Raw genomic sequence first — 57,671 nt, forward strand, 5'->3', positions numbered from 1 at the left:
CAGGTGTTTCACTGAATAATAACATCGCCATTTGGCTGTTTGGTCACAGTAATTTGCTCCAGACTGTGGAGGACCAAATCGACCTCATTCAGGCGCGGGGTATCTGCCGGAGCGTTAACCGCAATGACATGGCAACCCGCCGCCAGGCCAGAAAGCACGCCAGCGGGAGCATCTTCCACCACCACACACTCCTGCGGCGCAAGCCCCAGCAGCTGCGCACCTAACAGATACGCATCAGGTTCTGGTTTTCCGCGCTTCACTCGCTCAGCGGTTACAAACACCTCTGGTGCGGGAAGCCCAGCTATTTTATGGCGCGCTCGCGCTACCGGCATGGAGCCAGAAGTCACAATGGCCCACGGAATACCTGCTTTATTCAAATGATTGAGTAAGGCGATTGCCCCCGGAAGCGCGGTAATACCTTCGGTTTCCGTGGCCTCGATGTGCTCCAGACGCGTAAACTCGGCGGCAATATCAGCCTCGGATTTGCCCGCCATAAAATGGCGCAAAGAGGTGATCGCCTGTTTACCGTGAATGAAAGCCAGCACCTCTTCCGGCGCTAACCCATGACGTCTGGCCCAGTTGCTCCACGCCCGTTCTACCGCAGGCAGGGAATCCACCAGCGTTCCATCAAGATCAAACAGAAAACCTTTGCACCGCACGCGGGCCTCCTCAGGCGTTGATAATTTGATTAATTTCGTTGGCGCTCAAATGGTACTGACGCGGGCAGGCATGCCACACATTAAGCATGCGCTGATATTTTTCCCACATTGGCGTCTGGGCGTTAAAACCGTGAGTTCCGGCGTCAAAATGGGTATAGCGCCCTTCCACATTAACCATAAAGCGGACATAACCGAGGTAACGTGCTTCAGTGGCGGCGTCAAAGCCGAGGAAGGTGACACGACGTTCATCGATGGATTGCTGGTCCTGCAAATTAGACCAGGAAACATGCAACGCATGATACATCTCCATAATGTCGATGATAGTGCGGCAGGTTTCTTCTTTCAGCTCGCCAAACTCGCGATCCAATTCACGCATCTGTAATCCGTAACCACGCTCAATAATTGTTTGCAGGCGACGGTAACGTTCAGCATTTGCCGGATCGAGCATAGTCATCATCTTGTACTGATTAGACAAAATAAGACGTTGCGCGTTGGTCATTTCCATTGTTGACTCCTGTATCACTCTACTACGGTGAAAAAAAAGAAGGCTGAGTATGCCTTCTTTTATATGCGTAATCAGGGGTCAATTACAAATCATCAAGGAAAGTTTTATCCAGTTGTTTGAAGGCGCGCTTAAGCGTGTCAGCTAATGCCTGGTAATCAGGCTTGCCTTCAACGGGTGCCAACACCTGTCCAGACTCCTGCAATTTACCGCGAACTTCATAAAACCAGTTGAGGATAGCAGGGGGTAATGGCGTTACAGAACGCTTGCCCAGCCACCATAATCCCTGCATGGGTAAACTTAAGGCGAACAGCGCAGTGGCAACTGCCGGCCCAAGCTGACCGCCCAGGGCAATCTGCCAGCAGAGAGTAAATACGGCGATCGGCGGCATAAAACGGATCGCATAACGCGTCATCTTGATAACGCGATTTTCGACAAAGACCGGGGCAAGGCGTTTTTCCAGCGGCCACGTCTTTGAGTAATGCTGTCCCCGGCGAAACAAGCTAAAAAAATTAACAGAACGATTATCCGGCGTTGACATGCTTCACCTCAACTTCACATATAAAGATTCAAAAATTTGTGCAAATTCACAACTCAGCGGGACAACGTTCAAAACATTTTGTCTTCCATACCCACTATCAGGTATCCTTTAGCAGCCTGAAGGCCTAAGTAGTACATATTCATTGAGTCGTCAAATTCATATACATTATGCCATTGGCTGAAAATTACGCAAAATGGCATAGACTCAAGATATTTCTTCCATCATGCAAAAAAAATTTGCAGTGCATGATGTTAATCATAAATGTCGGTGTCATCATGCGCTACGCTCTATGGCTCCCTGACGTTTTTTTAGCCACGTATCAATTATAGGTACTTCCATGTCGAGTAAGTTAGTACTGGTTCTGAACTGCGGTAGTTCTTCACTGAAATTTGCCATCATCGATGCAGTAAATGGTGAAGAGTACCTTTCTGGTTTAGCCGAATGTTTCCACCTGCCCGAAGCACGTATCAAATGGAAAATGGACGGCAATAAACAGGAAGCGGCTTTAGGTGCAGGCGCCGCTCACAGCGAAGCGCTCAACTTTATCGTTAATACTATTCTGGCACAAAAACCAGAACTGTCTGCGCAGCTGACTGCTATCGGTCACCGTATCGTACACGGCGGCGAAAAGTATACCAGCTCCGTAGTGATCGATGAGTCTGTTATTCAGGGTATCAAAGATGCAGCTTCTTTTGCACCGCTGCACAACCCGGCTCACCTGATCGGTATCGAAGAAGCTCTGAAATCTTTCCCACAGCTGAAAGACAAAAACGTTGCTGTATTTGACACCGCGTTCCACCAGACTATGCCGGAAGAGTCTTACCTCTACGCCCTGCCGTACAACCTGTACAAAGAGCACGGCATCCGTCGTTACGGCGCGCACGGCACCAGCCACTTCTATGTAACCCAGGAAGCGGCAAAAATGCTGAACAAACCGGTAGAAGAACTGAACATCATCACCTGCCACCTGGGCAACGGTGGTTCCGTTTCTGCTATCCGCAACGGTAAATGCGTTGACACCTCTATGGGCCTGACCCCGCTGGAAGGTCTGGTCATGGGTACCCGTTCTGGTGATATCGATCCGGCGATCATCTTCCACCTGCACGACACCCTGGGCATGAGCGTTGACGCAATCAACAAACTGCTGACCAAAGAGTCTGGCCTGCTGGGTCTGACCGAAGTGACCAGCGACTGCCGCTATGTTGAAGACAACTACGCGACGAAAGAAGACGCGAAGCGCGCAATGGACGTTTACTGCCACCGCCTGGCGAAATACATCGGTGCCTACACTGCGCTGATGGATGGTCGTCTGGACGCTGTTGTATTCACTGGTGGTATCGGTGAAAATGCCGCGATGGTTCGTGAACTGTCTCTGGGCAAACTGGGCGTGCTGGGCTTTGAAGTTGATCATGAACGCAACCTGGCTGCACGTTTCGGCAAATCTGGTTTCATCAACAAAGAAGGTACCCGTCCTGCGGTGGTTATCCCAACCAACGAAGAACTGGTTATCGCGCAAGACGCGAGCCGCCTGACTGCCTGATTTCACACCGCCAGCTCAGCTGGCGGTGCTGTTTTGTAACCCGCCAAATCGGCGGTAACGAAAGAGGATAAACCGTGTCCCGTATTATTATGCTGATCCCTACCGGAACCAGCGTCGGTCTGACCAGCGTCAGCCTTGGCGTGATCCGTGCAATGGAACGCAAAGGCGTTCGTCTGAGCGTTTTCAAACCTATCGCTCAGCCGCGTACCGGTGGCGATGCGCCCGATCAGACTACGACTATCGTGCGTGCGAACTCTTCCACCACGACGGCCGCTGAACCGCTGAAAATGAGCTACGTTGAAGGTCTGCTTTCCAGCAATCAGAAAGATGTGCTGATGGAAGAGATCGTCGCAAACTACCACGCTAACACCAAAGACGCTGAAGTCGTTCTGGTTGAAGGTCTGGTCCCGACACGTAAGCACCAGTTTGCCCAGTCTCTGAACTACGAAATCGCTAAAACGCTGAATGCGGAAATCGTCTTCGTTATGTCTCAGGGCACTGACACCCCGGAACAGCTGAAAGAGCGTATCGAACTGACCCGCAACAGCTTCGGCGGTGCCAAAAACACCAACATCACCGGCGTTATCGTTAACAAACTGAACGCACCGGTTGATGAACAGGGTCGTACTCGCCCGGATCTGTCCGAGATTTTCGACGACTCTTCCAAAGCTAAAGTAAACAATGTTGATCCGGCGAAGCTGCAAGAATCCAGCCCGCTGCCGGTTCTCGGCGCTGTGCCGTGGAGCTTTGACCTGATCGCGACTCGTGCGATCGATATGGCTCGCCACCTGAATGCGACCATCATCAACGAAGGCGACATCAATACTCGCCGCGTTAAATCCGTCACTTTCTGCGCACGCAGCATTCCGCACATGCTGGAGCACTTCCGTGCCGGTTCTCTGCTGGTGACTTCCGCAGACCGTCCTGACGTGCTGGTGGCCGCTTGCCTGGCAGCCATGAACGGTGTAGAAATCGGTGCCCTGCTGCTGACTGGCGGCTACGAAATGGACGCGCGCATTTCTAAACTGTGCGAACGTGCTTTCGCTACCGGCCTGCCGGTATTTATGGTGAACACCAACACCTGGCAGACCTCTCTGAGCCTGCAGAGCTTCAACCTGGAAGTTCCGGTTGACGATCACGAACGTATCGAGAAAGTTCAGGAATACGTTGCTAACTACATCAACGCTGACTGGATCGAATCTCTGACTGCCACTTCTGAGCGCAGCCGTCGTCTGTCTCCGCCTGCGTTCCGTTATCAGCTGACTGAACTTGCGCGCAAAGCGGGCAAACGTATCGTACTGCCGGAAGGTGACGAACCGCGTACCGTTAAAGCAGCCGCTATCTGTGCTGAACGTGGTATCGCAACTTGCGTACTGCTGGGTAATCCGGCAGAGATCAACCGTGTTGCAGCGTCTCAGGGTGTAGAACTGGGTGCAGGGATTGAAATCGTTGATCCAGAAGTGGTTCGCGAAAGCTATGTTGGTCGTCTGGTCGAACTGCGTAAGAACAAAGGCATGACCGAAACCGTTGCCCGCGAACAGCTGGAAGACAACGTGGTGCTCGGTACGCTGATGCTGGAACAGGATGAAGTTGATGGTCTGGTTTCCGGTGCTGTTCACACTACCGCAAACACCATCCGTCCGCCGCTGCAGCTGATCAAAACTGCACCGGGCAGCTCCCTGGTATCTTCCGTGTTCTTCATGCTGCTGCCGGAACAGGTTTACGTTTACGGTGACTGTGCGATCAACCCGGATCCGACCGCTGAACAGCTGGCAGAAATCGCGATTCAGTCCGCTGATTCCGCTGCGGCCTTCGGTATCGAACCGCGCGTTGCTATGCTCTCCTACTCCACCGGTACTTCTGGTGCAGGTAGCGACGTAGAAAAAGTTCGCGAAGCAACTCGTCTGGCGCAGGAAAAACGTCCTGACCTGATGATCGACGGTCCGCTGCAGTACGACGCTGCGGTAATGGCTGACGTTGCGAAATCCAAAGCGCCGAACTCTCCGGTTGCAGGTCGCGCTACCGTGTTCATCTTCCCGGATCTGAACACCGGTAACACCACCTACAAAGCGGTACAGCGTTCTGCCGACCTGATCTCCATCGGGCCGATGCTGCAGGGTATGCGCAAGCCGGTTAACGACCTGTCCCGTGGCGCACTGGTTGACGATATCGTCTACACCATCGCGCTGACTGCGATTCAGTCTGCACAGCAGCAGTAATCTCGTCATCATCCGCAGCTTTGCGCTGCGGATATCTGAACCGGAAATAATCACTATTTCCGGTTTTTTATTCTCTTAATCTGCATTAATCCTTTCTGATTATCTTGCTTAACTGCGCTGCATCAATGAATTGCGCCATTTCACTTTGCATACTTACCACTTTGTTTTGTGCAAGGGAATATTTGCGCTATGTCCGCAATCACTGAATCCAAACCAACAAGAAGATGGGCAATGCCCGATACGTTGGTGATTATCTTTTTTGTTGCTATTTTAACCAGCCTTGCCACCTGGGTAGTTCCGGTGGGGATGTTTGACAGTCAGGAAGTGCAGTATCAGGTTGATGGTCAAACAAAAACACGCAAAGTCGTAGATCCACACTCATTTCGCATTCTGACTAACGAAGCAGGCGAACCTGAGTATCACCGCGTACAGCTGTTCACGACGGGCGATGAACGCCCGGGCCTGATGAACTTCCCGTTTGAAGGATTAACCTCAGGATCGAAATACGGGACAGCCGTTGGCATCATCATGTTTATGCTGGTGATTGGCGGCGCGTTTGGCATTGTGATGCGTACAGGAACCATTGATAACGGTATCCTGGCGCTTATTCGCCATACCCGCGGGAATGAAATTCTCTTTATTCCTGCGCTGTTTATTCTGTTTTCACTTGGCGGCGCGGTATTTGGTATGGGAGAAGAGGCCGTCGCCTTTGCCATTATCATCGCACCGCTAATGGTCCGGCTGGGCTATGACAGTATTACCACCGTCCTGGTGACCTATATTGCCACGCAAATCGGTTTTGCCAGTTCGTGGATGAACCCGTTTTGTGTGGTCGTTGCTCAGGGGATTGCCGGCGTTCCGGTGCTTTCTGGCTCCGGGTTGCGCATCGTGGTGTGGGTTATCGCCACTCTGATTGGCCTGATCTTTACCATGGTGTACGCCTCACGAGTGAAAAAGAATCCTCTTCTGTCACGCGTGCATGAGTCCGACCGCTTCTTTCGTGAAAAGCAGGCTGATGTTGAACAACGTCCGTTTACCTTTGGTGACTGGCTGGTATTGATTGTCCTGACCGCCGTAATGGTCTGGGTGATTTGGGGCGTGATCGTTAATGCCTGGTTTATTCCAGAAATTGCCAGCCAGTTCTTCACCATGGGTCTGGTGATTGGCATCATCGGCGTTGTTTTCCGCCTTAACGGCATGACGGTTAATACCATGGCTTCATCCTTTACCGAAGGGGCGCGAATGATGATCGCCCCTGCCCTGCTGGTGGGTTTCGCCAAAGGGATTTTGCTGCTGGTCGGTAATGGTGAAGCGGGTGATGCCAGCGTGTTAAATACCATCCTCAACAGCATTGCCAATGCCATTAGCGGTCTGGACAACGCGGTCGCGGCCTGGTTTATGTTGCTCTTCCAGGCGGTATTTAATTTCTTCGTGACGTCCGGTTCTGGTCAGGCGGCGTTAACCATGCCGTTACTGGCACCGCTTGGCGATCTGGTCGGTGTTAACCGTCAGGTTACCGTGCTGGCGTTCCAGTTTGGTGATGGCTTCAGTCACATCATTTACCCAACCTCAGCGTCGTTAATGGCAACGCTCGGTGTGTGCAGGGTGGACTTCCGTAACTGGCTGAAGGTGGGCGCGACCCTACTTGGACTGCTGTTTATTATGTCCAGCGTCGTAGTGATCGGCGCTCAGTTGATGGGCTACCACTAAAAATGTTAAGAGCCGCAATTGCGGCTCTTTTTTCATTCTGCCGTTTCAGTCTCTACGGCTTCATTTTTGGCATTGCGCTTCATCCACAACGCTAGCGCTTTCAGCGAGTCTGGAGTGAACTCATCGCAGCGTGCGGTGATTTCTTCCGGCGTCAGCCAGCAAACTTCACTGACTTCATCTTCCTGTAGTGCGAAGGGACCGTGAGAGACGCAGCTGAACAATGCGCCCCAGACACGGCAATTTTTATCTTCGAAATAGAACTGCCCGTGCTCGGCAAAGGGGACACCGGCAATGCCCAACTCTTCTTCCGCTTCGCGACGCGCGGATTCCAGCAGTTGCTCATCGGCCTGAACCACACCGCCTGCGGTCGCATCTAACATGCCGGGTAAAAAGTCTTTTGTCTCGGTACGACGCTGGACCAGAATTTTGCCCATGCCATCATGCACGACGATGTAAGTTGCACGATGACGCAGACACTGTGCCCGCATTTGTTCCCGGCTGGCTTGTGCAATGACTTCGTTCTCTTCATTGACAATATCCACCCATTCAGTACTTGCCAAACGACGCTGTTCCATTATCAGGAAACCTTCTTTTTCTGGCGCTCTTACGGCGCATTTTGAGTTGTGGGTAAATTACGGATTAATCGCGACCTGCGCAATGATACTTTGATCATTGAGTGCGATTACACTAAGTACGTCATTATCCAGCATGCCATAACTCGCCGGATTACCGCCTTTCGGAATACTCACCGAGCCGGGGTTGAAATGGAAAATCTCCCCCCGCTGTTCTGCCACTGGCAGATGGGTATGACCGTACACCAGCACATCGTTCTGGTTTAAAGCAGGTAGATTTTCCGGGCCAAAAAGATGACCATGCGTCAAAAACAGACGTTGTTTTTCCAGTAATACCTGTTGCCACGGCGCGGTTATCGGGAAATGCAGCAGCATTTGATCCACTTCGCTGTCGCAGTTGCCGCGCACAGCGATAACCTTATGTGCCACTTCATTAAGCCGTTCAGCGACTTTGGCTGGCGCGTAACCCTCCGGTAAAGCATTACGCGGGCCGTGATTCAACACGTCGCCAAGGATCACCAGCCACTGGGCACCGCTTTGGGCAAACAACTCCAGAACACGTTCCGTCGCCGGTAACGACCCATGAATGTCCGATGCAAACATCAGTTTCATCACTCACTCCTCGTCGAAAAAACGTAAGCTATGATACTGGATTCTGTCGTTGCTATCAGCCAGATTGCTTCGCCGAAAGTGCAATAAAACGCTGGACAGACGCTCGCTGCCACTGGAATGTCGCATAATCCACCAGGCGTTCTGGCACCTCATCGCCATGTAGTACCAGGCGGTTAATCATTAGCGCCAGATCAGTATCAGCAATGCACCATTCACCAAATAAATTCGGCTGACCCAGTACTAACAAATGTTCTGCCATCGCAAACAGTTTCTCTGCACTGGCTTTTCCCTCGGCCGTTAGTGGCGCTTTTTTCGCCCCCGCAAAGACAACATCCGTCGGACGCTCTTCGCGGATGGGCATCAGATCGCTGCGCAGCCAGGCCTGAATCTGTCGTGCACGCGCACGATTTTCTAAATCAAGCGGATAAATACGTTCCCAGGTCGGTGGCGCAAATCGATCTTCCAGATACTCCGCAATGGCAGAAGATTCACTCAACTCAAAATCATCGATTTGTAATAACGGCACACGGCGTGTCTGACCGTAACCTTGCCACGTCGGCTGCAAATGTTCACCGCTGTCGAGGTCGATGGTCTTGATATGAAACGACAGGCCTTTTTCCTGCAACGCCACCCAGGCGGATAACACATAAGGGGAGAAAAAGTGGGCATCTGACCAAAGCGTGATAGCGGGTTTACTCATTATGTCCTCGGCAATAAAGGGGGCTGGCTATCAAACTATAGAGCCTTTTTGTCACTGTCACGTGACGAATACTCACGTAATTCGCCGCGCTTTCTATACTTGTGGTGTTCAGATGATTAAACAACCGGAGCTGCAATGATCGATCTCTATTTCGCCCCGACACCCAATGGTCACAAAATTACGCTGTTTCTCGAAGAAGCAGAGCTTGATTATCGCTTGATTAAGGTAGACCTGGGGAAAGGCGGTCAGTTTCGTCCGGAATTTTTGCGCATTTCGCCCAACAACAAAATTCCGGCAATTGTTGATCATTCTCCTGCCGATGGCGGCGAACCGTTAAGCCTCTTTGAGTCTGGTGCCATTTTGTTGTATCTGGCTGAGAAAACAGGACTCTTTTTGAGTCATGAAACGCGTGAGCGCGCCGCCACATTACAGTGGTTATTCTGGCAGGTAGGCGGACTGGGGCCGATGCTTGGGCAAAATCATCATTTTAATCACGCAGCCCCCCAAACCATTCCTTACGCTATTGAACGTTATCAGGTTGAAACTCAGCGTCTTTACCATGTACTGAACAAGCGGCTGGAAAACTCGCCCTGGCTGGGAGGCGAGAACTACAGCATTGCGGATATTGCCTGCTGGCCGTGGGTTAATGCCTGGACTCGCCAGCGAATTGACCTCGCAATGTATCCGGCAGTCAAGAACTGGCATGAGCGGATCCGTTCGCGCCCTGCCACCGGGCAGGCACTGCTAAAAGCACAACTCGGTGATGAGCGTTCGGATAGTTAACAGAAACAGGTTCTCGTGTATTATTTCATCCTAAGTAAAACAACGGAGAACCTGCAATGGCACAACCTGCCGCTATTATTCGTATAAAGAACCTTCGTTTACGTACGTTTATCGGAATTAAGGAAGAAGAAATTAACAACCGTCAGGATATTGTTATCAATGTGACGATCCACTACCCCGCCGATAAAGCGCGCACTAGCGAAGATATCAACGATGCGCTGAATTATCGCACCGTAACGAAAAACATTATTCAGCATGTAGAGAATAACCGTTTCTCTTTGTTGGAAAAATTAACTCAGGATGTGCTCGATATCGCACGTGAACATCACTGGGTGACGTATGCTGAAGTGGAGATCGATAAACTGCACGCGCTGCGCTACGCCGATTCGGTATCCATGACCTTAAGCTGGCAGCGTTAACCGCCATATCGGGAGGCTGCATGAACATAGTGATCACCGGAGGGACGGGATTAATTGGTCGCCATTTGATTCCGCGTTTGCTGGAGCTGGGCCATCAAATCACGGTAGTGACGCGTAACCCACAGAAAGCCAGTTCCGTTCTCGGCCCTCGGGTGACGCTATGGCAAGGGCTAGCCGCTCAAAGCAACCTCAACGGCGTTGATGCGGTAATCAACCTGGCCGGAGAACCGATTGCTGATAAACGCTGGACTCACGAGCAAAAAGAGCGTCTCTGCCAAAGCCGCTGGAATATCACGCAAAAACTGGTCGATTTGATTAATGCCAGCGACACGCCGCCGTCGGTACTCATTTCCGGCTCGGCAACGGGCTATTATGGCGACTTAGGTGAAGTGGTGGTTACCGAAGAGGAACCGCCGCATAACGAATTTACCCATAAACTCTGCGCCCGCTGGGAAGAAATTGCCTGCCGGGCGCAAAGTGACAAAACGCGAGTGTGCCTGCTGCGTACCGGTGTAGTGCTGGCACCGGATGGCGGTATTCTCGGTAAAATGCTGCCGCCGTTTCGTCTTGGCCTGGGCGGGCCGATTGGCTCTGGTCGGCAGTATCTGGCCTGGATTCATATTGATGATATGGTCAACGGTATTCTCTGGCTGCTGGATAACGAGCTGCGCGGGCCATTTAATATGGTTTCGCCCTACCCGGTACGCAATGAACAATTTGCCCATGCGCTCGGTCATGCGCTGCATCGCCCGGCCATTTTGCGCGTCCCCGCGACCGCCATTCGACTGTTAATGGGCGAATCTTCAGTACTGGTATTAGGTGGACAACGCGCGCTGCCTAAACGGCTGGAAGAAGCGGGTTTTGCGTTTCGCTGGTACGATTTAGAAGAGGCGCTGGCGGATGTCGTTCGCTGATGTGGTTTACAGCAAACATCCGCCAGTTAACTCCCGGTGTTACAGGATTAGTGGCTTTGCGCGATAAGATCGTCTGGTGAAAGTCGGGTCACCATCATGACTAACTCTCTGTCTAAACCTCTATCCAGCATCTCCTGAGCAATACGCAGGGCTTCTTCGTGTTTGCCCTGCATTGCGCCTTCTTCACGTAATCTGTCAGCAATGGTCATCAGTTTCTCCTTTTCTTGTGGTGCGCGTTCCGCTATCTCACCAATAAATGCACGAAAACGCTGGGCATCCCCTGTTTGTAATACGTAATTAAACAGGGCTTTTAGCTGTCTGTCATTAGTGTTCCCTGTAACTAGCAGCGAAACAATTTGGTCGACTAATCCCAACAGATCGCGCTGACGAATATGTTTCTGAATTAACTCCAACAGCGCCATTTTGCGGTGTTGCATAATCTCGTCATCCGGCACCACGGTAATATCCACCAACGGAAACGCTGATGAATATATTTTGCGGGCTATAGCAGGCTCGGCAAATTCATCAAGCCAGCAGAGTGAATAAGGATAAGGACTTCTGCAACCATGATAAAACAGCATCGGGATCACCAATGGAAGCTCTTTATAGCCCGCATCAAGATGGTTTTGCATTGCCGCAATGGAATAACGCATCATGCGAAAAGCCATTAATTCTTCCGGCTTACTTTGGTGCTCTATCACTACATAAATATAACCCACTCCCTCCTGCGTTTTCACAGACCACAAGAGGTCGGAATAATATTGCCGCAGGTCTTCATCAATAAAACTGTTTGGTTCTAGTTTAAGCGTCGTTAAATCACACAGTTTGCGAAGCGGCGCGGGAAGATGAATATCAATAAAATCCCGCGCGGTGTCTGGATGGCGTAAAAAAGATTTAAATACCGCATCATGCGGCGTGGAAGTTGTCGATATTGTCATGGCGTTCCGTCACCCCTCAAATTTAAGATGACGCGACAATAACCACGATTAACACCCAATGCAGCAGGCAGTTTTTATCTTTGGACAGCGAATTCAGAAGTATTTTTAGCGGACTGCAACTTTTACATTTCAGCGGAAGCTGACTCACAAATTCCCCATGAAAATACTCCGGCAGCGTTAGCCACCGGAGAGGAAATTATTTCAGCGATCCCTTAAGGAACTGTTGCAGACGAGGGCTTTGCGGGTTGCCAAATAACTGCTCCGGCGCGCCCTCTTCTTCTATTTTCCCCTGATGGAGGAAAATGACGTGAGTAGAAACATGGCGAGCAAAGCCCATTTCGTGAGTCACTACCACCATGGTTTTCCCCTCTTCTGCCAGTTGCTGCATAATACGTAACACTTCGCCTACCAGTTCAGGATCGAGCGCCGAGGTAGGTTCATCAAACAGTAAAACTTCCGGTTCCATCGCCAGCGCCCGCGCGATAGAAACACGCTGTTGCTGACCGCCGGAAAGATGCACCGGATATTTCCCCTGCGCACGTTCGTCTATCCCGACTTTTGCCAGATACTTGACCGCCCGCTCGCGCGCTTCCTGCTTGCTCAGGCCCAACACCTGAATCGGCGCTTCCATGACGTTTTCCAGCACCGTCATATGGCTCCAGAGATTGAAGTGCTGGAATACCATCGTCAGGCGTGTGCGCAGTAAGCGCAGTTGATTTTTATCGGCGACTTTGAGTTGACCGTCTTTGTCGCGCACCAGATTGATCGTCTGGCCATTGACCACGATCGACCCTTCACTCGGTTTTTCGAGGAAGTTAATGCAGCGCAGAAAGGTACTTTTCCCCGATCCCGACGATCCGATGATGCTTATTACATCTCCGGCATTCGCTTGCAGTGAGACCCCTTTCAGCACTTCATGTTCGCCGTAGCGTTTGTGCAAATCGATAACGTTTAATTTATTCTCGGACATCGTATTCTCAGTGCGTTGAAGAAGGTTTCACATGCTGCAACCAGCGTTTTTCCGCTCTGCGAAAGAGGCTGATCAGGACATAAGAGATGATTAAATAGAGCACCGCGGCAATGCCGAAGGCGGTAAAAGGTTGATACGTGGCGGCGTTAATATCGCGGGCTATTTTCAGCAGATCCGGCACAGTGGCCGTAAACGCCAGCGCAGTAGAGTGCAGCATCAGGATCACTTCGTTGCTGTATGCCGGTAACGCAATACGCAGCGCAGAAGGCAAAATAATGCAACGATACATTTTAAAAGTCGAGAAGCCATAGGCTCTGGCGGCTTCAATTTCCCCATGCGGAACCGAACGGATTGCCCCAGCAAAAATCTCGGTAGTGTAAGCGCAGGTGTTAAGCGTCAGCGCCAGCACGGTACAGTTCAGGCCACTGCGGAAGAAAGCGTTAAGGAATTCGGTTCCCTTAACAATCTCAAGCGTGTACATGCCGGAATAGAACACCAGCAACTGAACATACAGCGGCGTACCGCGAAAAATATAGGTAAATAACCAGATTGGAAACTGGATGTATTTATTACTGGAGACACGACCAATCGCCAGAAACAGCGCCAGGACTCCGCCTATCACTACCGACAAAATAAGCAGCCACAGAGTGATCGCCACACCAGTAAAGCGATAACCGTCGGTCCACAGCAGCGGTTTCCAGTATTCATGTAAGATTTCGATCACAGGTCAGCCCTCTTCACACCCACGGAGTAGCGGCGCTCAAGGAACAGCAGCACACCATTGGAAACAGTGGTGAAAACCAGGTAAATCACGCCACAGACGATGGCGAAATAGAACGGTTCCCAGGTACTTTTGCCTGCCAGTTGGGTGGCTTTGACCACATCTTCCAGGCCGAGTAACGAAACCAGTGCGGTAGATTTGAGGATCACCTGCCAGTTGTTGCCAATGCCTGGCAGGGCGTAACGCATCATCGCCGGAAACATGATCCGCCGAAACACTTGCCCACGAGTAAAACCGAACGCCGTCGCCGCCTCTATATGTCCTTTCGGCACTGCCATAAAAGCACCACGGAACGTTTCGGTAAAATAAGCACCGTAGATAAAACCGAGAGTGATAATACCAGCGACCATCGGATCGATATCAATCTGCCCGACGCCCATCGCCTCCGTCACCGTGTTTAGCGCAATCTGCAAACCGTAGAAAATCAGCAGCATCAACACTAAGTCCGGCACGCCACGAATCAGCGTGGTGTACCCTTCGAAAATCAGCCCCGAAAGCCGATTTTGCGAGAGCTTACCGCCAGCGCCAATTAAACCGATGATTACAGCGAGCACTACAGAGCTGATAGCCAGCTCCAGCGTGACGAGCGCACCCTGTAAAATAACACCTGAAAACCCATACAACATGCTGCCTGTCCTGTCGTGTGTGGTGAATTACCGCCTCTTGTCTCCCTCCGGTTACCCGAAGGGAGCGGGCTTTCTTTCACCGATGGCGATTAACCGCCATAAACATCAAAATCGAAGTACTTTTTCGCTAATTTCTCGTAAGTACCGTCAGCGCGCATTTCGGCAAAGGCTTTGTTCAGTGCCTCGCGCAGTTCGTTATCTTCTTTACGCAGGCCCATGCCGGTCCCTACACCAAACAGTTTTTCATCTTTAACAGACGGGCCACCGAATTTGTAATCTTTACCGACAGGTTGTTTGAGGAAACCTTCGCTGGCAGCGACCTCATCCTGGAACGCGGCATCAATACGTCCGGCAGTCAGGTCAGAATAAATGTTGTCCTGCCCCTGATACGAGACGATTTCAATGCCTTTTGGTGCCCAGTGTTCGTTACCGAACGTCTCCTGGGTGGTGCCCTGCAATACGCCTACCCGCTTGCCTTTCAGCGACTCGACTGTCGGCTGAATGTCGGAATTTTTCGCCACCACCAGACGAGAATCGGCAGCGTACAGTTTGTCGGTGAAGGCAATTTCTTGCTGACGTTTTTCCGTAATGGAAAGCGATGACATGATGGCGTCAATCTTCTTCGCTTTTAAGGACGGGATTAACGCATCCAGCGGATTTTCGACAAACGTACATTGCGTATTGATGCGTTTGCATAATTCCTTTGCCAGATCGATATCGAAGCCAACCAGTTCGCCTTGTGAATTTTTTGATTCAAATGGCGCATAGGTCGGGTCGGTACCGATGCGGATGTTTTGCGGAATCGCAGCAAATGCCGCAGTTGCGCTGGAGAAGGCCAGAACCAGAGAGAGCGATAGCACCAGTTTTTTCATAATGTCCTCAACTGACAGTCTTTTTATAGGGAATATTTACAGGTTTGTTACACTTATCGTGCCATAAAATTGACCATCAAGGCAAAATATCCCGCCCCGTTAGACGTATTATTTTTCATTAAAAATGCTTAAGTATGCATTTCAATGCACCACGATAGTGCAACAAACCTGGCGTGCACCATGATGATCATTCCATCAGGTACAGCTTCCCAGCGACGTATCAGTCACCGTAGACATTAAAGTCGAAATACTTTTTCGCCATCTTGTCGTAGGTGCCGTCCTGACGCAGCTCGCCAAGCGCCTTATTGAAGGCAGCCGTCAGTTCAGCATCATCTTTACGTAGCCCTACACCGGTGCCATCACCGAAGTATTTTTTGTCTTTTACTGATGAGCCAGCAAAGGCGAAATCTTTACCAGCAGGTTGCTTGAGGAATCCTTCGCTGGCAGCAACTTCATCTTGTAACGCAGCATCCAGACGTCCTGCAGCCAGATCGGAATAGACCAAATCCTGGTTGGCATAGGCCACCACATCCACGCCTTTGCTACGCCAGGTCTCGTTAGCGTAAGCTTCCTGGGTTGATCCCTGCAGCACACCAACATGTTTACCTTTCAGTGAATCCAGCGTTGGCTGAATCGGTGAACCTTTGGCAGCAATCAAACGAGAATCTGCGGCGTACAGCTTGTCGGAGAAGGCAATCTCCTGCTGACGTTTATCGGTAATGGAAAGCGACGAAATAATGGCGTCGATTTTTTTCGCTTTCAGTGAGGGGATCAGCGCGTCAAAGTCACTGGCAACCCAGGTACATTTCACCTGCATCCGTTTGCACATCTCGTTACCGAGATCGATATCAAAGCCAACAAAATCACCTTTAGCATCTTTCGATGAGAACGGTGCGTAGGTGGTATCGGTTCCGATACGTACCGTCTCCGGTAGCGCCGCATAGCTGGAAGCCGCTGTGGAGAGACCGACTAACAAAGACAGAGCGAGAATCGACTTCTTCATACATAACCCTCAAGTGAAAATGGCTTTTTTATGTTGTGTATTGTGTTGTGTGTTTGCAGGCTCTTTCATGCAGGTCTTATGCCATCTTGACGACAACAGTAACATTCAACGTTAAATATGTTAATAAGACGTTGCATTATTGTCCTGAAGTTGAAGATAGCAGGTATAGCGGTTGAATCGCAGCGTTTCGATTGAATGGCAGAAACAAAATGTCGAGGATTTGATCGCGGTTGCAAAATTGCCCTGAAACAGGGCAACAGCGGAGTTATGCGCCCTGCCAGCGGGCAAAGAGATCTTCAGGAAGGGTTATTGCAAACTGGTCAAGAACACGATTAACCGTCTGATTTATCACATCATCAAGGGATTGCGGGCGATGATAAAACGCCGGAACGGGAGGCATAATCACCGCACCGATTTCTGCCGCCTGAGTCATTAAACGCAGATGGCCTAAGTGCAATGGTGTTTCACGCACGCAGAGCACCAACGGGCGACGCTCTTTCAGCACCACATCTGCCGCACGGGTCAGTAAGCCATCAGTATAGCTATGGACAATGCCGGAAAGGGTTTTGATTGAACAGGGTAAAATCACCATCCCCAGCGTCTGGAAAGAACCGGAAGAGATGCTGGCGGAAATATCGCGCGCATCGTGCGTGACATCAGCTAATGCCTGCACTTCGCGCAGGGAAAAATCCGTTTCGAGGGATAAGGTCTGGCGCGCCGCCTGGCTCATCACCAGATGCGTTTCGATATCTGTGACATCGCGCAGAACCTGTAATAAGCGCACGCCATAAATCGCGCCGCTGGCACCGCTGATGCCTACAATGAGTCGTTTCATAAATAGTTGCCCTGTCAGACTTGCAGGCAGACTTTGCAGTATTTCGGCGGGAGTTGCAAGTCAGGGTGCCAGACCGGCACCCTCAGCGAAGGCATCATCCTTCGTTATGCATTTCGAGATTTTCCACTTCGTTCTGACGTTGCACTGCTTTGGCGTCATCATTACGTAACGTATCGAGGAAATCGAGGTAGCCCTGATCAACATCTTTGGTGACGTAGACGCCGTTGAACACCGAGCATTCAAACTGCTGGATATCCGGATTTTCAGCGCGAACGGCGTCGATCAGATCGTTCAGATCCTGGAAAATCAACCCGTCAGCACCGATGATCTGGCGAATTTCATCAACTTCGCGACCGTGAGCGATCAGTTCCGTGGCGCTCGGCATATCAATACCATAAACGTTCGGGAAGCGAATTTCCGGTGCCGCAGAAGCGAGGTACACTTTCTTCGCTCCGGCTTCGCGTGCCATCTCGATAATCTGCTCAGAAGTGGTGCCACGGACGATGGAGTCGTCGACCAGCAGGACGTTTTTATCGCGGAACTCGGCGCGGTTGGCATTCAGTTTACGGCGCACGGACTTACGACGCAGCTGCTGGCCCGGCATGATAAAGGTGCGGCCAACATAGCGGTTTTTAACGAAGCCCTGGCGGTACGGTTTGCCCAGAATACGAGCAATTTCCAGCGCGATATCACACGAGGTTTCTGGGATCGGGATCACCACGTCGATATCCAGATCTTCCCATTCGCGGGCAATTTTCTCGCCCAGTTTCGTGCCCATATTCACACGCGCGCTGTAAACGGAAATTTTGTCGATGAACGAGTCCGGGCGAGCAAAGTATACATACTCAAACAGGCACGGATTGCTGACCGGATTGTCAGCACATTGACGGGTAAACAACTGCCCTTCTTCAGTGATGTAAATCGCTTCGCCCGGCGCGACGTCACGCAGGAAATCAAAGCCCAGCGTATCGAGCGCTACGCTTTCGGAAGCGACCATATATTCTGTACGGTTCTCGTCAATATCACGTTTTCCCAGTACCAGCGGACGAATCCCGTTTGGATCGCGGAAAGCAACCATACCGTGGCCGATAATCATCGCCACACAGGCATATGCGCCGCGGATTAAGCGGTTTGTGGCAGCAATGGCAGCGAAAATATTGTCGGCTTCCAGCGGGTAGTGGCGGAAGTTGTCCAGCTCGCTAGCGAAGATATTAAGCAGAATTTCCGAGTCGGAAGTGGTGTTGATGTGGCGGCGTTTTTCTTCAAACAATTTTTTACGCAACTCGTGAGCGTTGGTCAGATTGCCGTTGTGGGCAAGCGTAATGCCATACGGAGAGTTAACGTAAAACGGCTGCGCTTCAGAGGCGCTGGAGCTGCCAGCCGTAGGGTAACGCACATGACCAATGCCCATATTGCCCTGCAAACGCTGCATATGGCGAGCTTCAAATACATCGCTCACCAGCCCGTTCGCTTTACGCAAACGGAAGCAGTTATTGGCATCTATGGTGATGATGCCGGCGGCATCCTGACCGCGATGCTGAAGCACCGTTAAGGCATCATAAATCGACTGGTTAACCGGCATAACACCGGCGATACCGACAATACCGCACATACGTCTTTTTCCTCGTTAAGCCACATCTCAGAGCACTTACGCTCTGGGCAAGAAACTTGACGAGCTTTGCAGATAATCAAAAAACCATCTGATGATAAAACTGAACTGCGGGATCAGCTGTGATTTGCTCCAGTCTTCGCTTTTCGACACCCCGGTAAAGGAGTCGAGAAAGAAGAGAATGGCGGCAACAATCAACACACCGCGCAACGCACCGAAACAGACGCCCAGCACCCGATCGGTGCCTGACAACCCCGTTTTCTCCACCAACTGGCCTATCACGAAGTTCACGATAGCACCAACGATCAGGGTAGCGATAAACAGTACCGCGATGGCAATTCCATTTCGAACCAGTTCGTCTTCAAAGCCCGTAAACCAGACTGACAGGTAAGTGTAGTAATGACTGGCAACAAAGAAAGCACAACCCCATGTCACCAGCGATAACGCTTCACGAACAAAGCCGCGGATCAGGCTAACCAGAGAGGAAAAAGCAATCACCGCGATTATGGCGTAATCAATCCAGACCATATGTGTCCCACGATTTTACGCCCTGTCATCCTGTTCGGGGCGCATTCTAACAGAAAAAGAAAACGTTTGCGTAGGGATTTCCTTCCCGCGCATCAATAAAAATGGCGCTGAAAAAATATTCAACGCCATCGACTTTTTATGCCTTTGCGGCATCGTGCAATGCGTGTCGGATGCGGCGTAAACGCCTTATCCGACCTACGGTTCTAACACTGCCCAGGCCTGATAAGACGCGCCAGCGTCGCATCAGGCAAGACTGTATTAATTCGGCGTATAGCCCATTACCACGCCACTTAAGCCAGAAAGTTGCTTCAACTCACCCAGCGAACCTTTCAGCTTATCTTTCGAGGCATCCGGCCCAACCAGAATACGGGTAATTTTACCCTGCACTGGCGTGGATGGCGACGTATAAACCCGATAACCGGCACCGCGCAGCTTACCGACAATCTCATTCACTTTATCGGCATTTTTCAGCGCACCCAGTTGCACAACATAGGCTTTACCCGTTGGCGCTGCTTTTTCTTCCACGACCGGCTTCGGTTCTGGCTTCGGCGCAGGTGGTGCTTCAACCTTCGGTTTCGGCGGCTCCACCGGTTTCGGCTTCGGTGGGGCGACCGGTGCAGGTTCCGGTTCAAACTCGGTGTTATTGGCTGCAATAGTGGTCGGATCGAGCGACGGTGCTGCGGCATCACCTGCCCGCACCTCTTCCGCTGCGCCTTCCGGCGGCTGCGTCGGCAACGCCTGGGTGGCGGCTGGCATCATATCAGGCTCATCGCGATCGCCCGCTTTCGGCACCAGCGGGATAGCCGCGAACTCATCCTGATAATGTTTTTTCTGCCCGTCCAGCAGCCCTGGAAGTACAATCACCCCCAGCGCCACCAGCACGATCGTGCCCACTAACCGATTCTGAAACTTACTTGCCACCGCTTCTCCTCGCGTCAATCACTTCCATGACATGTGCGACAGTGTGGAAAGAACCACACACCAGCACGGTGTCTTCCGCTTTAGCGTCCGCCATTGCGGCATCCCATGCCTGCGCAACGCTATCAAATGATTTGCCGTTACCCAAATGCTCAAGCAGTTGTTCTGCCGTGGCACCGCGCGGCCCTTCCAGTGGCGCACAATACCAGTCATCAACCACGCTTTTCAACCAGGCCAGAGTTCCGGCAATATCTTTATCATGTAGCATACCGATAACCGCCAGCACGCGCCCGTTTTTCGGTAGCGCTTTCATACGCCCGGTGAGATATTCCGCCGCATGTGGATTATGCGCGACATCAAAAATAACGCGTGGCGACTCGCTCACAATCTGGAAACGTCCCGGCAAAATTGCGCTGGCAATCCCGTCGCGAATGGCATTTTCACTGACTTCCAGCCCGCTGGCACGCAGTGCCGCCAGCGCCGTTGCGGCATTCGGTTGCGGGACAAGCGGCAACGGCAGATTTTCCAGCGTGCCGTGAGCATCGCTAAACGCCCAGTCATGATCGGTGACGGAATAGTTCCACTCAACGCCCCGACGTTGTAACAGTGCACCTTTTTCCTGTGCCACATCAGCAATGGTAGAAGGCATTTCCGGCTCACCGACAATTGCCGGTTTTTCGCTGCGGAAGATGCCTGCTTTCTCGCGACCAATACTTTCGCGATCTGGACCCAGCCAGTCGGTATGATCCAGCGCAATACTGGTTACTACCGCGACATCGGCATCGACAATATTGGTTGCGTCCAGACGACCGCCCAGCCCTACTTCCAGAATCACCACGTCAAGTTGTGCCTGCTTGAACAGCCACAACGCCGACAGCGTACCGTACTCGAAATAGGTCAGGGAAATATCACCGCGTGCCGATTCAATCTCCGCAAAAGAGGCGGTGTGGGCCGATTCCGGCAATTCCTGGCCCTGCACACGTACGCGCTCGGTATAACGCACCAGATGCGGTGAACTGTAGACGCCCACTTTGTACCCTGCCGCCATCAGAATCGACTCCAGCGTACGGCAGGTGGTGCCTTTGCCATTCGTACCCGCAACGGTAAACACAAATGGCGCTGGTTTCAGAACGCCAAGACGCGCCGCGACCTGACTCACGCGCTCAAGGCCGAGATCGATAGTTTTACTGTGCAGGTTTTCCAGATAAGAAAGCCACGAAGCCAGAGGCGACGCGGCTTGAGGAGTGCGTTTGATAATCATGGTATCCGCTGATTCGTTACGGTGAGAATAGCAAAAGGGCAGAGCCAGTGGCCCTGCCCTTATCAGTTATCAGGCCTCAGGTTCCTGATCCGGTACCGGGGGTACCACTACGCCTTCACGCGGCGCTTCAGGATTCGGCGCTGGCAGATTCATCAACTTCGCCAGAATGCTCGCCAGTTTCAGGCGCATTTCCGGACGACGGACGATCATGTCGATCGCGCCTTTCTCGATCAGGAATTCACTGCGCTGGAATCCAGGCGGCAGTTTTTCGCGAACGGTCTGTTCGATAACACGCGGACCGGCAAAGCCGATTAACGCTTTCGGTTCAGCGATGTTGAGATCGCCCAGCATGGCGAAACTTGCAGAAACACCGCCCATCGTCGGGTCGGTCAGCACGGAGATGTACGGCAAGCCGCGCTCCTGCATTTTTGCCAGTGCCGCAGAGGTTTTCGCCATCTGCATCAGCGACATCAGTGCTTCCTGCATACGTGCGCCACCAGAGGCGGAGAAGCAGATCAGTGGGCAGTTATCTTCCAGCGCCTGCTCAACGGCACGCACGAAACGTGCACCCACAACAGACCCCATTGAACCGCCCATAAAGGCGAACTCGAATGCCGCAGCGACAACCGGCATTCCATACAGAGTGCCTTTCATCACCACCAGCGCATCTTTTTCGCCAGTTTCTTTCTGCGCAGATGCCAGACGGTCTTTATACTTCTTGGAGTCACGAAACTTCAGCACATCTTTCGGCTCAAGCTCGCTACCCAGCTCCACAAGGCTTCCTTCATCTAACAGGCTATGCAGGCGATTACGCGCTGTCATACGCATGTGATGGTCACACTTCGGACAGACCTCAAGATTACGTTCCAGCTCAGCGCGGTATAAAACCTGACCGCAGCTATCACACTTAGTCCACACCCCTTCAGGAATGCTCGCCTTGCGGGTGGGAGTAATGTTGCTTTTAATTCGTTCAATCCAGCTCATTAGGGACCTTTCTGTCTGAACCTGGTTCGATGCCAGTTTTATCTTTGGGGACGCATAATGCCATTTTTGCCCCCAACAGACCATGAATGTTGCACATTAAAACATAACAGCCCGAAACTTTGGATAAAAAAGTGGTCGAACCGCGGAGTTACTTTTTATTTTGCGGCGCGTGCCGCAGCGCGTTTGTGACGAATAAATTCGAAAACCCCAGGCAATATTGAAACAAAAATAATGCCAACAATCATCAGCTTAAGGTTGCTCTGAATGAAGGGGAGCGTGCCGAAGAAATAACCCGCGTAGGTAAAAATCAGTACCCACAACAGTGCGCCGATCACGTTATAAGCGGCGAAATGACGGTACGACATGTGGCCCATTCCCGCAACAAACGGCGCGAACGTTCTGACGATCGGTACAAAACGGGCGAGAATAATCGTTTTGCCGCCATGTCTCTCGTAAAACTGATGAGTCTTATCAAGATAACTGCGACGAAAGATTTTCGAATCTGGATTACTGAACAGTTTGTCACCAAATAACCGTCCAATGGTGTAGTTCACTGCGTCACCGACAATAGCGGCAATCAACATCAGCACGACCATCATATGGACATTGAGATCGTTAGTTTCCAGTGACGCCAATGCACCTGCAACAAACAGCAACGAATCACCAGGCAGGAATGGCGTTACCACCAGCCCCGTTTCGCAGAACAGAATCAAAAACAGAATGGCATAAACCCAGACGCCGTACTCCGCGACCAGCTCTGCCAGATGCACGTCAATGTGCAGGATAAAATCGATGAGGAAATAAATCAGGTCCATATTTGCCTATGCCTTGTACTCGTCATCTTTCAGGCTGTAACTACGTTGGCTACAGCCTGAAATGTTCCGAGCGTTATTCTCGTTAGTCCGCCAGAAATAGCGGGCCCATTGGCGGTTTTGGAAGATCATACCGGTCAGGGTAATCCACCGCGACCAGATACAGCCCTTCCGCTTTTGCCGTTGCTGCCGCCAGCGTTCTGTCCTTTGCCGCCAGCAACTCTGCTATCCAGCTCTCCGGCTGGTTGTGGGCACCGACTTCCATCAGGCTGCCGACAATATTCCTGACCATATGATGTACAAAGGCATTCGCTTTGATATCTACCACCACATAAGGACCGTGACGCGTGACATTAATATGCATAACGTTGCGCCACGGGGTTCGGGACTGGCACTGCACCGCACGGAACGAGGTGAAATCATTCTCGCCCAGCAAGCATTGCGCAGCCCGATGCATCCGTTCAGCGTCCAGCGGTTCGTAAAAATGGGTTACCCCTTTACTCAGTACCGCCGGGCGCAGCCGATGATTGTAGATGATGTAGCGATAACGGCGAGCCGTGGCGCTAAATCGGGCATGAAAATCATCAGGTACAGCTTTAACCCAACGCACGGCGATGTCACCAGGTAAATTCGCATTTACGCCCAAGGTCCACGCCGCGTCTTTGCGCTGCGCGGTCGTTTCGAAATGCACTACCTGCCCGGTACCGTGTACACCAGCGTCAGTACGCCCGGCGCAGAAGACGGTAATGGGTTCGTTCGCCACCTGGGAGAGCGCCTTTTCCAGCTTCTCCTGCACACTGCGGACTTCATTCTGCCGTTGCCAGCCGTAATACTTACTGCCGTCGTACTCAATGCCCAGCGCAATTTTATAAACTGGCGGTTGTTGCTGGTCGGACATTAGTACAGATACTCCTGCACCAGTTTCTCGGCGATTTTTACTGCCATCAGCGCGCCGCCAAAGCGAACGTTATCGGCCACCGACCAGAACTGGACTTGCTCCGGCATACCGTAGTCATTACGCACGCAGCCAACAGAAAGATGCGGCGTACCCGAAGCATCCCCTACCTGAGTCGGGAATTCGTTCTCTTCAGAGAGCACAATATCTTCGCCCTGAGCAAACGCATCACGCGCTTCTTCTGCCGCCAGCGGACGCAGTGCTTCAAAGTTGACCATCTGGGCATGACCGTAGAATACCGGTGCCTGGACGACGCTTGCCGAAATCATCAGCCCTTCGTCCTGCAGGATTTTGCGTACTTCGTCAACGATACGACGTTCTTCACGCACGCTACCTTCGCTATCCGGCAACAACGGCAGCATATTGAACGCCAGTTGACGACCGAAGAAATCTTCTTCGTCAATCGGAATGCCGTTGAGCAATTTCGCACTCTGCCCCGCTAACGCATCGACCGCTTTTTTGCCCTGGGCGGAGGCTGAAATCAGGCTGGTAACACTGATACGCGACAAACCGCCCTGATCGATTAACGGTTTCAGTGCCGCCAGCAGCTGGCTGGTCAGACTGTCTGGTACGGCGATGACATTCCGGTTGCGGTAATCGGTCAGTACAAACGGGTTTACTTCCGGCACCACCAGCGGTACGTCGGGTTCGAGAGCAAACAGTCCGCTGCTGTCGATCACCAGGCAACCTGAGTTGGTCGCTTCTTCAACCCAGGCAGCGGTAGCTTCTTTGCCTGCGACAAAAAATGCCAGCTGCGCCTGCGTCCAGTCGAATTCAGCGGCATCCTGCACGGTGATTGTTTTACCACCAAAGCGCAGTTGTTCGCCTGCGCTTTCGTTACGTGCCAGTGCATAAATTTCCCCAACCGGGAACTGACGTTCAGCCAGCGTTTCAAGCAGGGCTTCGCCCACAGCGCCAGTTGCGCCCAGGACGGCAATGTTCCAGCCTTCAGACATGGTGGTTTACTCCAGAAATAGCAAAGCTCCCTGCCAATGTTACAGCAGAGAGCATGAAGAAGAGATTAACGTGCCGGATGATGAACGGCGTTAAAACCCAGTTTACACAGCAATGATGCCGCACTGGCGTCATCACAAATTACATACAGAGATGACCATTCACGGCGCTCAAGATAGTTTTTGCGCAGTTTATCGAACTCACCCGGTATCCCGGCGACTTTACGCAGCGGTGCGTCATCGCGGCGCACATCATACACCAAATGCACCAGCCTTTTCAGCGTCGGTTGATCGAGCGGGCCATGCAGCGTAATGCGACCAAACTCTGGCGCGGGCAGTAATGTATCCAGCGCAACGTGCTGTTCATGCCCAATAAACTTGCTATAGGCTTCAAACACTTGCGTAGTACCGCGTGCTTTACCTTCCAGGGTATAACCTGCGATATGCGGCGTGCCGATATCCACTTTTGTCAGCAACTCCACGTTAAGTTCCGGTTCGCCTTCCCAGACATCCAGCACTACGCTTAACTTCTGGCCTTCATTCAGGCAGGTCAGCAACGCAGTATTATCGACGACTGCGCCACGGCAGGCGTTAATCAGAATCGCTCCCGGCTTCAGGCTACGGATCAGTTTTTCATCCGCCAGATGCAGCGTTTTGTACGGCCCATCTTTGAAGAGTGGCGTATGGAAAGTCAGAATATCCGCATGCTGAACTAATTCATCCAGCGAGCGGAAATCACCCTCATCCCCACGGTCAGCGCGAGGCGGATCGCAAAGCAATGTTTTAATCCCTAACGCTTCCAGTCGCGCCTGCAATCGACGTCCAACGTTACCAACGCCCACGATCCCCACCGTACGGTCGTGCAGTGAAAATCCATCGCGTTCGGCAAGCATCAGTAGTGAGGAGAAAACATATTCCACCACCGCAATCGCATTACAGCCAGGTGCAGCGGAAAAACCAATTCCCGCCTGCTTCAACCATGCTTCATCGACATGGTCGGTCCCCGCAGTGGCAGTGCCAACAAATTTAATGGGTTTTCCTGCCAGCAAAGATTCATTCACTTTCGTGACCGAACGCACCATCAGCGCATCCGCGTCTGCCAGTTGAGCGACGGGGATTGGACGCCCGGGAACCGCGGTCACCTCACCCAAACGGCTAAATAAGTCGCGGGCATAAGGCATATTTTCATCAACAAGGATTTTCACGTTTGTGTTACCTGTATGAGACGAGAGTTAACCGGACAAGTGTGCCATAATCTCGCGGCCAGGCATACTTGCGAAGATTTCAGGTATAAGGATACGTAATGATACAACCTATTTCCGGCCCTCCTCCTGGGCAACCACCAGGTCAGGGAGATAACCTGCCGTCTGGCGCGGGCAATCAGCCTTTATCCAGTCAGCAACGTACTTCGCTGGAAAGCTTAATGACGAAAGTGACCTCACTGACGCAACAGCAAAGAGCAGAACTGTGGGCGGGTATCAGGCACGATATTGGTCTGTCGGGAGATTCACCGCTGCTTTCGCGTCACTTCCCTGCCGCTGAGCATAATCTGGCGCAACGTCTGCTGGCCGCGCAAAAAAGCCATTCTGCCCGCCAGCTTTTAGCGCAATTAGGGGAGTATTTACGTCTGGGGAATAATCGTCAGGCGGTCACGGATTATATCCGTCATAACTTTGGTCAGACGCCGCTGAATCAGCTCTCACCGGAGCAATTAAAAACCATTCTCACCCTGTTGCAGGAAGGGAAGATGGTTATTCCGCAACCACAGCAGCGCGAGGCGACCGACCGTCCTTTATTACCGGCGGAGCACAATGCGCTAAAACAGCTGGTGACCAAACTTGCGGCGGCAACGGGGGAACCCAGCAAACAGATCTGGCAATCGATGCTGGAACTTTCCGGGGTGAAAGATGGCGAGTTAATTCCAGCGAAACTGTTTAACCATCTGGTGACCTGGCTACAGGCGCGTCAGACGCTAAGCCAGCAAAATACGCCGACGCTGGAATCACTACAGATGACGCTAAAACAACCTTTAGATGCCAGTGAACTGGCGGCGTTATCGGCATATATCCAGCAAAAATATGGTCTTTCTGCGCAATCATCGCTTTCTTCTGCCCAGGCCGAGGATATTCTTAATCAGCTTTATCAACGGCGGGTTAAAGGGATTGATCCGCGTGTTATGCAACCGCTGCTTAATCCTTTTCCACCGATGATGGACACGTTGCAAAATATGGCAACGCGTCCCGCGCTGTGGATACTGTTAGTCGCGATTATCCTGATGCTGGTCTGGCTGGTTCGTTAACCCCGACGAAATGACAGTATCGTGACAATAATACCCAGCACCGCAGAGATCGCCCCGGCAAGAAATACCGAAGAGTAACCAAACGTGGTCGCCAGCATTCCCGCCAGCGGCCCGGAGACGCCGAGGGCGATATCCTGAAACGCGGCGTAACCGCCCAGTGCGGTGCCGCGAACTTGTGAGGGGACGCGTTTAACCACCTCCACGCCCAGCGCAGGAAAGATAAGCGAACATCCGGCTCCGGTTAACGCCGCGCCCGCTAATGCGACCCATGCACCTGGGGCTTGCCAGAGCAGCAACAAGCCCACCGTTTCTACAAGCAGAGAGACAATCGCCACTTTCACGCCGCCAAAACGGTCCGGCATCCAGCCAAACATGACGCGCATCACGACAAATGCGCCGCCAAACGCGGTAAGAGTAAAGCCCGCCATCGCCCATCCTTTGCTGGCAAAGTAGAGCGAAACGAAAGTCCCGATAACAGCAAAACCAACGCCTTGTAGTGCCAGACCTAACCCTGGTTTCCAGATAAGCCCGACAACGCTCCACAGCGATGGACGTTCTCCCGCCAGGGCCGGTACTTTGCGCACTGTGCCGTTACAGGCCCACGCCAGTACGGGTAATACCATTGTGGTGATCGCCAGTGCGGCAAAACCGTAATGGCTATGAATCAACAGGCCAAGCGGAGCACCAACAGCGAGGGCACCGTAAATCGCCATTCCGTTCCATGACATCACTTTGCCAGAGTGTTTTGGCCCTACGATGCCTAGTCCCCAGGTCAGAGCGCCTGTCAGTAACTGGCTTTCACCAAAGCCAAGAATCAAACGCCCGACGACCAACAGAGCAAATTTGAACGGTGCGGAGACAGGCAAAATCGCCGCCAGCAGCAACGCGCCGCCAGCCAGACCACAAGCTAACATTCCCTGAAGCGCCGAACGTTTTGCACCATATTGATCGGCCAGTCGCCCGGCGTAACCACGCGTCAGCACCGTAGCCAGAAACTGAATCCCGACGGCAATGCCGACCATGGTATTGCCATAGCCCAGTTCATGATGAACAAACAGCGGGATAACCGGCAACGGCAACCCTACGGTCATGTAGGTGAGAAAAACCGCAAAAGCGATGCGGAAGAGCGAAAAATTGGCAGAAGATCGTGTTTCGGTTTGGCTTACAGCAGTCATGCATTACTCCAGAATGCAGCGCAAGGCGAGGAGTATCCCCGTCTCATCTCTCTGGTTTCAGGGTTACGGTGCGTTGGCAGGATTTAACGCGTACGTCTTTTCAGAAGGAAATCGACAAAGCGGGAAGTTTGCCTGGAACTGGCGGCGATTGTCAATGATGTGAAAAAGGGAACCATCAGGTTCCCTTTTGCGTTAGTGCCGGAGGCCGCATTGGCGCGTAACGTCGGATGCGACGCTGGCGCGTCTACTCCGACCTACTGCGAATTAATCTTTCAGCTTGCGCATTACCAGCGTGGCGTTGGTGCCGCCGAAGCCGAAGCTGTTAGACATAACGGTGGTCAGTTCGCGATCGGTCGTTTCGGTCACGATGTTCAGACCTGCAGCCTGCTCGTCCAGCTCTTCAATGTTGATGCTCGGGGCGATAAAGCCGTGTTCCAGCATCAGCAGAGAGTAGATAGCTTCCTGTACGCCAGCAGCGCCCAGAGAGTGACCGGTCATGGCTTTGGTTGCAGAAATCGCCGGGCTCTTATCGCCGAACACTTCACGGATAGCTGCCAGTTCTTTCACGTCGCCAACCGGAGTCGAAGTACCATGAGAGTTCAGGTAATCGATTGGGGTATCAACGCCGTGCATCGCCATCTTCATGCAGCGTACTGCGCCTTCGCCAGACGGAGCAACCATGTCTGCACCATCAGAGGTTGCGCCGTAGCCAACGATTTCAGCATAGATGTGAGCACCACGCGCCAGCGCGTGTTCCAGCTCTTCAACCACTACCATACCGCCGCCGCCAGCGATAACGAAACCGTCACGGTGAGCGTCGTAAGTACGGGAGGCTTTTTCCGGGGTGTCGTTGTATTTAGTAGACAGCGCACCCATCGCGTCGAATTCGCAGGCCATTTCCCAGCACAGCTCTTCGCCGCCGCCAGCAAACACGATGTCCTGTTTGCCCAGTTGGATCTGCTCTACTGCGTTACCGATACAGTGTGCGGAAGTCGCACACGCGGAGCTGATGGAGTAGTTAACGCCATGAATTTTAAACGGCGTGGCGAGGCAGGCAGAAACGCCGGATGCCATCGCTTTGGTGACCACATACGGGCCAACCGCTTTCAGGCCGCGCGGGCCGCGCATTGCGTCAGCGCCGAACACCTGGAAACGCGGGGAACCGCCGCCAGAACCTGCAATCAGGCCAACGCGCGGGTTATTCTGGTAAGCTTCCGGAGAAAGGCCCGCATCTGCGATTGCCTGCTCCATAGAAAGGAATGCATAAATGGATGCGTCGCTCATAAAGCGCACAACTTTGCGGTCAATGAGGCCAGTGGTATCCAGTTTTACGTTGCCCCAGACGTGGCTACGCATGCCGGAATCCTTCAGCTCCTGAGAGAAAGTGATCCCTGAACGTCCTTCACGCAGAGATGCCAGGACTTCCTGCTGGTTATTACCGATGCTGGAAACAATGCCCAGGCCAGTAATCACTGCACGTTTCATTCAATACCTCTGTAAGTCGCACATAGAGTAAGTTTCGAATGCACAATAGCGTACACTTGTACGCCGAACAAGTCCGATCAGCCATTTAATAGAGAAATTTGCGCAGCCTTACACACATCGCTAAGATCGAGCCACCGCCTGTAAGACGAGTAACTTACGTGAAACACTACTCCATACAACCTGCCAACCTCGAATTTAATGCTGAGGGTACACCTGTTTCCCGAGATTTTGACGATGTCTATTTTTCCAACGATAACGGGCTGGAAGAGACGCGTTATGTTTTTCTGGGAGGCAACCAATTAGAGGTACGCTTTCCTGAGCATCCACATCCTCTGTTTGTGGTAGCAGAGAGCGGCTTCGGCACCGGATTAAACTTCCTGACGCTATGGCAGGCATTTGATCAGTTTCGCGAAGCGCATCCGCAAGCGCAATTACAACGCTTACATTTCATTAGTTTTGAGAAATTTCCCCTCACCCGTGCGGATTTAGCCTTAGCGCATCAACACTGGCCGGAACTGGCTCCGTGGGCAGAACAACTTCAGGCGCAGTGGCCAATGCCCTTGCCCGGTTGCCATCGTTTATTGCTCGATGAAGGCCGCGTGACGCTGGATTTATGGTTTGGCGATATTAACGAACTGACCAGCCAACTGGACGATTCGCTAAATCAAAAAGTAGATGCCTGGTTTCTGGACGGCTTTGCGCCAGCGAAAAACCCGGATATGTGGACGCAAAATCTGTTTAACGCCATGGCAAGGTTGGCGCGTCCGGGCGGCACGCTGGCGACATTTACGTCTGCCGGTTTTGTCCGCCGCGGTTTGCAGGACGCCGGATTCACGATGCAAAAACGTAAGGGCTTTGGGCGCAAACGGGAAATGCTTTGCGGGGTGATGGAACAGACATTACCGCTCCCCTGCTCCGCGCCGTGGTTTAACCGCACGGGCAGCAGCAAACGGGAAGCGGCGATTATCGGCGGTGGTATTGCCAGCGCGTTGTTGTCGCTGGCGCTATTACGGCGCGGCTGGCAGGTAACGCTTTATTGCGCGGATGAGGCCCCCGCACTGGGTGCTTCCGGCAATCGCCAGGGGGCGCTGTATCCGTTATTAAGCAAACACGATGAGGCGCTAAACCGCTTTTTCTCTAATGCGTTTACTTTTGCTCGTCGGTTTTACGACCAATTACCCGTTAAATTTGATCATGACTGGTGCGGCGTCACGCAGTTAGGCTGGAATGAGAAAAGCCAGCATAAAATCGCACAGATGTTGTCAATGGATTTACCCGCAGAACTGGCTGTAGCCGTTGAGGCAAATGCGGTTGAACAAATTACGGGCGTTGCGACAAATTGCAGCGGCATTACTTATCCGCAAGGTGGTTGGCTGTGCCCAGCAGAACTGACCCGTAATGTGCTGGAACTGGCGCAACAGCAGGGTTTGCAGATTTATTATCAATATCAGTTACAGAATTTATCCCGTAAGGATGACTGTTGGTTGTTGAATTTTGCAGGAGATCAGCAAGCAACACACAGCGTAGTGGTACTGGCGAACGGGCATCAAATCAGCCGATTCAGCCATACGTCGACTCTCCCGGTGTATTCGGTTGCCGGGCAGGTCAGCCATATTCCGACAACGCCGGAATTGGCAGAGCTGAAGCAGGTGCTGTGCTATGACGGTTATCTCACGCCACAAAATCCGGCGAATCAACATCATTGTATTGGTGCCAGTTATCATCGCGGCAGCGAAGATACGGCGTACAGTGAGGACGATCAGCAGCAGAATCGCCAGCGGTTGATTGATTGTTTCCCGCAGGCACAGTGGGCAAAAGAGGTTGATGTCAGTGATAAAGAGGCGCGCTGCGGTGTGCGTTGTGCCACCCGCGATCATCTGCCAATGGTAGGCAATGTTCCCGATTATGAGGCAACACTCGTGGAATATGCGTCGTTGGCGGAGCAGAAAGATGAGGCGGTAAGCGCGCCGGTTTTTGACGATCTCTTTATGTTTGCGGCTTTAGGTTCTCGCGGTTTGTGTTCTGCCCCGCTGTGTGCCGAGATTCTGGCGGCGCAGATGAGCGACGAACCGATTCCGATGGATGCCAGTACGCTGGCGGCGTTAAACCCGAATCGGTTATGGGTGCGGAAATTGTTGAAGGGTAAAGCGGTTAAGGCGAGGTAATCTGCTCTCGCAGTGTTTGCCGGATGCGGCGTGAACGCCTTATCCGACCTACGTGTGACGTGTAGGCCTGATAAGACGCGATAAGCGTCGCATCAGGCATGGTGCTCCAGACGCCGCAACTTACTGCTGTGACGCCTGCTGAAACAGGTTTTCCCACATATCGGTCACCAGCGCCTGGTCACGCGGCGACAATTCACCGGCACCAATGGCTTTTTCCAGACTCTGGCTAACGGTCGTATGCACCGCCTGAGCGGAGTGGTCATCACCACTTTCCAGTTCTGCGATGGCTAATGTCAGGTGGCCACGCAAATACCCACTGGCAAACAACTCATCATCACTGGCATGGTCAACCATACCGTCGATTAATGCCAGAATGCGTGATTCAAACTCCGCGATCATCTTCTTTCCTCATTGTAAAACGTGGCGCTGGCTTTAGTTGAGCGCTTCCGGCCACGGGAACTGTTCCGCCGTAAGTTCCGGCGTGTGATAATAATTTTGTAGTGCTTTAATGAAGCGTGCCGGGCGTTCAGGAATGCCGTTTGCTAGGTAATCCATCACCTGCGCATGTACCCGCCGTTGAAACACCACACGATCCGGTTCGAAGTCGCCTTCCAGATTGTCGCAACTGACGTTAAACGGATATCCCGCCGCCACACAGAACAACCAGTCGAGTGCCTGCGGCTTCACTTCAACATCTTCAAACTGGCTTTGCGTTTGGGCATCACGCCCATCCGGGCAATACCAGTAGCCGAAATCAACCAGCTCACGGCGCGCTTTTCCGGCAATACACCAGTGCGAAATCTCATGAATTGCGCTGGCATAAAAGCCGTGGGCAAAGACAATTCGGTTATACGGTACTTCCGCATCAGCAGGAAGATAGATCGGTTCGTCGTCGCCTTTAATCAGACGGGTATTAAATTCATCGGCAAAGCAGCTATTAAAAATTTCAATCAACTGCTCATAGTGGTGTGTACTGTTCATTAGTTCATCCCCAACCAGTGGAGGATCTCCTGTCCGTGGCTATCGTAAAGTAATTTGGCACTCATCACCGCCGAGACGATAACAATCATCGGGCGGATCAGCTTTTGTCCTTTGCTCAACACCAGCCGTGAACCCATGCGCGCGCCGAGGAACTGCCCCACCAGCATCACAAAGCCCGTCGCCCAAATCACTTTGCCGCCGAGAATAAACAGCAGCAGACCACCAATGTTTGACGTTGCGTTGAGTAATTTGGCGTGAGCCGTGGCTTTGGCGAGGTTGAATCCGCACAGCGTAACGAAGGCCAGCGCGTAAAACGATCCGGCAGCCGGGCCAAAGAATCCGTCATAAAAACCGACGCAGCCACCGGCAATTAACGCGAAGGGTAAACCGTACATCCGGCGCTGGCGATCTTCTTCACCCAGCTTTGGCATCAGCAAGAAATAGAGGCCGATACAAATCACCAGAATGGGCAAAATCTGCCGTAAGACATCAGCCTGAACGTACTGTACCAACAGTGCGCCGCTCATTGAGCCGACAAAGGTCATGGCAATATTGAGTTTCTGATCGCTTAAACTAACCACTTTGCGGCGAATAAAGTAGATAGTGGCGGAAATAGAGCCGCCGCAGGCTTGCAGTTTATTGGTTGCCAGCGCATTAGCGGGAGACATCCCCGCTGCCATCAATGCCGGAATGGTGAGTAACCCACCGCCACCGGCAATCGAGTCGATAAATCCCGCCAGCATGGCGACAAAAAAGAGAACTCCCAGCAACAGCGGGGAAACCATAAACAGGCTATTAAACGTTTCCATTAGATCACGTGCTCATCCAGTAGCGCCTGGCAGGAAGGCGGCAACGGAGACGGTGTCTTCTTCTCAGGCTTTGTTGTTCCCGGTTTTGGAGGTGCAAACCAGCTTTGCAGTTCTGCCCCGCAACCATCGCCTGGTGGCGGTAAAGGTTGATCTTCACACTCCAGACTATCGGCAGGACAACGTAATCGTACATGCATATGCGCGCGATGCTGGAACCAGGGTCGCACTTTGCGCAACCAGTCGCGATCGGTGCCCGCATCAAGGCAAAGTTGTTGTTTAATCGCCGGATTAACAAAAATGCGTGTGACGTCTTTGTCCTGGGCGGCGAGTTTGATCAAGCTGAAAATTTCTGGCTTCCACAGCGTGGAGACAACGTGTTTACCGTCGCGGGAAACTAAGTCCAGTGCTTGCGGGCGCAAGAGCTGCGCGGAGGTCCAGCGAGTTTTCGGCAGTTGCAGAAAGATATCGACATCCAGTCCGGTCTGGTGGCTGGCATGACCGCCGTTGAAACGCCCACCAGCGGGCATCCCCATATCGCCAATCAGCACCGTACCCATGCCCAGATTGCTCACCTGGCTACTCAGACGCTGGATAAACATCACCAGATCCGGGTGACCGAAATAGCGACGCTGATCGGTACGCATGACCTGATAATGTTCGGACTGTATCGGCAGCGTGTCAGCACCGACGATACAGCCATTAGAAAAACTGCCTATCGATTGTGCGCTACCCGGCACAGGTTGGGTTATTTTTTGCCACGGCGTCGCTGCCAGGCTAGCGCTACTGGCAAGCAGAGCCAGCAGCGCAATCGCGGTTTTGTTCATTTTTTACCAGCGTGGAATATCAGTCTTCACATCGGCATTTTGCGCCCGCTGCCGTAACAGGTGATCCATTAAAACGATCGCCAGCATCGCTTCAGCGATCGGCACTGCACGGATCCCGACACAGGGATCGTGACGGCCTTTGGTGATCATCTCAACTTCTTCGCCAAAGCGGTTAATAGTGCGCCCCGGCACGGTAATGCTGGAGGTCGGTTTCAGCGCCATATGAGCAATGATTTGCTGCCCGCTGCTGATACCGCCGAGAATGCCGCCCGCATGGTTGCTCTGGAAACCGTCTTTGGTGATTTCGTCGCGGTTCTGGCTGCCGCGCAGCGCCACTACGTCAAAACCGTCGCCAATTTCCACGCCTTTCACCGCGTTGATGCTCATCAGCGCATGGGCGATGTCGGCATCCAGGCGGTCAAAGACCGGCTCGCCAAGTCCGGCGGGGACACCACTGGCAACAACGGTGACTTTCGCGCCGATGGAGTCGCCCTCTTTTTTCAGCGCGCGCATCAGTTCATCTAACGCGTCGATTTTGTCGGGGTCCGGGCAGAAGAACGGATTTTGTTCAACCAGCGACCAGTCTTTGATTTCCAGCGGAATGTCGCCCATCTGGGTCAAGCAGCCGCGGATTTCAATACCAAATTTCTCGGCGAGATATTTTTTGGCAATCGCCCCTGCCGCCACGCGCATGGCGGTTTCGCGGGCGGAAGAACGTCCACCGCCGCGATAATCGCGCAGACCGTATTTTTGTTCGTAGGTGTAATCAGCATGGCCTGGGCGGAAAACGTCTTTAATTGCGCTGTAATCCTGAGAGCGCTGGTCAGTGTTTTCGATCAACAAGCCAATGCTGGTGCCAGTAGTAACGCCTTCAAAAACACCGGAGAGAATTTTGACCTGATCCGGCTCGCGGCGCTGGGTGGTATAGCGCGATGTCCCAGGGCGACGACGGTCGAGGTCATGTTGCAGGTCCGCTTCCGTCAGCGGAATGCCTGGCGGAACACCATCGACGATGCAGCCGAGCGCCAGCCCATGCGATTCGCCGAAGGTGGTTACGCGAAAGAGTTGTCCAATTGTGTTTCCAGCCATCACGGCTCCGTTATTGTTGTGTTTGCGTGTTTACTTAATCTTTATAAATCGCGAAATATTCACGGGCCGCCAGCAGCTGCTCTTTGGTGAGCATAAACACACCATCGCCGCCGTTATCAAACTCCAGCCAGGTGAACGGAACATCCGGATATTGTTCCATAAGATGTACCATGCTGTTGCCGACTTCACAAATCAACACGCCATCATCAGCAAGGTAATCTGCCGCGTTTCCAAGAATGCGACGTGTCAGTTTAAGGCCGTCGGTGCCAGATGCCAGGCCCAGTTCCGGCTCGTGACGGTATTCGTTTGGCAGGTCGGACATATCTTCCGCGTCGACATACGGCGGGTTAGTGACAATCAGATCGTATTGCACTTTCGGCAAATCACGGAACAGATCGGAACGAATCGGAATGACGTTGTGGATCAGACCGTGTTCTTCGATGTTCTGTTCGGCAACCGCCAGCGCGTCGGGAGAGATATCTACCGCGTCGACTTCCGCTTCCGGGAAGGCATAAGCACAGGCAATGGCGATGCAGCCGCTACCGGTACACATATCTAAAATATGCTGCGGTTGCTTGCTGATGAGTCCGGCAAATTTATTGTTGATCAGTTCACCAATCGGCGAGCGCGGCACCAGCACGCGTTCATCGACGTAAAATTCATGACCGCAGAACCAGGCTTTGTTGGTCAGGTAAGCCACCGGAATGCGCTCGTTGACGCGGCGGATCACGCGTTCAACAATACGGTGTTTTTCGCTGGAGGTCAGACGCGCGGTGCGCATATCTTCCGGGATATCCAGCGGCAGGTAGAGCGATGGTAACACCAGCTGTACGGCTTCATCCCACGGGTTATCGGTGCCGTGACCGTACCAGATATTTGCCGCGCTGAAGCGGCTTACCGACCAGCGCAACATGTCCTGAATGGTTTGCAGCTCATTTACTGCTTCATCAACGAAAATTTTATCCACGTATTCCTCCAGGGCATGATCGCAATAATTTCGGCGGCTAGTTTGCCATGAAGATGACGATAAATCAGCATTCACGCGCGGTGAGTGAGGAAAAATACGTTTAAAACGATCGATTGTGCTACGAGTCGGGTAAACTGTAGGAAAATTAGAAATAGAGACAGATAAATGAAAAAGAAAACAACACTTAGCGAGGAGGACCAGGCTCTGTTTCGCCAGTTGATGGCGGGGACTCGCAAGATTAAGCAGGACACGATTGTCCACCGACCGCAGCGTAAAAAAATCAGCGAAGTGCCGGTGAAACGCTTGATCCAGGAGCAGGCTGATGCCAGCCATTATTTCTCCGATGAGTTTCAGCCGTTATTAAATACCGAAGGTCCGGTGAAATATGTTCGCCCGGATGTCAGCCATTTTGAGGCGAAGAAACTGCGCCGCGGCGATTATTCACCGGAATTGTTTTTGGATTTACACGGTCTGACGCAGCTGCAGGCCAAGCAGGAACTGGGCGCGTTGATTGCCGCCTGTCGCCGCGAACATGTGTTTTGTGCCTGCGTGATGCATGGGCACGGGAAGCATATTTTGAAGCAACAAACACCGCTGTGGCTGGCACAACATCCGCATGTGATGGCATTTCACCAGGCACCGAAAGAGTACGGCGGTGATGCGGCTTTGTTGGTGTTGATTGAAGTGGAAGAGTGGTTGCCGCCGGAGTTGCCCTGAGGAGTTGAGCGTGTTGTGCCAGGAGCGCGGAATGGCAGGGGCGAATGACCCTGCCAGGTGAGAAAAGGTGCGCTAATACATATTCAGTATGTAAGTGAATCGGCAGGTAGAATCTATGGGCTGTCGAGATGTCGTGTCCACGCGTAGCTTCATATCATGCAGTTGCCTGGACGTGATCGGTTGCGGCTCTGGCGTCACCGTCACTTTGGCATTATCACAGCCGGAAGTCGAGAAGGTCATCTGCTGTGCGACAAAACGGCAGTAGGCTCCACGCTCGTCAAAATTACTGCCATCACACAGTTTGCCGTTTTCCATCAGGAAAGTGGGCAGTGTTTGCTCAATAACACCACCTGTTGACTGCAACCTGACGACTTTGTTATGTACAACATAATTTTCATTCCAGGAAACATCATACGGTGCCAGGGACTCTGTCGGGCAGTCAGAGCTAACTTTTGTTGGTCCTATAAAAATTCCGGCCCCGAAACGCTGATCCATAGTACTGGCGCTTTCAACATAAGACGACACAATCCAGGGACAACCGTGTAAATCTCCATCGTAATAAACGCCAAGTACTAATTCATTACATGACCAGGCCGTTACTGGAGAGAGAGCATCATACTCTTCTAATCCGGGGCAGGTAGAATCCGGTAAGGTTGTATTATTGCGCTCCATCCTGAGTTCAGGGCCGGGAGGACTCCCGGTCCAACTAACTAAAGGCAAACTTGCTGCCGCAGTTGAATTAGATTCATACGTGCCATATTCAACTGATTGAGGGGTCAGGACTGAAAGATGAAAACGATACTTTGCAACAACGCTGGTCGTCCCCGCGGGTACATAGAGTGTGGCGATCTTTGTCGCAGCCTGTATCCCAGAAGCGCACAGAGCCAGCACCAATAAACATATAACATGACGTATTTTATGCATTTTATATATACTCAAACGTAGCTGTCAGGCTGGCGGTGAAATCACCGATGGTTACATCACGACCGCTTTTCGCCTGGATCCAGGCCCGGAAATTAATATCATTGTTGCCGTTGGTAAGCGCAAAGGTCGCCCCGGTGGTGTTGTTAATATCCACCCGCTTGCCGTCGAGCGTTTCCATCCCTATCCCCACGCCCTGCGCGGTGGAGGTGTCATCGACTGCCAGAAAACCCGGCTGACCGCTGTCTTCGGTGCCGCTCAGCGTGACTTTGACGTTGTATCCCGCCGGCCCTTTGCAGTCTTTCAGCTTAAACACAACCGGCAGATGCGCGGACTGCCCAGATACCATCAAATCCCGGTTGCTGACGGTGGGAAAATGGATTTCTGCCAGGTTGGCACCATCCACCACCAGCGTGCAGGATTTACTCAGCAGGTTGCCGTAAAAATGCAGGTTGTTGTCGACTGCCTGAGCTCCTGTGCTGGCGGTCAGCAGCAGGCCTGCTAACAGCGCATAACCGGGTGAATAAATGTGTGCTGTTTTCATTGGTAATCCACCCGTAAGGTTGCGTAAGCAGAAAAGGTCGTGTCCGTCAGCACCGCATCAGCCGCTTTGACCGGTACCGCCTCCAGCTTTGGCTTCTGGCTAAAATCGGTGGCGTTAATGGAAAGCGGCTCGTTGAGCTTAAAACGCTGACCGTCATGCTGAAGCTCAATTCCGAAGCCCGGTACATCCGTCTCAATAGCAGAGTCGTTGTAGGAGGTGGCAGTCCCCGTCCAGGAGAGTGTCATATTCCACTCGGGATCGCGGACATCCGAGTCGCAGCTCAGTTCGTAGTCCACTTTCTGACGACCATAATTGCCATCAATGCTGTCGATAATGAGATCGCGAAATTGCACTTCGATGGTTTGCCCGCCGCTGATGCTACAGGCGGGCGGCGACATCAGCGTACCGTGGAATGTGATGTCATCTTCCGCCGCCAGCACAGCCCCGCAACCAGCGCACAGTAAAAGGAGCAGGAATTTTTTCATTGGTAATCCACCACCATGGTCATCGTGGCGTTAAACTCCGACGGCGTCAGTTGCACCCCGCTCTGTTTTACCGGCACCGCTTTCAGCTGAGGCTGAGTGTTGACATTAAAAGGCGTCCAGTTATTTTCACCAACTGCAAACAGGGAGTTGTCGGCGGCGTTTTCTATCCGCACCCCCAGGCCGGCGATATCCGTGCTGAGAACCGTTTCTCCGTTGATCACGGCGGTATTGCCTTTGAGCTGCATCCGTAAGTCATCGCTGACTTTATTACCGCAGTTGAGGGTGTATTTCGCATCCTGTTGGTAATTGGTACCATCGATCCTGTTGATTATCACATTGCCAAATTTCACAGCGCTTCCCTTCACGGAGCAAGGCGGCGGTCCATCGACCAGGATTCGCAGCGTCAGATCCACCTGTTTGATATCACTGCCAGCAACAGCCAAACCGCTGATGCCCCATCCGGCCAGCACCAGCAACCCTGCGCCCGCTACAAACTTGTGACTCATAAGTCCCTCCCGGCATCAGCCTTTGCGGCTCTGCTCTTCATCCACCTGGCAGCTGTTGCCGGTGCATATGAAGTACAGCGGCATCCGCGCGCCGTAGTCGTTGATGTAAGTCAGCACCGGCACGCTGTCCATCTTCGCATTCAGCGGTGCGGAGGTTTTCGGCTCCATCATCAGCGGTGTGAATCCCGCCGGCGGGTTGCCGCCTTTTTTAGCGCTGGCGTTGCTGATGATCACGTAGTACGGCGTCGGGTTATTGACGGTGAAGTCCTGGCCGTTACGGATGAGCGTCACCTTATGCTGCCACGGACTTTTCATGCTGGTGTTCTCCAGCGCCTTCGGTCGCCAGAACAGTTTGATACGCGTCTGCAGCGCAATCTGCAGTGTGTTCGGTTTATTTGATTTCGGCGGAATTTCGCGCACGTTGAAATAGAACACGCTCTCGCGGTCGGCCGGCAGTTTGTTGATATCCGGCAGCCCCTGCACCTTCACCTGGCCGTTCATCATCGCATCGATGCGCTGCACTGGCGGAAGCACCGCAAGCGGCGAGCTGATTTTGTTGCCCTTTGCATCCTCTATCCAGCTCTGCGCCAGATAAGGCAGTGTGGGATCGTTGTTGCGCAGCGTGACGCTGATGGACTTGTCGCTTTCGTTAAACACCAGCCGTGTCCTGTCGGGCGTCACCGAAGCGTGGCTGGAGAAACTGACCGCTGTCGCCAGCAGCGCCAGTGCCGGGACAACGATTTTTGCAGTGTTAGTCAGATTAAACATGGATCATTCCTTAATCACGTTACTGGTTTACTGAAATTGAAGTCGGAGGTTCCGTTGGCGTCACCCGCTGTGTCTGTTCCTGAATCGCCGGTTTGACCGCCGGCGAAGTGATAGGTGCTACATTGCCTTTATGCTGGCATGGCAGTAACAAGCCGTTAAACAGATCGGCAGGCAGCGGGTCCGGCAGGTTGATATCGCAATGCGCAACACCACTCCAGAACACACTCATGTGTTCGCCAGGTTTCACCCCAGCCAGATAAACATTGCCGTCATCATCGACAAGGCCCACTGTCTGCTCGTTATCATTTTTTACTTCTGCGCCAAACGGAGGATGGCTGCCGTCGCTCAGGCGCAGCACCGCCATCGCTTTTTGTCCGCTAATGACAGCAAATTTACGGTAGCCAATGGCACCTTCAGTTAGCGTGGCTTGCACCACCGACTGGGTTGCTTCAGCGTTTTCAGGCAATCTGTTGAGGTCGATATACGCCTGATTGCGGTAATAGTTATTGACGTCAGAAACGACGGCTTTACCAAACATATTGGTATAAACAGCAGCCCCGTTACCTTCCACCGGAACATCGGCAACGCCATCGGCATCAATCAACAAGCGTGTCCCGCCCATATTCTGGGTACGGTGAAGTGCGCCACCGTGGGCAGTAAGCGTTGCGCCGCCCTGTAACGACAAGCCCGCAGAGGTGTATTGCCCTTCATGGTAGTTCGCACTGAAGTCAACCTGCGCCAGCGAACCATCATGGCTGTAATAGCCGTCAACGCTGGTGTGTTTGTCACTGGTGCCGACGTTCAACTGATAGTGAGTCGCGTCATCGACACGGCTGAAATAACCGACCTGACTGCTGTCCGTCCCACTGCCATAGTTACCGTTATAGCTAACGGTACTGTTGTCGCCCCACGGCATACTGAGCGAAATGTACATGCCTTTGTCGGCCTGGTTGTCATACTCGTAACGGTAGCCAGTCATCGAGATGCTGACATTACGAATACTGCCCATATTGAAATAGTGCGAGAGCATGATGTTGTAGTTTGTCTGCTCCTCGCGATCCCAGTAGGTATGGCGGGTATAGTTGAGATAAACCGAAACACCCGCATCGCGGAAGTTCTGGTTATAAGTGGCGGTGTACATCTCTTTGTCGTTGCCCGTGCGTACCATTCCGCTGTCACTGGCATCCAGATACTCGCTCATGGTCATAAAGTTCTCTTCCGAGAAGCGATATCCAGCAAAAGTAACGCGGCTGTTGAGCTGGTCAAAGTCTTTGGAATAACTCACACGGAAGGAGTTACCGTCCAGCGAACCTTTGCCATAAGCGGTGTCTTTATCCAGTTTGGTGTGCGAGTGAGTAACATCAAACGCGACCGCGCCGAATGTAGACAAATCGCGACCGACGCCAAGCGCCGCAGACTGATAGTTTTCATCTCCCAGTGCGCCGCCATATAACGACCAGCCGTTAGCGATCCCCCAGGAAGCTTCAGCACCAGAAAAAAATTCACCCTCGACATGGTGTCCCCACTCTTGCGGACGGCCCATCATGATCTTATAGCGAACCTGACCTGGGCGAGTGAGGTATGGCATCGAGGCGGTGCTGATGTCATATTCCTGCACCTGGCCGTTCTGTTCTTCAATGCGAATATGCAACGTACCGGAGACAGAATCACCAAGATCCTGAATACGAAACGGTCCAGCCGGAACCTGCGTTTCGTAAATCACACGCCCCATCTGGCTGACGGTCACTTTTGCTGTGGTGTGTGCCACGCCGGAAATGTCTGGCGCGTAGCCGCGCAGATTGGGAGGCAACATTTGATCGTCAGTACTGACACTGCCACCAACATAGTTAAAACCATCAAAAATATCGGATCTGAGGTAATCCTCGCCCAGCGCCAGTTTGGCTTTTAATGATGGTAACGCCCGCCAGGCATAGTAGCGACTCCACTCCCATTTTTTTTGAGTTTCATCGCCGCTGAATTCATCGTCATCATTACTGCGAGTATGTTGATAGTTAGTCTGCCAGTCAGCACGCATACGCCACGGCCCCAGGTTAACCCCGACCGTCCCGTTGCCGCTGATCTCGTTACTATCATCACCGCCATTTTCTTCGTGCCGGGTTTGTGCGTTGATGCTGTAGTCCGCGACGATCCCGGAGATGCCGTCATCCCAACGTGAAGGCGGATCCCAGTCGGGATAAGTATATTCGAGGTAAGCCTGTGGCAGTGAAATGACTAATGCGGACTGGCTTAAATCAGCCTTAATTTCCATGCCTTCCAGTTGACCGGATTTCAGGCATTTAGCATCGTGGCTCCATTGCAGATTTTTCGCCACGTCTTCTTTTAAACCAAACTGCGCTACCAGTTCCGGTGTCAGACAAGCATAGCTTTTGCTCGCGTCATCTTCACCAGCATACCAGTAAATATCGTACTCTTCCGCCAATGGCTGTTTATTTAGTTGAACCTGTAAATTGTATTTTCCGGGCTCAACATATCCCTGGCTGGAAAAACGCTTCAGATCAATTTTTGTGTCGCCTTTTAATTCCAGAAAACGGGAATCAAACTGAATGTCGTCTTCAGCCCAGACACTGCTATAACTCCCTGACATTGCCAGCGCAATGCACCACGGAAGAATCCGTAATCGAAAAAGAGAATGGTCAGGCATACACGTTTCTATCCGTTTTTATTCTTGTTCGGTCAAAATCCATTTAAATCCCCCATAGCAGTGTCGCTATGGGGGTATGCCTTACAGGTAAGTAATCTGGAAGGTGGTATTTGCTTCGAAATTACCCAGATCTGGCGCATCAGCTGCGCCGACCAGCCAGGCTTTAAAGTTCAGTGTCTGCTTCGCTTTGCCTTTATTGGTAGAAGTGTCTTTCACTATTTTCTGGTCAATACCCATGCCGCTTTTGTAAGAGGTACCCAGAGAGTCACCGATCGCTAGGCTAACATTGTTAAATGCCGCACCGGTATCGGTATTGAAAATGGTGTAATAATTGCCGCTATTTGCAGAAGAAACGGTACCAGTAAAGGTAGTGGTCATTGTTTCCTGAGTATCAAATACGCAATCTTGCAGACGAATCTGGAAACTTTTCGGCGTGGTGGTGCCGTTATTTTTCAGTTTTTCGGCACCGATATCACCCATATCAACTTCCAGTTTGTGATCGTCCGGAACGATAGAACACACTGAGTCTTCAATGGTGCCGTAAAAACGTGCAGTACCGTTGTTAACCGCAGCGATTGTTGCCGTAGAGGTGAAAACGCCCATCACCATTGCCGCAGCAATAGCTGTTTTAACAAACTTACTCATTATTTGTCCTTAAACTATAAATAATTAAAAATATAAACATTACAATACATTGATTCAGTCAATACCCAATGTTTATACCCAGCCATTGAATACGGCATGCGATCCAAAAAGAACAGGTCGTAGAAAATTGTATTCTTTGGTGTGGGGCCGCATAGTGATGTTTTCACCCCCCTGATGCAATTTAATTTTACTAAAGAGTAAATGTAGATTTAATTAATATATTGACAGAAGAAAGGTTATCTTAAGGACATCCTTAAAAAATACGGAATAAGTATTTAGAAAAAATAGAAAGTATATCAATAATGAATATCAACAGCTTAAAAAACAAACAATGAACATATAATGCGATTGGCATTTATCCACTTTTGACAATATAATATATAAACACTATAGCCAGAATTTAATCAAGTTTCAATTACATCCTGCCTGATTATTCAACTCTATTATCTGTATTAATAAATGACAATGAGTGTCAAACAGACATTATTCATTTCAACATGTAACTTTGGGCAAAATCAAGATACGCGCAGAAGAATAATTTCCGAATGAATGTAGAAAGTGTTTTATTTATAGATAAGGAGAGTCTTCGATAGTAGTGAGGTTGACAGATATCCGCTGCCTGATGAGCAATTATGCCCAATGAATCTACCTCATTGGGCATAATTTGGAACACATCAGATAGCTTTTGCCATCTTCAGATTACACGGGCTCATCTGCCAGTTGAATGTACCGTTTCCGCTTTCATCAAGCGTTACGCTGGCAATGGCCGAGGTGGTAAACATAGGCGGCGTTTCGCCCGGACATAACTCGGCAACCAGATACCCGACTAACGGTAAGTGAGAGATCACCAGTACCGAAGCAACACCTTCATTGGTCAACGCCTGCAAATAGGCACTGACCAGACCAACATCGCCGCAGGGCGTTAACTCCGGCAGAACTTCTGCACTGGAAGGCAGGTTCAGACAATCCCCTACTTCTTCCAGTGTTTGCTCGGCTCGCAGGAACGGGCTCACCAGAACGCGTTCGATTTCCACTTTTTGACCTTTCAGCCAGTTCGCCATCAGGCGAGATTCGTCACAACCATTAGTGGTCAGAGGACGAACGGAATCACTGGCGGCATCGAGGGCTGCGTCGCCGTGACGCATGATAAAAACTTGCATATTGCACCGCTTTTGTTAACCAGATTCGCCCGTTTTCTTTCATCTGAAACCAGAGAAAGAAAACGGTGGCCGGCATTGTGCCTTATCCATTCACCGAATGAAACGCTGTTTTTTACCTCAATGGCGTAAGTATAGTCAATATGCGTTTACATTTTGACCAACACTCCGCCATTCAGCGCGGATTCATATAGCTTTGACCTTCTTATTGCAGGTCAGTTGCAGTTGTTTTCCAAAAACTTTCCCCACGCGCGCCCATCTCGACCAAACGCTCGCAAGGGGTAAAACGGGAACCATACTGCGTGGCAAGTCGTTGCATTATTGCAACCACTTCGCCCGCGCCGAGAGAATCGATATAGCGGAACGGTCCACCGAGAAATGGCGGAAAACCAATGCCAAATACCGCACCAATATCCCCGTCACGCACGCTACGGATAACCTGCTCATCAACACAACGTACTGCTTCATTCAGCATCAACATCACACACCGTTCAGCAACCTGCGGTGCGGAGAGTCGCCCCTGCCCTTGTGCGCCAATGAGCGGGTAAATGGCGGGATCGACCTGTTTTTTGCTTTTACGCCCTTTCTGACCATAAAGATAGAAACCCCGACCATTTTTTCTGCCTTTGCGATCGTCGTTCAAAATTGAAGAAACAACATTTGCAGGCGCGCTAAAACGTTCTCCATAAGCGGCTTCCAGTACAGGAATAATTTTAGTCCCGGTGTCGATTCCTACCTCATCCAAAAGTTGGATTGGACCTACCGGAAAACCAAATTTCACTAGCGCGGCATCAATGTGCTCTACCCGTTCACCTTCGGTCAGCATGCGGATAGCTTCATTAATGTAAGGCGCTAAGATGCGATTGACGTAAAACCCGGCTTTGTCACGCACGACAATGGGCGTTTTGCCCTGTTTTTTCGCCAGTTTTACCGTAGTGGCGATGGTTTGCGCTGATGTACCCGCATGAGGAATAATCTCCACCAGCGGCATTTTTTCCACCGGACTGAAGAAATGCAGGCCGATAACTTGCTCAGGTCGCGTGGCGTGAGCGGCGATATCACCAATCGGCAAAGATGACGTATTCGAAGCAAAGATGGTATGAGCGGCGCAATTTTGCTCCACTTCCGCCACCATCTGTTGTTTTAATTCGAGATTTTCAAACACCGCTTCAATAATCAGATCGCGATGGGCAAAGCCGCGATAGTCCGTCGTTCCGGAGATTAATGCCAGCTGTTTGTCACGTTCGCTGGCTTTGAGATGACGACGGCGAACTTTGCCCTCCAGCTGATCCCAACTGTACTTCAGCGCATGATTTATGCCCTGCGGGTTGATATCTTTAATTCTGACCGGAAGCCCCGCTTTACAAGCAGTGACATAAGCAATACCGCCGCCCATCAAGCCACCACCTAAAATTCCCACGCTGTTTAATGGCGCAGGCGGTGCATCACTACCGGGATCTTTCTTCACTTCCGTACTGGCAAAAAAGATACTACGCAGCGCCTGCGATTGTGGCGTCATCGCCAGTTCGCCAAACGCCCGAGCTTCGGCGTCATAACCGCTGCTGGTGCCCTGCGCTAATCCCGTTTCAACAACCTCCAGGATGCGTTCTGTCGCCGGATAATTGCCTTGAGTTTTGTGTTCTGTTTTCTTACCGACCATTTTGAACAGCAGCGCACGACCTAACGGCCCCGCCAGAATACGCTCGCGTACAGGTAGAGGGCGGGAAGATGGGCGATCCTTCTTCGCCAGCTCAACAGCGACTTCCAGCAAAATGGAGTGCGGAACAACGTCATCCACCAGCCCCAGCTTTAATGCCTGTTTCGCCCGAAGTTGTTTTCCGGTGAGGATCATCTCTAATGCTGTGCTGACGCCTATCAGACGCGGTAAACGCTGGGTGCCGCCTGAACCGGGTAACAATCCAAGTTGTACTTCAGGCAAACCGAGCACCGTTTTAGGATCGTCAGTACAAACGCGACCGTGGCACGCCAGCGCCAACTCCAGCCCACCACCCAGGCAAGCGCCATGAATAGCCGCGATAACCGGAATGGGCAAAGCATGAATCTCCGCCATCAACTGTTGGCCCTGCCGCGCCAGTGCTTCCGCTTCTTGCGCCGTTTTGCAGTTGCCGATCATGTTGATGTCTGCGCCAGCAATGAAGTTGTCCGGTTTAGCGGAGACAAACACCACGCCTCGCAACTCTTTGTTTTCACGGAGTTGCTTAATAATGGCGCGCACCTGCGAGGCAAACTCCGCCTTCAGGGTATTCATTTTCTCACCCGGTACGTCGATGGTGATAACGGCAATGTTGTCCAGACGAACATTAAGGGTAAACGCTGATGTCATTTCCATTATTCCGCCTCCAGAACCATTGCCGCGCCAAGCCCACCGGCAGCACAGGCGGTAACTAAACCAAATCCACCGCCGCGACGGCGAAGTTCATGCAATGTCTGGGTAATCATCCGTGCGCCGGTCGCCGCGAAGGGATGTCCGTAAGCAATCGAACCGCCAAGCACGTTAAATTTGCTATCGTCCACTTCGCCAGTGGCATGTGCACGCCCCAGTACTTCACGAGCAAAACGTTCACTACCCAGCAACTGAATATTCGCCAGTGTCTGAGCTGCAAAGGCTTCGTGCATATCGATCAATGTCAGATCGCTCATTGTCAAACCGGCACGTTCCAGCGCCAGCGGTGTTGACCAGGCCGGACCGAGCAACATGTCCTGCCAGACATCAATCGCAGTAAATGCGTAGCTGCGCAGATACCCCAGCGGCACCAGCCCTAATTCTTTCGCCCGGGATTCAGTCATCAGGATCACCGCTGCCGCGCCATCGGTCAGCGGCGTACTGTTTGCCGCCGTTACCGTTCCGTGTTTGCGATCAAACGCCGGGCGCAGCTTTGCGTAATCGGCAAGCGAGGAATTACCGCGAATATTGTTGTCTTCGACAAGCGGTTGTTTATAAGGAGGGATAAAGGCAGTCATCACCTCTTCTTTGAGTTTTCCGTCTGACCATGCCTGAGCGGCACGCTGATGCGAACGGTGCGCTAATGCATCTTGCTGTTCTCGGGTGATGCCGTAGGTTTTCGCCATTTGTTCGGCGGTGTCGCCCATCCGCAAGCCAGTAGAATATTCTGCTACCGCAGGCGGTACGGGCATTAAGTCGCGCAAACGCAGGCGAGAGAAGAGTTTCAGTCGCTGGCTCATGGTTCGAGCTTTGTTGACATCAACCAGCACGCGCGCCAGTTTTTTACTGACGCCAATTGGCAATACGGAAGAGGAATCTGCCCCACCGGCAATCCCCGCTCGGATAGTTCCCGCCATCAGGCTTTCTGCGACGTTTGCAACCGCCTGGAAACTGGTAGCGCAAGCGCGGCTGACGCTGTAAGCATCGGTATGCACATTCATTCCGGTACCGAGAACAATTTCACGCGCAATGTTGGGGGCTTCAGGCATTTGTACGACCTGACCAAAGACCAGCTGTTCAATCACTTCAGCGGGGATCTCGCTGCGTGCCAGCAGTTCGCCTACCACCATCTTCCCTAAATCAACCGCGGGAATGCCATGAAAAGCCGTCGCCTGGCGGGCAAAAGGCGTACGTAAACCGCTAACAATGGCGATACGATCGCCCTGGCGGGTAACCAGCGGTAAAACCTGACCCATAACACTCCCCTGTAAAAAAATAAATAAAGTGGTCTGACCTGATTATAGTCTTAACCATTTTTTTACATTTAGCCAAGCGGAGAAAAAGGAAAGTGGGAGCTATGACACAGTGAAGACAGGAGAAAGAAAAGAAAACGCCCCTGCCAGCAACTGACAGGGGCGTACGTACCCGAGAGGAATTAACGCAGACCCAGCTGGAAGATCAGCATTTCAGCTTCGCAGGCAAAAGTGAAATCGATATCCAGGCGCACACCGTCAGACTCTTCAGTGAAAGTCGGGGTGATTTTACACGGTTCGGATTCCACGCTACGGGCTTTTTCAGTCAGCGCCGCCAGCGTTTGTTCTGCTTCTGCGCGGCTTGCAAACACGCGGCTGTAAGACGCGGTGCAGTCGGAGTTGTCCATAATGGTGCCAACATCCATACAGCAGCAAACCGGGGTTTCATCAGCACTACATTTACTCATCGTTGATTTCCTCTGTATGTGCACCCAAGGTGCCAGATAAACGTTGTGGATATTTTACGCTTCCGGAAAGTGCTGCTCCAGTTGTTAATTCTGCAAAATCGGATAAGTGACCGAAATCACACTTAAAAATGATCTAAAACAAAATTCACCCGAATCCGCGAGTGCGCAACCTCCAAATTTTGCCAGCTGGATCGCGTTTCTTAGATCATATTTGAAAAAAGATGGAAACATACTTGCAACATTCCAGCTGGTCCGACCTATACTCTCGCCACTGGTCTGATTTCTAAGATGTACCTCAGACCCTACACTTCGCGCTCCTGTTACAGCACGTAACATAGTTTGTATAAAAATAAATCATTGAGGTTATGGTCATGAGCCAGAAAACCCTGTTTACAAAGTCTGCTCTCGCAGTCGCAGTGGCACTTATCTCCACCCAGGCCTGGTCGGCAGGCTTTCAGTTAAACGAATTTTCTTCCTCTGGCCTGGGCCGGGCTTATTCAGGGGAAGGCGCAATTGCCGATGATGCAGGTAACGTTAGCCGTAACCCCGCATTGATTACCATGTTTGACCGCCCGACATTTTCTGCGGGTGCGGTTTATATTGACCCGGATGTGAATATCAGCGGAACGTCTCCGTCTGGTCGTAGCCTGAAAGCCGATAACATCGCGCCTACGGCATGGGTTCCGAACATGCACTTTGTTGCACCGATTAACGACCAATTTGGTTGGGGCGCTTCTATTACCTCTAACTATGGTCTGGCAACAGAGTTTAATGATACTTATGCAGGCGGCTCTGTCGGGGGTACAACTGACCTTGAAACCATGAACCTGAACTTAAGCGGTGCGTATCGCTTAAATAATGCATGGAGCTTTGGTCTTGGTTTCAACGCCGTCTACGCTCGCGCGAAAATTGAACGTTTCGCAGGCGATCTGGGGCAGTTGGTTGCTGGTCAGATTATGCAATCTCCTGCCGGGCAAACTCCTCAAGGGCAAGCATTGGCAGCTACCGCCAACGGTATCGACAGTAATACCAAAATCGCTCATCTGAACGGTAACCAGTGGGGCTTTGGCTGGAACGCCGGAATCCTGTATGAACTGGATAAAAATAACCGCTATGCACTGACCTACCGTTCTGAAGTGAAAATTGACTTCAAAGGTAACTACAGCAGCGATCTTAATCGTGCGTTTAATAACTACGGTTTGCCAATTCCTACCGCGACAGGTGGCGCAACGCAATCGGGTTATCTGACGCTGAACCTGCCTGAAATGTGGGAAGTGTCAGGTTATAACCGTGTTGATCCACAGTGGGCGATTCACTATAGCCTGGCTTACACCAGCTGGAGTCAGTTCCAGCAGCTGAAAGCGACCTCAACCAGTGGCGACACGCTGTTCCAGAAACATGAAGGCTTTAAAGATGCTTACCGCATCGCGTTGGGTACCACTTATTACTACGATGATAACTGGACCTTCCGTACCGGTATCGCCTTTGATGACAGCCCAGTTCCGGCTCAGAATCGTTCTATCTCCATTCCGGACCAGGACCGTTTCTGGCTGAGTGCAGGTACGACTTACGCATTTAATAAAGATGCTTCAGTCGACATTGGTGTTTCTTATATGCACGGTCAGAGCGTGAAAATTAACGAAGGCCCATACCAGTTCGAGTCTGAAGGTAAAGCCTGGCTGTTCGGTACTAACTTTAACTACGCGTTCTGATAACGCGTTCGCCTGGATAAAGTCACCTGCATAGCAGGTGACTTTAACTCCCCCACTTCACCGAAAGTAGTGTCCTCATTGCTTACCTCCTGAGTTTTGCAAACAGCCTGTTGGCAGCTTGCCCTTTCAAATCAATAAGCGGTATCCACAGACAAACCTGAAGGGAAAGGCATATTTTCAGGCGTTCTGCTCGTCCTTCTCAAAGAGTTTACTTTTCTGCATTTCCAGGATACTCCCCCCCCTGGCTATTGTGCGCTCATACACTCAAATTAAAGATAGGTTCTAAATAAATGAGCGTTTTTTGATAGTCTATTTCATTAGGTAATATATATTTGTAACAAATCAATCAAAATGGAATAAAATCATGCTACCATCTATTTCAATCAACAATACCAGCGCAACTTACCCAGAATCCATTAATGAAAATAACAATGATGAAATTAATGGATTAGTACAAGAGTTCAAAAACCTTTTTAATGGTAAGGAAGGAATAAGCACCTGTATTAAACATCTACTTGAGCTTATAAAAAACGCCATACGAGTAAACGACGATCCTTATAGATTTAATATTAATAATTCCTCAGTTACTTATATTGATATTGGCTCCAATGATACAGACCATATTAATATTGGTATCGACAACCAAGAACCAATAGAATTACCTGCGAACTATAAAGACAAAGAACTCGTCCGTACTATCATTAATGACAACATAGTTGAGAAGACTCATGATATCAATAATAAGGAAATGATCTTCAGCGCATTAAAAGAAATATATGATGGAGATCCTAGTTTTATCTTCGATAAGATATCACACAAACTCAGACATACGGTAACGGAATTTGATGAGAGCGGGAATAGCGAACCAACGGACTTATTTACCTGGTACGGTAAAGATAAAAAAGGCGACTCTCTCGCTATTGTAATTAAAAATAAAAACGGAAATGATTACTTATCTCTCGGTTACTACGATCAGGACGACTACCACATTCAAAGAGGAATTCGTATTAATGGTGATAGTCTCACCCAATATTGTAGTGAAAAAGCCAGGAATGCTTCAGCGTGGTTTGAAAGCAGTAAAGCTATCATGGCAGAATCATTTGCAACAGGTTCCGATCATCAGGTTGTAAACGAGCTCAACGGGGAAAGACTGAGAGAACCTAACGAAGTTTTTAAACGTTTAGGTCGAGCAATAAGATATAATTTTCAAGTGGACGATGCAAAATTTAGACGCGATAATGTAAAAGAAATAATTTCTACTTTATTCGCTAACAAAGTTGACGTTGACCATCCTGAAAATAAATACAAAGACTTTAAGGATCTCGAAGATAAAGTTGAAAAAAGGCTTCAAAATCGCCAGACGGAATATCAAAATGAAATTAATCAACTATCTGCGCCAGGTGTTAATTTTGATGATATTTAAAATTATTTTTCCAGTTTTTTGATTTTTCAACTCCTGAATATCGGAAATAGTCAGTGACGAACATCAGTATTTTTACATCATTACGTCCGGGTCATTGTCGGTTTATCTCCTTTTACTTGTGGTAATTGAGGGATAACAACAAAAAAGGTGAGTATTGCGACTCACCTTTTTTATTTGTTTCTTATTCAGAATCGATATCTTTTAAATCATCCTGAATCGCTTGCGCGTTCGGATTTTCCTGCGGTTTGAGTTCGCCGCCATTAGCGATGAAATCATGACGCTGGAAGTACGCTTCGCGCACCATAATATAAGGATCGGACGACTGACGCAGCAGACCATCGGAATCCAACAACTGCGCACGAGTTTCTATCCCTTCAAGCGTCCATTTACCCACAGACATCGGCCAGGTCAGCCAGGAAAGAACCGGGTAAAGACCATCCGCCATATCACCACCGTCATCACGCAGCGTGAAGCTACCGTAGAACGGTAACTGGACGTAAGGCCCATAACCCGCGCCATAATGACCAAGCGTACTACCGAAGCGGTGAGGTTCAGTCCGTTGCAGTTTCGGGTTCGCCATCCCTGCAACATCAATAAAACCGCCCATCCCCAAAATGGTGTTCAGGAAAAAGCGGGTAAAGTGGACCATCCCCTGATAAGGGTCGCCCTGCAAGAAGTAGTTAACCATCACCGCAGGTTCTTCAAGGTTGCCAGTAAAGTTGCTCAAACCATTACGCGCCGGTTGCGGAACATAATCACGCCAGGCGACAGCGACCGGTCGAACAATATACGGGTCTAATACGTTGAAGTTGAAGTTGTACATGGTGCGGTTGAACCCTTCTAACGGGTCAGAACGCCCTTGCTGATCTGTACCGGAACTCGCACACCCCACCAGAAGCGTAGTTCCCAGAGCAAGCGCCGACAGGCGAAGCTTCATAAATGTCTCCCTGTTTTTTTTATGGCTTATGCAGTTTGCCATCCATGACGGAACGATACCGTATCCGCCTGTTTAGGTGTGGGCGATTGTAACAGCACGTCAACTGATGTCCAGACGCCCTGATTTGCTGATTTGATCATAGCCTGGTAATCGCCGCCCTGTAGGCTACTTGATTCTATAGAAACAGAAAAAGGCAAACGCAGCCTTTTCTACATTTTCAGAGTAACTCCCGCCAGTTGCGAGCAAAAAAGCCGCTACGCTTTAGCTATACGTGCTAATTCAAGAGAAGAGACCATGGACAACGACAAAATTGATCAACACAGCGACGAAATTGAAGTTGAGAGCGAAGAAAAAGAGCGCGGCAAAAAAATAGAAATAGATGAAGACCGACTCCCCTCCCGGGCGATGGCAATTCATGAGCATATCCGCCAGGATGGTGAAAAAGAGCTGGAACGCGACGCAATGGCGCTACTGTGGTCAGCCATTGCGGCGGGTCTGTCGATGGGCGCTTCGCTACTGGCAAAAGGGATATTTCATGTCGAACTGGAAGGAGTGCCAGGCAGCTTCTTACTGGAGAATCTCGGTTATACCTTTGGTTTTATTATCGTCATTATGGCCCGCCAGCAATTATTTACCGAAAACACCGTGACTGCGGTACTACCCGTCATGCAAAAACCGACAATGAGCAACGTCGGCTTACTTATGCGATTATGGGGCGTCGTGCTGCTGGGTAATATTCTCGGGACAGGTATTGCTGCATGGGCATTTGAATATATGCCTATCTTCAATGAAGAAACTCGCGATGCATTTGTCAAAATCGGCATGGATGTGATGAAGAACACCCCCAGCGAGATGTTTGCCAACGCGATCATTTCCGGCTGGCTGATCGCCACTATGGTTTGGATGTTTCCTGCTGCGGGTGCGGCAAAGATTGTGGTGATTATATTGATGACCTGGCTTATTGCACTGGGTGACACCACCCACATCGTTGTCGGTTCTGTTGAAATCCTCTATCTGGTGTTTAACGGCACGCTGCACTGGAGCGATTTCATCTGGCCCTTCGCACTACCTACTTTAGCGGGGAACATCTGCGGCGGCACCTTTATCTTCGCGTTAATGAGTCATGCACAGATTCGTAACGACATGAGCAACAAGCGTAAAGCAGAAGCACGCCAAAAAGCAGAACGTGCGGAAAACATTAAGAAAAATGATAAAAACCCAGCATAAATGGCGAGGGTTTAAGCAATCGAGCGGCAGCGTACTTACCCCGCAGTCCATTAGCGGGTATACTCATGCCGCATTGTCCTCTTAGTTAAATGGATATAACGAGCCCCTCCTAAGGGCTAATTGCAGGTTCGATTCCTGCAGGGGACACTTTAAAGACCTTTCTCTACATTTCACTTCATTACATAACCACTTAAAAAAACAGTAAGTTATCACCGAATCGGCCTGATTTTCATTTCAGTTAATTTCATGACATTACAACCTCGTGATGGTATAAGTGATGGTATTCCCCAGTTCGATATGCAGATACCATCAATCTACCAAAATGAGTACAGATATGGCCATTAATGTGCTTTCCCCCAAACAGATAGAAAACGCCAAGCCGAAGACCAATGATTACAAACTTACCGATGGAGGGAGTTTGTATCTACTGGTACGAAAGACTGGTGGAAAATACTGGCGTATGAATTATCGTTTTGATGGAAAACAAGTGACATTGGCATTAGGGGTCTACCCAGATGTCTCACTTGCAACAGCGCGGAAACGGCGTGATGAAGCCAGGCAACTACTAGCCGATGGTCGTGATCCTCGCGAAGCAAAGAAACCCAAAAAGGAAGACCCAATTTCCCCCACGTTCGAGAGTGTTGCCAGAGAGTGGCATAGTAGAACGATAGGGCATCCTGAGTGGAAAGAGATCACCCGTAAAAAAATTCTCCGAGAAATGGAAAACCACCTCTTTCCTGCCATCGGTTCAAAGCCTATCGATACGCTCAAAACCCGTGACTTGATGCCGATGCTGGTTGAGATGACTGAGAAAGGAATTGGTGCCACAACGAGCCGGGTAAAAACCACTATGACGAGCATCTTCCGTTATGCCGTGCAACGTGGAATTGTCGATTACAACCCTGCCCACGATCTAAAAGGTGCAATTACGACCCCCAAAGTACGACATCGCCCCGCACTACCTCTCGAACGTTTACCTGAACTGTTAGCGAAAACGAGAAGTTACACGGGAAGACCATTGACTCGCCTAGCAGTTCTATTTTCCCTGCACACTTTTGTGCGATCCAGCGAACTACGACATGCCAGATGGGAGGAGATCGACATTGAAAATGGGCTATGGACGATACCAGGACAACGTGAAGAGATCGCAGGGGTTAAATTCTCAGAGCGGGGTGCAAAGATGGGGGCTGCTCATTATGTCCCGCTATCTAGTCAGGCTATCGGGGTACTGGAGGATATAAGGAAAATCAGTGGTGAATATCTGCTGGTTTTCCCCGGTGACAGCAACCCATATAAACCGATGAGCGAAAACACAGTTAATAAAGCACTGCGAACGATGGGTTACGACACTCAAAGTGATGTTTGCTTGCATGGGTTCAGGGCGATGGCCTGCTCTGCACTGACCGAATCAGGACTCTGGTCACGCGATGCAGTTGAACGGCAGATGAGTCACCAAGAAAGAAACGAAGTGCGGGCAGCATATGTGCATCTTGCGCAGCACATGCAGGAACGCCGCAGAATGATGCAATGGTGGTCTAATTATCTGGAACTAAATAAGGACGAATTTCATGCTCCTTATGACTTATCAGGTATTAACATTATCAATTAAATTTTCTTATAATTTAAAACAGAGGTCATAATGCAGCATTCAAAAGAGAATGAAACTATATTCTTAGGAAATCTATGGATTGACAAAAAAATACCACCATTAGAATATTGTTCATTTGAACGCGCTTCAAGACTATTAGAATGCGAGATTGATGATTTATTACACCTATACGAAATAGGCGCTTTTAATATCGCATTCAAGGCGGATGGACTTGCAGTTAGATTTAATGTTAATTTCCTCTATAAAAATCAGAAAATGGAAATTGACTTAATTCATCCCGTATTAACTAATCAATCACTAGAGATGGAATTTTCAACAATATGGTATGACCTTAAAGATGACTCCTTTGAACATTTTGAAAATGGGCTTCAAATTATAGGATTTGCCTGTGGTATTTGGTACGCCGATGATATGATAAGTGACATAAAAAATGGATTAGCTATAGATCCAGATTATGAATTCAGGCTTAAACCGGTAAAAATACGAGATAATGTTTTGATGGCAACGGCCTCATATGAAGGAAATAAGGTCATTGATATTCCATTTGAAGATCTTCTTATCATGCGAAGAGATTTAGAGTTAATATGGAAATCAGTAAAAACTGGAATTCCTATGCCAAGTTTACTTACGAAAAGAATTTCATCTGAACCTAAAATCCCCAAGCGATTAAATAACACTGCTGAGCATCATGCAAAAAATAGGGGGGGGTTATTAAATGCAGCCATATATATATTAGCAAAATACCCAAGCGAATGTCGTGGTGAAAGAAAAGAGATAAGTCCTGAAAAGTGGACTAACGCCATAATTAAACATTTAGGAGAGCTACCTCCAATATTTATCACTAATGAACAAGAAATCTTAAGAAAATTACGATTAGCGGTTAATCATGCGGGATTAAAACAAAAGGGGTAGACTGAAACAATCTACAGGTAGAGTTGATTACACTACCTTCACAGCATTTTGATATCCCCATAGTATCTGCCGTGTTCATTACATAACACGGCAGGTAATTTCATGACATTAAAAACTTATCCTATCACTGGACATGCCCGCCCACGAGCTACTGCTGACTTTTTGCAAATAAGTACGGTTACTCTCTGGCGCTGGGAAAAGAACAATCCTGAATTTCCCAAATCTATACGCATTTCAAAACGGGTATCTGTTTACGATGCACAAGAAATTAGGCAGTGGGTTAAAGCTCAATCAGCAGGATTGGAGGAAGTA

General features: G+C 50.9%; 57 protein-coding genes and 1 tRNA gene (1 of these 58 cut by a window edge). 16 read left to right on the forward strand and 42 right to left on the reverse strand.

Going from position 1 to position 57,671, the window contains the following annotated elements:
* Positions 1 to 8 precede the first annotated feature (8 nt).
* From hxpA to yfbV, 3 genes are all read right to left on the reverse strand, one after another.
* Positions 9 to 659, reverse strand: a complete 651-nt coding sequence (hxpA, locus tag FTE26_RS17515; protein WP_001203389.1) for a hexitol phosphatase HxpA — start codon at positions 657 to 659, stop codon at positions 9 to 11.
* Positions 660 to 669: 10 nt separating this feature from the next.
* Positions 670 to 1,164: a YfbU family protein gene (locus tag FTE26_RS17520; RefSeq protein WP_000426124.1), complete on the reverse strand. Its 495-nt coding sequence runs from the start codon at positions 1,162 to 1,164 to the stop codon at positions 670 to 672.
* Positions 1,165 to 1,246: 82 nt separating this feature from the next.
* On the reverse strand, positions 1,247 to 1,702 hold the full coding sequence (gene yfbV / locus FTE26_RS17525) for a terminus macrodomain insulation protein YfbV (RefSeq protein WP_000106627.1): 456 nt from the start codon (positions 1,700 to 1,702) through the stop codon (positions 1,247 to 1,249).
* A gap of 337 nt (positions 1,703 to 2,039) precedes the next feature.
* Between yfbV and ackA the strand changes: the two genes are divergently transcribed.
* From ackA to yfcC, 3 genes are all read left to right on the forward strand, one after another.
* Complete coding sequence (gene ackA, locus FTE26_RS17530) at positions 2,040 to 3,242, forward strand: acetate kinase (protein WP_000095707.1); 1,203 nt, start codon at positions 2,040 to 2,042, stop codon at positions 3,240 to 3,242.
* Between the two features lie 74 nt (positions 3,243 to 3,316).
* Positions 3,317 to 5,461 carry a phosphate acetyltransferase gene (gene pta, locus FTE26_RS17535; RefSeq protein WP_000086722.1) on the forward strand — a complete coding sequence of 715 codons (2,145 nt, stop codon included), beginning with the start codon at positions 3,317 to 3,319 and terminating at the stop codon, positions 5,459 to 5,461.
* Positions 5,462 to 5,650: 189 nt separating this feature from the next.
* The gene (gene yfcC / locus FTE26_RS17540) at positions 5,651 to 7,171 is read left to right on the forward strand and encodes a putative basic amino acid antiporter YfcC (RefSeq protein ID WP_001274493.1); all 1,521 of its coding nucleotides are present in this window, start codon (positions 5,651 to 5,653) and stop codon (positions 7,169 to 7,171) included.
* A gap of 32 nt (positions 7,172 to 7,203) precedes the next feature.
* On the opposite strand, the gene yfcD is transcribed toward yfcC, so the two are convergent.
* From yfcD to yfcF, 3 genes are read right to left on the reverse strand one after another with little or no spacing between them, the layout of a single operon-like run.
* Positions 7,204 to 7,746 (reverse strand): NUDIX hydrolase YfcD, encoded by a 543-nt coding sequence (gene yfcD / locus FTE26_RS17545; RefSeq protein WP_000437935.1) that lies wholly within the window; start codon positions 7,744 to 7,746, stop codon positions 7,204 to 7,206.
* Between the two features lie 57 nt (positions 7,747 to 7,803).
* Positions 7,804 to 8,355 (reverse strand): phosphodiesterase, encoded by a 552-nt coding sequence (gene yfcE, locus FTE26_RS17550; RefSeq protein WP_000772452.1) that lies wholly within the window; start codon positions 8,353 to 8,355, stop codon positions 7,804 to 7,806.
* Positions 8,356 to 8,410: 55 nt separating this feature from the next.
* Positions 8,411 to 9,055, reverse strand: coding sequence for a glutathione transferase (yfcF, locus tag FTE26_RS17555; protein ID WP_000042442.1), 645 nt, complete (start codon positions 9,053 to 9,055; stop codon positions 8,411 to 8,413).
* 135 nt (positions 9,056 to 9,190) lie between these two features.
* Here yfcF and yfcG point away from each other — a divergent pair, with 135 nt between their 5' ends.
* From yfcG to FTE26_RS17570, 3 genes are read left to right on the forward strand one after another with little or no spacing between them, the layout of a single operon-like run.
* Complete coding sequence (gene yfcG, locus FTE26_RS17560) at positions 9,191 to 9,838, forward strand: GSH-dependent disulfide bond oxidoreductase (RefSeq protein WP_000566471.1); 648 nt, start codon at positions 9,191 to 9,193, stop codon at positions 9,836 to 9,838.
* 56 nt (positions 9,839 to 9,894) lie between these two features.
* Entirely contained in the window at positions 9,895 to 10,257 is a 363-nt protein-coding gene (gene folX, locus FTE26_RS17565; protein ID WP_000068457.1) for a dihydroneopterin triphosphate 2'-epimerase, read from the forward strand.
* A 20-nt stretch (positions 10,258 to 10,277) separates the two neighbouring features.
* Complete coding sequence (locus FTE26_RS17570; RefSeq protein WP_001028324.1) at positions 10,278 to 11,171, forward strand: TIGR01777 family oxidoreductase; 894 nt, start codon at positions 10,278 to 10,280, stop codon at positions 11,169 to 11,171.
* 47 nt (positions 11,172 to 11,218) lie between these two features.
* On the opposite strand, the gene rpnB is transcribed toward FTE26_RS17570, so the two are convergent.
* The 16 genes from rpnB to pdxB all read right to left on the reverse strand — a co-directional run bounded on the left by rpnB (position 11,219) and on the right by pdxB (position 26,421).
* Entirely contained in the window at positions 11,219 to 12,109 is an 891-nt protein-coding gene (gene rpnB / locus FTE26_RS17575; RefSeq protein WP_000156140.1) for a recombination-promoting nuclease RpnB, read from the reverse strand.
* A gap of 196 nt (positions 12,110 to 12,305) precedes the next feature.
* Positions 12,306 to 13,079, reverse strand: a complete 774-nt coding sequence (gene hisP, locus FTE26_RS17580; RefSeq protein ID WP_001293612.1) for a histidine ABC transporter ATP-binding protein HisP — start codon at positions 13,077 to 13,079, stop codon at positions 12,306 to 12,308.
* Positions 13,080 to 13,086: 7 nt separating this feature from the next.
* On the reverse strand, positions 13,087 to 13,803 hold the full coding sequence (locus FTE26_RS17585) for an ABC transporter permease (RefSeq protein ID WP_000569958.1): 717 nt from the start codon (positions 13,801 to 13,803) through the stop codon (positions 13,087 to 13,089).
* Positions 13,800 to 14,486 (reverse strand): histidine ABC transporter permease HisQ, encoded by a 687-nt coding sequence (gene hisQ, locus FTE26_RS17590; protein WP_000965518.1) that lies wholly within the window; start codon positions 14,484 to 14,486, stop codon positions 13,800 to 13,802. Before hisQ ends, FTE26_RS17585 begins: the two co-directional genes overlap by 4 nt.
* Before the next feature lie 89 nt (positions 14,487 to 14,575).
* On the reverse strand, positions 14,576 to 15,358 hold the full coding sequence (hisJ, locus tag FTE26_RS17595) for a histidine ABC transporter substrate-binding protein HisJ (protein WP_000737621.1): 783 nt from the start codon (positions 15,356 to 15,358) through the stop codon (positions 14,576 to 14,578).
* A gap of 220 nt (positions 15,359 to 15,578) precedes the next feature.
* On the reverse strand, positions 15,579 to 16,361 hold the full coding sequence (argT, locus tag FTE26_RS17600; RefSeq protein ID WP_000748271.1) for a lysine/arginine/ornithine ABC transporter substrate-binding protein ArgT: 783 nt from the start codon (positions 16,359 to 16,361) through the stop codon (positions 15,579 to 15,581).
* Positions 16,362 to 16,626: 265 nt separating this feature from the next.
* Positions 16,627 to 17,196, reverse strand: a complete 570-nt coding sequence (gene ubiX / locus FTE26_RS17605; RefSeq protein ID WP_000825704.1) for a flavin prenyltransferase UbiX — start codon at positions 17,194 to 17,196, stop codon at positions 16,627 to 16,629.
* Positions 17,197 to 17,290: 94 nt separating this feature from the next.
* Positions 17,291 to 18,808 (reverse strand): amidophosphoribosyltransferase, encoded by a 1,518-nt coding sequence (purF, locus tag FTE26_RS17610; RefSeq protein WP_000334220.1) that lies wholly within the window; start codon positions 18,806 to 18,808, stop codon positions 17,291 to 17,293.
* Between the two features lie 36 nt (positions 18,809 to 18,844).
* On the reverse strand, positions 18,845 to 19,333 hold the full coding sequence (cvpA, locus tag FTE26_RS17615; protein ID WP_000262113.1) for a colicin V production protein: 489 nt from the start codon (positions 19,331 to 19,333) through the stop codon (positions 18,845 to 18,847).
* Positions 19,334 to 19,591: 258 nt separating this feature from the next.
* A complete protein-coding gene (gene dedD / locus FTE26_RS17620) occupies positions 19,592 to 20,254 on the reverse strand; it encodes a cell division protein DedD (protein WP_000157015.1) in 663 nt (220 codons plus the stop codon).
* On the reverse strand, positions 20,244 to 21,512 hold the full coding sequence (gene folC / locus FTE26_RS17625) for a bifunctional tetrahydrofolate synthase/dihydrofolate synthase (RefSeq protein ID WP_000584575.1): 1,269 nt from the start codon (positions 21,510 to 21,512) through the stop codon (positions 20,244 to 20,246). Before folC ends, dedD begins: the two co-directional genes overlap by 11 nt.
* Positions 21,513 to 21,581: 69 nt before the next feature.
* Positions 21,582 to 22,496, reverse strand: coding sequence for an acetyl-CoA carboxylase, carboxyltransferase subunit beta (gene accD / locus FTE26_RS17630; protein WP_000118404.1), 915 nt, complete (start codon positions 22,494 to 22,496; stop codon positions 21,582 to 21,584).
* Between the two features lie 155 nt (positions 22,497 to 22,651).
* Positions 22,652 to 23,311, reverse strand: a complete 660-nt coding sequence (locus tag FTE26_RS17635) for a DedA family protein (protein ID WP_000364331.1) — start codon at positions 23,309 to 23,311, stop codon at positions 22,652 to 22,654.
* 82 nt (positions 23,312 to 23,393) lie between these two features.
* Positions 23,394 to 24,206 carry a tRNA pseudouridine(38-40) synthase TruA gene (truA, locus tag FTE26_RS17640; protein ID WP_001283590.1) on the reverse strand — a complete coding sequence of 271 codons (813 nt, stop codon included), beginning with the start codon at positions 24,204 to 24,206 and terminating at the stop codon, positions 23,394 to 23,396.
* Positions 24,206 to 25,219: an aspartate-semialdehyde dehydrogenase gene (locus FTE26_RS17645; RefSeq protein ID WP_001289165.1), complete on the reverse strand. Its 1,014-nt coding sequence runs from the start codon at positions 25,217 to 25,219 to the stop codon at positions 24,206 to 24,208. Before FTE26_RS17645 ends, truA begins: the two co-directional genes overlap by 1 nt.
* Positions 25,220 to 25,284: 65 nt before the next feature.
* The gene (gene pdxB / locus FTE26_RS17650) at positions 25,285 to 26,421 is read right to left on the reverse strand and encodes a 4-phosphoerythronate dehydrogenase PdxB (RefSeq protein WP_000699121.1); all 1,137 of its coding nucleotides are present in this window, start codon (positions 26,419 to 26,421) and stop codon (positions 25,285 to 25,287) included.
* Between the two features lie 98 nt (positions 26,422 to 26,519).
* On the opposite strand from pdxB, the gene flk reads away from it, so the two are divergent.
* Positions 26,520 to 27,515, forward strand: a complete 996-nt coding sequence (gene flk / locus FTE26_RS17655) for a flagella biosynthesis regulator Flk (protein WP_000615821.1) — start codon at positions 26,520 to 26,522, stop codon at positions 27,513 to 27,515.
* Here flk and FTE26_RS17660 read toward each other — a convergent pair.
* Positions 27,512 to 28,690, reverse strand: coding sequence for an MFS transporter (locus FTE26_RS17660; RefSeq protein ID WP_000127781.1), 1,179 nt, complete (start codon positions 28,688 to 28,690; stop codon positions 27,512 to 27,514). The two genes, flk and FTE26_RS17660, sit on opposite strands and share 4 nt — an antisense overlap.
* Positions 28,691 to 28,954: 264 nt before the next feature.
* Positions 28,955 to 30,175 carry a beta-ketoacyl-ACP synthase I gene (gene fabB / locus FTE26_RS17665; RefSeq protein WP_000817178.1) on the reverse strand — a complete coding sequence of 407 codons (1,221 nt, stop codon included), beginning with the start codon at positions 30,173 to 30,175 and terminating at the stop codon, positions 28,955 to 28,957.
* Positions 30,176 to 30,333: 158 nt separating this feature from the next.
* Here fabB and mnmC point away from each other — a divergent pair, with 158 nt between their 5' ends.
* Positions 30,334 to 32,340 carry a bifunctional tRNA (5-methylaminomethyl-2-thiouridine)(34)-methyltransferase MnmD/FAD-dependent 5-carboxymethylaminomethyl-2-thiouridine(34) oxidoreductase MnmC gene (gene mnmC / locus FTE26_RS17670; RefSeq protein WP_000683809.1) on the forward strand — a complete coding sequence of 669 codons (2,007 nt, stop codon included), beginning with the start codon at positions 30,334 to 30,336 and terminating at the stop codon, positions 32,338 to 32,340.
* 120 nt (positions 32,341 to 32,460) lie between these two features.
* On the opposite strand, the gene FTE26_RS17675 is transcribed toward mnmC, so the two are convergent.
* Genes FTE26_RS17675 through prmB form a run of 6 tightly spaced genes read right to left on the reverse strand, consistent with a single transcriptional unit; the run spans position 32,461 to position 37,010 of the window.
* Positions 32,461 to 32,739: a YfcL family protein gene (locus FTE26_RS17675; RefSeq protein ID WP_000559764.1), complete on the reverse strand. Its 279-nt coding sequence runs from the start codon at positions 32,737 to 32,739 to the stop codon at positions 32,461 to 32,463.
* Between the two features lie 33 nt (positions 32,740 to 32,772).
* Positions 32,773 to 33,321: an elongation factor P hydroxylase gene (gene epmC, locus FTE26_RS17680; RefSeq protein WP_001089235.1), complete on the reverse strand. Its 549-nt coding sequence runs from the start codon at positions 33,319 to 33,321 to the stop codon at positions 32,773 to 32,775.
* Positions 33,321 to 34,130, reverse strand: a complete 810-nt coding sequence (locus FTE26_RS17685; RefSeq protein WP_000447361.1) for a sulfite exporter TauE/SafE family protein — start codon at positions 34,128 to 34,130, stop codon at positions 33,321 to 33,323. The genes epmC and FTE26_RS17685 overlap by 1 nt, the downstream gene beginning before the upstream one ends.
* Positions 34,130 to 34,954, reverse strand: coding sequence for a penicillin-insensitive murein endopeptidase (mepA, locus tag FTE26_RS17690; protein WP_001043820.1), 825 nt, complete (start codon positions 34,952 to 34,954; stop codon positions 34,130 to 34,132). The genes FTE26_RS17685 and mepA overlap by 1 nt, the downstream gene beginning before the upstream one ends.
* 3 nt (positions 34,955 to 34,957) lie before the next feature.
* Positions 34,958 to 36,043 (reverse strand): chorismate synthase, encoded by a 1,086-nt coding sequence (gene aroC, locus FTE26_RS17695; protein WP_000918470.1) that lies wholly within the window; start codon positions 36,041 to 36,043, stop codon positions 34,958 to 34,960.
* Positions 36,044 to 36,077: 34 nt separating this feature from the next.
* Positions 36,078 to 37,010 (reverse strand): 50S ribosomal protein L3 N(5)-glutamine methyltransferase, encoded by a 933-nt coding sequence (prmB, locus tag FTE26_RS17700; RefSeq protein ID WP_001295704.1) that lies wholly within the window; start codon positions 37,008 to 37,010, stop codon positions 36,078 to 36,080.
* Between the two features lie 165 nt (positions 37,011 to 37,175).
* Between prmB and smrB the strand changes: the two genes are divergently transcribed.
* A complete protein-coding gene (gene smrB / locus FTE26_RS17705; RefSeq protein WP_000730806.1) occupies positions 37,176 to 37,727 on the forward strand; it encodes an endonuclease SmrB in 552 nt (183 codons plus the stop codon).
* Positions 37,728 to 37,799: 72 nt separating this feature from the next.
* Here smrB and FTE26_RS17710 read toward each other — a convergent pair whose 3' ends face one another.
* The 11 genes from FTE26_RS17710 to FTE26_RS17760 form a co-directional block, all read right to left on the reverse strand.
* A complete protein-coding gene (locus FTE26_RS17710; RefSeq protein ID WP_001315753.1) occupies positions 37,800 to 38,651 on the reverse strand; it encodes a StfH/YfcO family fimbrial adhesin in 852 nt (283 codons plus the stop codon).
* 1 nt (position 38,652) lies between these two features.
* A complete protein-coding gene (locus FTE26_RS17715; protein ID WP_000844745.1) occupies positions 38,653 to 39,192 on the reverse strand; it encodes a fimbrial protein in 540 nt (179 codons plus the stop codon).
* The gene (locus FTE26_RS17720) at positions 39,189 to 39,677 is read right to left on the reverse strand and encodes a fimbrial protein (protein WP_000714140.1); all 489 of its coding nucleotides are present in this window, start codon (positions 39,675 to 39,677) and stop codon (positions 39,189 to 39,191) included. The genes FTE26_RS17715 and FTE26_RS17720 overlap by 4 nt, the downstream gene beginning before the upstream one ends.
* The gene (locus FTE26_RS17725) at positions 39,674 to 40,183 is read right to left on the reverse strand and encodes a fimbrial protein (RefSeq protein ID WP_000018471.1); all 510 of its coding nucleotides are present in this window, start codon (positions 40,181 to 40,183) and stop codon (positions 39,674 to 39,676) included. Before FTE26_RS17725 ends, FTE26_RS17720 begins: the two co-directional genes overlap by 4 nt.
* A gap of 15 nt (positions 40,184 to 40,198) precedes the next feature.
* The gene (locus FTE26_RS17730; protein ID WP_000482748.1) at positions 40,199 to 40,951 is read right to left on the reverse strand and encodes a fimbria/pilus periplasmic chaperone; all 753 of its coding nucleotides are present in this window, start codon (positions 40,949 to 40,951) and stop codon (positions 40,199 to 40,201) included.
* A 19-nt stretch (positions 40,952 to 40,970) separates the two neighbouring features.
* Positions 40,971 to 43,613, reverse strand: a complete 2,643-nt coding sequence (gene yfcU, locus FTE26_RS17735; protein WP_021562324.1) for a fimbrial usher protein YfcU — start codon at positions 43,611 to 43,613, stop codon at positions 40,971 to 40,973.
* Between the two features lie 81 nt (positions 43,614 to 43,694).
* A complete protein-coding gene (locus FTE26_RS17740) occupies positions 43,695 to 44,258 on the reverse strand; it encodes a fimbrial protein (protein ID WP_000033333.1) in 564 nt (187 codons plus the stop codon).
* Between the two features lie 674 nt (positions 44,259 to 44,932).
* On the reverse strand, positions 44,933 to 45,418 hold the full coding sequence (sixA, locus tag FTE26_RS17745) for a phosphohistidine phosphatase SixA (protein ID WP_001195819.1): 486 nt from the start codon (positions 45,416 to 45,418) through the stop codon (positions 44,933 to 44,935).
* Positions 45,419 to 45,620: 202 nt separating this feature from the next.
* Positions 45,621 to 47,765 carry a fatty acid oxidation complex subunit alpha FadJ gene (gene fadJ / locus FTE26_RS17750; protein ID WP_000426169.1) on the reverse strand — a complete coding sequence of 715 codons (2,145 nt, stop codon included), beginning with the start codon at positions 47,763 to 47,765 and terminating at the stop codon, positions 45,621 to 45,623.
* On the reverse strand, positions 47,765 to 49,075 hold the full coding sequence (fadI, locus tag FTE26_RS17755) for an acetyl-CoA C-acyltransferase FadI (protein ID WP_000531954.1): 1,311 nt from the start codon (positions 49,073 to 49,075) through the stop codon (positions 47,765 to 47,767). The genes fadJ and fadI overlap by 1 nt, the downstream gene beginning before the upstream one ends.
* Before the next feature lie 179 nt (positions 49,076 to 49,254).
* Positions 49,255 to 49,539, reverse strand: coding sequence for a YfcZ/YiiS family protein (locus FTE26_RS17760; protein ID WP_001296869.1), 285 nt, complete (start codon positions 49,537 to 49,539; stop codon positions 49,255 to 49,257).
* 371 nt (positions 49,540 to 49,910) lie between these two features.
* On the opposite strand from FTE26_RS17760, the gene fadL reads away from it, so the two are divergent.
* A complete protein-coding gene (gene fadL, locus FTE26_RS17765) occupies positions 49,911 to 51,251 on the forward strand; it encodes a long-chain fatty acid transporter FadL (protein ID WP_024198531.1) in 1,341 nt (446 codons plus the stop codon).
* 364 nt (positions 51,252 to 51,615) lie between these two features.
* Positions 51,616 to 52,674 (forward strand): protein YfdF, encoded by a 1,059-nt coding sequence (gene yfdF / locus FTE26_RS17770; RefSeq protein ID WP_000937814.1) that lies wholly within the window; start codon positions 51,616 to 51,618, stop codon positions 52,672 to 52,674.
* Between the two features lie 181 nt (positions 52,675 to 52,855).
* On the opposite strand, the gene mlaA is transcribed toward yfdF, so the two are convergent.
* Entirely contained in the window at positions 52,856 to 53,611 is a 756-nt protein-coding gene (gene mlaA / locus FTE26_RS17775; RefSeq protein WP_000776761.1) for a phospholipid-binding lipoprotein MlaA, read from the reverse strand.
* Positions 53,612 to 53,905: 294 nt separating this feature from the next.
* On the opposite strand from mlaA, the gene FTE26_RS17780 reads away from it, so the two are divergent.
* The 5 genes from FTE26_RS17780 to FTE26_RS17800 form a co-directional block, all read left to right on the forward strand.
* Positions 53,906 to 54,838 (forward strand): formate/nitrite transporter family protein, encoded by a 933-nt coding sequence (locus tag FTE26_RS17780; RefSeq protein ID WP_000368131.1) that lies wholly within the window; start codon positions 53,906 to 53,908, stop codon positions 54,836 to 54,838.
* A 75-nt stretch (positions 54,839 to 54,913) separates the two neighbouring features.
* A tRNA-Arg gene (locus FTE26_RS17785) sits at positions 54,914 to 54,985 on the forward strand.
* Between the two features lie 187 nt (positions 54,986 to 55,172).
* Complete coding sequence (locus tag FTE26_RS17790) at positions 55,173 to 56,447, forward strand: tyrosine-type recombinase/integrase (RefSeq protein WP_024198532.1); 1,275 nt, start codon at positions 55,173 to 55,175, stop codon at positions 56,445 to 56,447.
* A 30-nt stretch (positions 56,448 to 56,477) separates the two neighbouring features.
* Positions 56,478 to 57,359, forward strand: a complete 882-nt coding sequence (locus FTE26_RS17795) for a hypothetical protein (protein ID WP_001164795.1) — start codon at positions 56,478 to 56,480, stop codon at positions 57,357 to 57,359.
* Between the two features lie 102 nt (positions 57,360 to 57,461).
* Positions 57,462 to 57,671, forward strand: partial view of a helix-turn-helix transcriptional regulator gene (locus tag FTE26_RS17800; RefSeq protein WP_000173141.1) — the 5' portion only. It continues 6 nt past the right edge of the window; 210 of the gene's 216 nt are visible here — the first part of the coding sequence; the start codon lies at positions 57,462 to 57,464; its stop codon lies off the right edge, out of view.

It is taken from the genome of Escherichia sp. S10b, assembly GCF_028421345.1.
In the GTDB taxonomy this organism is placed as follows: Bacteria; Pseudomonadota; Gammaproteobacteria; order Enterobacterales; family Enterobacteriaceae; genus ECMA0423.

Coding starts and splice junctions, on each gene's coding strand:
- sixA (WP_001195819.1), bottom strand. CDS start 45,418: ATGCAAGTTTTTATCATGCGTCACGGCGACGCAGCCCTCGATGCCGCC.
- folC (WP_000584575.1), bottom strand. CDS start 21,512: ATGATTATCAAACGCACTCCTCAAGCCGCGTCGCCTCTGGCTTCGTGG.
- smrB (WP_000730806.1), top strand. CDS start 37,176: ATGAAAAAGAAAACAACACTTAGCGAGGAGGACCAGGCTCTGTTTCGC.
- hisQ (WP_000965518.1), bottom strand. CDS start 14,486: ATGTTGTATGGGTTTTCAGGTGTTATTTTACAGGGTGCGCTCGTCACG.
- FTE26_RS17725 (WP_000018471.1), bottom strand. CDS start 40,183: ATGAGTCACAAGTTTGTAGCGGGCGCAGGGTTGCTGGTGCTGGCCGGA.
- FTE26_RS17660 (WP_000127781.1), bottom strand. CDS start 28,690: ATGACTGCTGTAAGCCAAACCGAAACACGATCTTCTGCCAATTTTTCG.
- FTE26_RS17715 (WP_000844745.1), bottom strand. CDS start 39,192: ATGAAAACAGCACACATTTATTCACCCGGTTATGCGCTGTTAGCAGGC.
- FTE26_RS17685 (WP_000447361.1), bottom strand. CDS start 34,130: ATGGAAACGTTTAATAGCCTGTTTATGGTTTCCCCGCTGTTGCTGGGA.
- FTE26_RS17780 (WP_000368131.1), top strand. CDS start 53,906: ATGGACAACGACAAAATTGATCAACACAGCGACGAAATTGAAGTTGAG.
- mepA (WP_001043820.1), bottom strand. CDS start 34,954: ATGAACAAAACCGCGATTGCGCTGCTGGCTCTGCTTGCCAGTAGCGCT.
- yfcU (WP_021562324.1), bottom strand. CDS start 43,613: ATGCCTGACCATTCTCTTTTTCGATTACGGATTCTTCCGTGGTGCATT.
- FTE26_RS17645 (WP_001289165.1), bottom strand. CDS start 25,219: ATGTCTGAAGGCTGGAACATTGCCGTCCTGGGCGCAACTGGCGCTGTG.
- yfdF (WP_000937814.1), top strand. CDS start 51,616: ATGCTACCATCTATTTCAATCAACAATACCAGCGCAACTTACCCAGAA.
- fadJ (WP_000426169.1), bottom strand. CDS start 47,765: ATGGAAATGACATCAGCGTTTACCCTTAATGTTCGTCTGGACAACATT.
- truA (WP_001283590.1), bottom strand. CDS start 24,206: ATGTCCGACCAGCAACAACCGCCAGTTTATAAAATTGCGCTGGGCATT.
- yfcG (WP_000566471.1), top strand. CDS start 9,191: ATGATCGATCTCTATTTCGCCCCGACACCCAATGGTCACAAAATTACG.
- yfcF (WP_000042442.1), bottom strand. CDS start 9,055: ATGAGTAAACCCGCTATCACGCTTTGGTCAGATGCCCACTTTTTCTCC.
- fabB (WP_000817178.1), bottom strand. CDS start 30,175: ATGAAACGTGCAGTGATTACTGGCCTGGGCATTGTTTCCAGCATCGGT.
- aroC (WP_000918470.1), bottom strand. CDS start 36,043: ATGGCTGGAAACACAATTGGACAACTCTTTCGCGTAACCACCTTCGGC.
- purF (WP_000334220.1), bottom strand. CDS start 18,808: ATGTGCGGTATTGTCGGTATCGCCGGTGTTATGCCGGTTAACCAGTCG.
- cvpA (WP_000262113.1), bottom strand. CDS start 19,333: ATGGTCTGGATTGATTACGCCATAATCGCGGTGATTGCTTTTTCCTCT.
- FTE26_RS17675 (WP_000559764.1), bottom strand. CDS start 32,739: ATGATCGCGGAGTTTGAATCACGCATTCTGGCATTAATCGACGGTATG.
- accD (WP_000118404.1), bottom strand. CDS start 22,496: ATGAGCTGGATTGAACGAATTAAAAGCAACATTACTCCCACCCGCAAG.
- hisP (WP_001293612.1), bottom strand. CDS start 13,079: ATGTCCGAGAATAAATTAAACGTTATCGATTTGCACAAACGCTACGGC.
- FTE26_RS17740 (WP_000033333.1), bottom strand. CDS start 44,258: ATGAGTAAGTTTGTTAAAACAGCTATTGCTGCGGCAATGGTGATGGGC.
- rpnB (WP_000156140.1), bottom strand. CDS start 12,109: ATGACAATATCGACAACTTCCACGCCGCATGATGCGGTATTTAAATCT.
- yfcE (WP_000772452.1), bottom strand. CDS start 8,355: ATGAAACTGATGTTTGCATCGGACATTCATGGGTCGTTACCGGCGACG.
- epmC (WP_001089235.1), bottom strand. CDS start 33,321: ATGAACAGTACACACCACTATGAGCAGTTGATTGAAATTTTTAATAGC.
- yfcC (WP_001274493.1), top strand. CDS start 5,651: ATGTCCGCAATCACTGAATCCAAACCAACAAGAAGATGGGCAATGCCC.
- yfbV (WP_000106627.1), bottom strand. CDS start 1,702: ATGTCAACGCCGGATAATCGTTCTGTTAATTTTTTTAGCTTGTTTCGC.
- ackA (WP_000095707.1), top strand. CDS start 2,040: ATGTCGAGTAAGTTAGTACTGGTTCTGAACTGCGGTAGTTCTTCACTG.
- fadL (WP_024198531.1), top strand. CDS start 49,911: ATGAGCCAGAAAACCCTGTTTACAAAGTCTGCTCTCGCAGTCGCAGTG.
- FTE26_RS17730 (WP_000482748.1), bottom strand. CDS start 40,951: ATGTTTAATCTGACTAACACTGCAAAAATCGTTGTCCCGGCACTGGCG.
- argT (WP_000748271.1), bottom strand. CDS start 16,361: ATGAAGAAGTCGATTCTCGCTCTGTCTTTGTTAGTCGGTCTCTCCACA.
- folX (WP_000068457.1), top strand. CDS start 9,895: ATGGCACAACCTGCCGCTATTATTCGTATAAAGAACCTTCGTTTACGT.
- FTE26_RS17520 (WP_000426124.1), bottom strand. CDS start 1,164: ATGGAAATGACCAACGCGCAACGTCTTATTTTGTCTAATCAGTACAAG.
- FTE26_RS17570 (WP_001028324.1), top strand. CDS start 10,278: ATGAACATAGTGATCACCGGAGGGACGGGATTAATTGGTCGCCATTTG.
- flk (WP_000615821.1), top strand. CDS start 26,520: ATGATACAACCTATTTCCGGCCCTCCTCCTGGGCAACCACCAGGTCAG.
- FTE26_RS17710 (WP_001315753.1), bottom strand. CDS start 38,651: ATGCATAAAATACGTCATGTTATATGTTTATTGGTGCTGGCTCTGTGC.
- FTE26_RS17795 (WP_001164795.1), top strand. CDS start 56,478: ATGCAGCATTCAAAAGAGAATGAAACTATATTCTTAGGAAATCTATGG.
- FTE26_RS17760 (WP_001296869.1), bottom strand. CDS start 49,539: ATGAGTAAATGTAGTGCTGATGAAACCCCGGTTTGCTGCTGTATGGAT.
- fadI (WP_000531954.1), bottom strand. CDS start 49,075: ATGGGTCAGGTTTTACCGCTGGTTACCCGCCAGGGCGATCGTATCGCC.
- mlaA (WP_000776761.1), bottom strand. CDS start 53,611: ATGAAGCTTCGCCTGTCGGCGCTTGCTCTGGGAACTACGCTTCTGGTG.
- FTE26_RS17635 (WP_000364331.1), bottom strand. CDS start 23,311: ATGGACCTGATTTATTTCCTCATCGATTTTATCCTGCACATTGACGTG.
- ubiX (WP_000825704.1), bottom strand. CDS start 17,196: ATGAAACGACTCATTGTAGGCATCAGCGGTGCCAGCGGCGCGATTTAT.
- hisJ (WP_000737621.1), bottom strand. CDS start 15,358: ATGAAAAAACTGGTGCTATCGCTCTCTCTGGTTCTGGCCTTCTCCAGC.
- FTE26_RS17720 (WP_000714140.1), bottom strand. CDS start 39,677: ATGAAAAAATTCCTGCTCCTTTTACTGTGCGCTGGTTGCGGGGCTGTG.
- yfcD (WP_000437935.1), bottom strand. CDS start 7,746: ATGGAACAGCGTCGTTTGGCAAGTACTGAATGGGTGGATATTGTCAAT.
- FTE26_RS17790 (WP_024198532.1), top strand. CDS start 55,173: ATGGCCATTAATGTGCTTTCCCCCAAACAGATAGAAAACGCCAAGCCG.